Annotated in this window: 50 protein-coding genes (1 of these 50 running past the window's edge); 14 read left to right on the top strand and 36 right to left on the bottom strand. The window is 72.0% G+C overall.

Annotated features, from left to right (window positions below; all coding sequences use genetic code 11):
- The 3 genes from ACFV2S_RS23965 to ACFV2S_RS23955 form a co-directional block, all read left to right on the top strand.
- Nucleotides 1-62, top strand: partial view of a biotin/lipoate A/B protein ligase family protein gene (locus tag ACFV2S_RS23965; protein ID WP_385562623.1) — the 3' portion only. It extends 1,006 nt beyond the left edge of the window; only the last 62 of its 1,068 coding nucleotides appear in the window; its start codon lies off the left edge, out of view; it ends in the stop codon at nucleotides 60-62.
- 20 nt (nucleotides 63-82) lie between these two features.
- Entirely contained in the window at nucleotides 83-967 is an 885-nt protein-coding gene (locus ACFV2S_RS23960; protein WP_385562620.1) for a hypothetical protein, read from the top strand.
- Nucleotides 968-1,196: 229 nt separating this feature from the next.
- The gene (locus ACFV2S_RS23955; protein WP_385562617.1) at nucleotides 1,197-2,000 is read left to right on the top strand and encodes a serine protease; all 804 of its coding nucleotides are present in this window, start codon (nucleotides 1,197-1,199) and stop codon (nucleotides 1,998-2,000) included.
- Here the strand turns inward: ACFV2S_RS23955 and ACFV2S_RS23950 are convergent.
- Nucleotides 1,954-3,492, bottom strand: a complete 1,539-nt coding sequence (locus tag ACFV2S_RS23950; protein ID WP_385562614.1) for an NCS1 family nucleobase:cation symporter-1 — start codon at nucleotides 3,490-3,492, stop codon at nucleotides 1,954-1,956. The genes ACFV2S_RS23955 and ACFV2S_RS23950 overlap by 47 nt on opposite strands.
- A 121-nt stretch (nucleotides 3,493-3,613) precedes the next feature.
- A complete protein-coding gene (locus ACFV2S_RS23945) occupies nucleotides 3,614-4,126 on the bottom strand; it encodes an MmpS family transport accessory protein (RefSeq protein ID WP_385562611.1) in 513 nt (170 codons plus the stop codon).
- A 354-nt stretch (nucleotides 4,127-4,480) separates the two neighbouring features.
- Here ACFV2S_RS23945 and ACFV2S_RS23940 point away from each other — a divergent pair, with 354 nt between their 5' ends.
- A complete protein-coding gene (locus ACFV2S_RS23940; RefSeq protein WP_385562608.1) occupies nucleotides 4,481-13,063 on the top strand; it encodes a DNRLRE domain-containing protein in 8,583 nt (2,860 codons plus the stop codon).
- A 13-nt stretch (nucleotides 13,064-13,076) separates the two neighbouring features.
- Nucleotides 13,077-13,598 (top strand): SMI1/KNR4 family protein, encoded by a 522-nt coding sequence (locus ACFV2S_RS23935; protein ID WP_385562605.1) that lies wholly within the window; start codon nucleotides 13,077-13,079, stop codon nucleotides 13,596-13,598.
- A gap of 72 nt (nucleotides 13,599-13,670) precedes the next feature.
- Here ACFV2S_RS23935 and ACFV2S_RS23930 read toward each other — a convergent pair whose 3' ends face one another.
- From ACFV2S_RS23930 to ACFV2S_RS23895, 8 genes are all read right to left on the bottom strand, one after another.
- A complete protein-coding gene (locus ACFV2S_RS23930; protein WP_385562602.1) occupies nucleotides 13,671-15,986 on the bottom strand; it encodes a collagenase in 2,316 nt (771 codons plus the stop codon).
- Nucleotides 15,987-16,198: 212 nt separating this feature from the next.
- Nucleotides 16,199-17,200 (bottom strand): TIGR03842 family LLM class F420-dependent oxidoreductase, encoded by a 1,002-nt coding sequence (locus ACFV2S_RS23925; protein ID WP_385562599.1) that lies wholly within the window; start codon nucleotides 17,198-17,200, stop codon nucleotides 16,199-16,201.
- 10 nt (nucleotides 17,201-17,210) lie between these two features.
- Nucleotides 17,211-18,605 (bottom strand): dihydropyrimidinase, encoded by a 1,395-nt coding sequence (gene hydA / locus ACFV2S_RS23920; protein ID WP_385562596.1) that lies wholly within the window; start codon nucleotides 18,603-18,605, stop codon nucleotides 17,211-17,213.
- Between the two features lie 19 nt (nucleotides 18,606-18,624).
- Nucleotides 18,625-19,905, bottom strand: coding sequence for an aspartate aminotransferase family protein (locus ACFV2S_RS23915; protein ID WP_385562593.1), 1,281 nt, complete (start codon nucleotides 19,903-19,905; stop codon nucleotides 18,625-18,627).
- Nucleotides 19,902-20,744 (bottom strand): nitrilase-related carbon-nitrogen hydrolase, encoded by an 843-nt coding sequence (locus ACFV2S_RS23910; RefSeq protein WP_385562590.1) that lies wholly within the window; start codon nucleotides 20,742-20,744, stop codon nucleotides 19,902-19,904. Before ACFV2S_RS23910 ends, ACFV2S_RS23915 begins: the two co-directional genes overlap by 4 nt.
- Before the next feature lie 227 nt (nucleotides 20,745-20,971).
- A complete protein-coding gene (locus ACFV2S_RS23905) occupies nucleotides 20,972-22,312 on the bottom strand; it encodes a UL36 very large tegument protein (protein WP_385562587.1) in 1,341 nt (446 codons plus the stop codon).
- Between the two features lie 128 nt (nucleotides 22,313-22,440).
- A complete protein-coding gene (locus ACFV2S_RS23900; RefSeq protein ID WP_385562584.1) occupies nucleotides 22,441-22,821 on the bottom strand; it encodes a PPOX class F420-dependent oxidoreductase in 381 nt (126 codons plus the stop codon).
- A 9-nt stretch (nucleotides 22,822-22,830) separates the two neighbouring features.
- Entirely contained in the window at nucleotides 22,831-23,244 is a 414-nt protein-coding gene (locus tag ACFV2S_RS23895; protein WP_385562581.1) for a winged helix-turn-helix transcriptional regulator, read from the bottom strand.
- 61 nt (nucleotides 23,245-23,305) lie between these two features.
- Here ACFV2S_RS23895 and ACFV2S_RS23890 point away from each other — a divergent pair, with 61 nt between their 5' ends.
- Entirely contained in the window at nucleotides 23,306-23,977 is a 672-nt protein-coding gene (locus ACFV2S_RS23890; protein ID WP_385562579.1) for an NAD(P)-dependent oxidoreductase, read from the top strand.
- Between the two features lie 6 nt (nucleotides 23,978-23,983).
- On the opposite strand, the gene ACFV2S_RS23885 is transcribed toward ACFV2S_RS23890, so the two are convergent.
- Nucleotides 23,984-24,235 carry a helix-turn-helix domain-containing protein gene (locus tag ACFV2S_RS23885; RefSeq protein WP_383790561.1) on the bottom strand — a complete coding sequence of 84 codons (252 nt, stop codon included), beginning with the start codon at nucleotides 24,233-24,235 and terminating at the stop codon, nucleotides 23,984-23,986.
- A 33-nt stretch (nucleotides 24,236-24,268) separates the two neighbouring features.
- On the opposite strand from ACFV2S_RS23885, the gene map reads away from it, so the two are divergent.
- Nucleotides 24,269-25,036, top strand: coding sequence for a type I methionyl aminopeptidase (gene map, locus ACFV2S_RS23880; protein ID WP_385562574.1), 768 nt, complete (start codon nucleotides 24,269-24,271; stop codon nucleotides 25,034-25,036).
- On the opposite strand, the gene ggt is transcribed toward map, so the two are convergent.
- A complete protein-coding gene (gene ggt / locus ACFV2S_RS23875; protein ID WP_385562571.1) occupies nucleotides 25,033-26,832 on the bottom strand; it encodes a gamma-glutamyltransferase in 1,800 nt (599 codons plus the stop codon). The genes map and ggt overlap by 4 nt on opposite strands.
- Nucleotides 26,833-26,936: 104 nt before the next feature.
- Here ggt and ACFV2S_RS23870 point away from each other — a divergent pair, with 104 nt between their 5' ends.
- On the top strand, nucleotides 26,937-27,671 hold the full coding sequence (locus tag ACFV2S_RS23870) for a hypothetical protein (protein WP_385562569.1): 735 nt from the start codon (nucleotides 26,937-26,939) through the stop codon (nucleotides 27,669-27,671).
- Here ACFV2S_RS23870 and ACFV2S_RS23865 read toward each other — a convergent pair.
- The gene (locus ACFV2S_RS23865; protein ID WP_385562566.1) at nucleotides 27,622-28,911 is read right to left on the bottom strand and encodes a cytochrome P450; all 1,290 of its coding nucleotides are present in this window, start codon (nucleotides 28,909-28,911) and stop codon (nucleotides 27,622-27,624) included. The genes ACFV2S_RS23870 and ACFV2S_RS23865 overlap by 50 nt on opposite strands.
- Before the next feature lie 116 nt (nucleotides 28,912-29,027).
- Between ACFV2S_RS23865 and ACFV2S_RS23860 the strand changes: the two genes are divergently transcribed.
- Nucleotides 29,028-30,215, top strand: coding sequence for a hypothetical protein (locus ACFV2S_RS23860; protein ID WP_385562563.1), 1,188 nt, complete (start codon nucleotides 29,028-29,030; stop codon nucleotides 30,213-30,215).
- Between the two features lie 92 nt (nucleotides 30,216-30,307).
- Entirely contained in the window at nucleotides 30,308-31,861 is a 1,554-nt protein-coding gene (locus tag ACFV2S_RS23855; RefSeq protein ID WP_385562560.1) for a CocE/NonD family hydrolase, read from the top strand.
- Between the two features lie 38 nt (nucleotides 31,862-31,899).
- On the opposite strand, the gene ACFV2S_RS23850 is transcribed toward ACFV2S_RS23855, so the two are convergent.
- The 15 genes from ACFV2S_RS23850 to ACFV2S_RS23780 form a co-directional block, all read right to left on the bottom strand.
- Nucleotides 31,900-32,757: an amino acid ABC transporter permease gene (locus ACFV2S_RS23850; protein ID WP_385562557.1), complete on the bottom strand. Its 858-nt coding sequence runs from the start codon at nucleotides 32,755-32,757 to the stop codon at nucleotides 31,900-31,902.
- Nucleotides 32,754-33,398, bottom strand: a complete 645-nt coding sequence (locus ACFV2S_RS23845; RefSeq protein WP_383790537.1) for an amino acid ABC transporter permease — start codon at nucleotides 33,396-33,398, stop codon at nucleotides 32,754-32,756. Before ACFV2S_RS23845 ends, ACFV2S_RS23850 begins: the two co-directional genes overlap by 4 nt.
- Nucleotides 33,399-33,415: 17 nt before the next feature.
- On the bottom strand, nucleotides 33,416-34,333 hold the full coding sequence (locus tag ACFV2S_RS23840) for a glutamate ABC transporter substrate-binding protein (protein WP_385562554.1): 918 nt from the start codon (nucleotides 34,331-34,333) through the stop codon (nucleotides 33,416-33,418).
- Between the two features lie 14 nt (nucleotides 34,334-34,347).
- Entirely contained in the window at nucleotides 34,348-35,094 is a 747-nt protein-coding gene (locus ACFV2S_RS23835; RefSeq protein ID WP_385562551.1) for an amino acid ABC transporter ATP-binding protein, read from the bottom strand.
- A 162-nt stretch (nucleotides 35,095-35,256) separates the two neighbouring features.
- The gene (locus ACFV2S_RS23830) at nucleotides 35,257-35,697 is read right to left on the bottom strand and encodes a DUF6278 family protein (RefSeq protein ID WP_385562548.1); all 441 of its coding nucleotides are present in this window, start codon (nucleotides 35,695-35,697) and stop codon (nucleotides 35,257-35,259) included.
- Nucleotides 35,698-35,778: 81 nt separating this feature from the next.
- The gene (locus ACFV2S_RS23825) at nucleotides 35,779-36,558 is read right to left on the bottom strand and encodes an exodeoxyribonuclease III (protein WP_385562545.1); all 780 of its coding nucleotides are present in this window, start codon (nucleotides 36,556-36,558) and stop codon (nucleotides 35,779-35,781) included.
- 46 nt (nucleotides 36,559-36,604) lie between these two features.
- On the bottom strand, nucleotides 36,605-37,237 hold the full coding sequence (locus ACFV2S_RS23820; RefSeq protein WP_385562542.1) for an MBL fold metallo-hydrolase: 633 nt from the start codon (nucleotides 37,235-37,237) through the stop codon (nucleotides 36,605-36,607).
- Nucleotides 37,238-37,246: 9 nt separating this feature from the next.
- Nucleotides 37,247-38,503: an alpha/beta fold hydrolase gene (locus ACFV2S_RS23815; RefSeq protein WP_385562539.1), complete on the bottom strand. Its 1,257-nt coding sequence runs from the start codon at nucleotides 38,501-38,503 to the stop codon at nucleotides 37,247-37,249.
- A gap of 69 nt (nucleotides 38,504-38,572) precedes the next feature.
- Nucleotides 38,573-39,412 (bottom strand): YhjD/YihY/BrkB family envelope integrity protein, encoded by an 840-nt coding sequence (locus ACFV2S_RS23810; RefSeq protein WP_385562536.1) that lies wholly within the window; start codon nucleotides 39,410-39,412, stop codon nucleotides 38,573-38,575.
- Nucleotides 39,413-39,506: 94 nt separating this feature from the next.
- Entirely contained in the window at nucleotides 39,507-40,085 is a 579-nt protein-coding gene (locus ACFV2S_RS23805) for a hypothetical protein (protein WP_385562533.1), read from the bottom strand.
- Nucleotides 40,082-41,257 carry an ROK family glucokinase gene (locus ACFV2S_RS23800; RefSeq protein WP_385562530.1) on the bottom strand — a complete coding sequence of 392 codons (1,176 nt, stop codon included), beginning with the start codon at nucleotides 41,255-41,257 and terminating at the stop codon, nucleotides 40,082-40,084. The genes ACFV2S_RS23805 and ACFV2S_RS23800 overlap by 4 nt, the downstream gene beginning before the upstream one ends.
- Nucleotides 41,258-41,314: 57 nt before the next feature.
- Nucleotides 41,315-42,109 carry an ATP-binding cassette domain-containing protein gene (locus ACFV2S_RS23795; protein WP_383790509.1) on the bottom strand — a complete coding sequence of 265 codons (795 nt, stop codon included), beginning with the start codon at nucleotides 42,107-42,109 and terminating at the stop codon, nucleotides 41,315-41,317.
- Nucleotides 42,106-43,161: an ABC transporter permease gene (locus tag ACFV2S_RS23790; protein ID WP_385562527.1), complete on the bottom strand. Its 1,056-nt coding sequence runs from the start codon at nucleotides 43,159-43,161 to the stop codon at nucleotides 42,106-42,108. Before ACFV2S_RS23790 ends, ACFV2S_RS23795 begins: the two co-directional genes overlap by 4 nt.
- Nucleotides 43,158-44,177 carry a sugar ABC transporter substrate-binding protein gene (locus ACFV2S_RS23785; protein ID WP_385562524.1) on the bottom strand — a complete coding sequence of 340 codons (1,020 nt, stop codon included), beginning with the start codon at nucleotides 44,175-44,177 and terminating at the stop codon, nucleotides 43,158-43,160. Before ACFV2S_RS23785 ends, ACFV2S_RS23790 begins: the two co-directional genes overlap by 4 nt.
- A 78-nt stretch (nucleotides 44,178-44,255) precedes the next feature.
- Nucleotides 44,256-45,014, bottom strand: coding sequence for a GntR family transcriptional regulator (locus ACFV2S_RS23780; RefSeq protein WP_383790502.1), 759 nt, complete (start codon nucleotides 45,012-45,014; stop codon nucleotides 44,256-44,258).
- 100 nt (nucleotides 45,015-45,114) lie between these two features.
- Here ACFV2S_RS23780 and ACFV2S_RS23775 point away from each other — a divergent pair, with 100 nt between their 5' ends.
- Complete coding sequence (locus ACFV2S_RS23775; RefSeq protein ID WP_385562521.1) at nucleotides 45,115-46,110, top strand: Gfo/Idh/MocA family oxidoreductase; 996 nt, start codon at nucleotides 45,115-45,117, stop codon at nucleotides 46,108-46,110.
- Between the two features lie 7 nt (nucleotides 46,111-46,117).
- Here the strand turns inward: ACFV2S_RS23775 and ACFV2S_RS23770 are convergent, their stop codons facing one another.
- The 3 genes from ACFV2S_RS23770 to ACFV2S_RS23760 are packed head-to-tail and all read right to left on the bottom strand — an operon-like array spanning nucleotide 46,118 to nucleotide 49,202.
- Complete coding sequence (locus tag ACFV2S_RS23770) at nucleotides 46,118-47,296, bottom strand: cytochrome P450 (protein WP_385562518.1); 1,179 nt, start codon at nucleotides 47,294-47,296, stop codon at nucleotides 46,118-46,120.
- A gap of 17 nt (nucleotides 47,297-47,313) precedes the next feature.
- Nucleotides 47,314-47,994, bottom strand: a complete 681-nt coding sequence (locus ACFV2S_RS23765) for a response regulator (RefSeq protein ID WP_383790494.1) — start codon at nucleotides 47,992-47,994, stop codon at nucleotides 47,314-47,316.
- On the bottom strand, nucleotides 47,991-49,202 hold the full coding sequence (locus tag ACFV2S_RS23760; RefSeq protein ID WP_385562514.1) for a sensor histidine kinase: 1,212 nt from the start codon (nucleotides 49,200-49,202) through the stop codon (nucleotides 47,991-47,993). The genes ACFV2S_RS23765 and ACFV2S_RS23760 overlap by 4 nt, the downstream gene beginning before the upstream one ends.
- A 146-nt stretch (nucleotides 49,203-49,348) precedes the next feature.
- Here ACFV2S_RS23760 and ACFV2S_RS23755 point away from each other — a divergent pair, with 146 nt between their 5' ends.
- Nucleotides 49,349-49,570, top strand: coding sequence for a hypothetical protein (locus tag ACFV2S_RS23755; RefSeq protein WP_383790487.1), 222 nt, complete (start codon nucleotides 49,349-49,351; stop codon nucleotides 49,568-49,570).
- A 32-nt stretch (nucleotides 49,571-49,602) separates the two neighbouring features.
- Here the strand turns inward: ACFV2S_RS23755 and ACFV2S_RS23750 are convergent, their stop codons facing one another.
- From ACFV2S_RS23750 to ACFV2S_RS23740, 3 genes are all read right to left on the bottom strand, one after another.
- A complete protein-coding gene (locus tag ACFV2S_RS23750) occupies nucleotides 49,603-49,959 on the bottom strand; it encodes a hypothetical protein (protein WP_385562510.1) in 357 nt (118 codons plus the stop codon).
- Nucleotides 49,960-49,970: 11 nt separating this feature from the next.
- Complete coding sequence (locus tag ACFV2S_RS23745) at nucleotides 49,971-50,906, bottom strand: DMT family transporter (RefSeq protein WP_385562507.1); 936 nt, start codon at nucleotides 50,904-50,906, stop codon at nucleotides 49,971-49,973.
- A 116-nt stretch (nucleotides 50,907-51,022) separates the two neighbouring features.
- A complete protein-coding gene (locus tag ACFV2S_RS23740; RefSeq protein WP_383790478.1) occupies nucleotides 51,023-51,631 on the bottom strand; it encodes a dihydrofolate reductase family protein in 609 nt (202 codons plus the stop codon).
- Nucleotides 51,632-51,802: 171 nt separating this feature from the next.
- On the opposite strand from ACFV2S_RS23740, the gene ACFV2S_RS23735 reads away from it, so the two are divergent.
- Nucleotides 51,803-52,543, top strand: coding sequence for an SDR family NAD(P)-dependent oxidoreductase (locus ACFV2S_RS23735; RefSeq protein WP_385562504.1), 741 nt, complete (start codon nucleotides 51,803-51,805; stop codon nucleotides 52,541-52,543).
- A gap of 124 nt (nucleotides 52,544-52,667) precedes the next feature.
- Here ACFV2S_RS23735 and alc read toward each other — a convergent pair whose 3' ends face one another.
- Together alc and allB are read right to left on the bottom strand one after the other, a co-directional pair.
- Nucleotides 52,668-53,783 (bottom strand): allantoicase, encoded by a 1,116-nt coding sequence (gene alc, locus ACFV2S_RS23730; protein WP_385562501.1) that lies wholly within the window; start codon nucleotides 53,781-53,783, stop codon nucleotides 52,668-52,670.
- A 1-nt stretch (nucleotide 53,784) separates the two neighbouring features.
- Nucleotides 53,785-55,119, bottom strand: coding sequence for an allantoinase AllB (allB, locus tag ACFV2S_RS23725; protein ID WP_383801749.1), 1,335 nt, complete (start codon nucleotides 55,117-55,119; stop codon nucleotides 53,785-53,787).
- Nucleotides 55,120-55,447: 328 nt separating this feature from the next.
- Between allB and ACFV2S_RS23720 the strand changes: the two genes are divergently transcribed.
- A complete protein-coding gene (locus ACFV2S_RS23720) occupies nucleotides 55,448-56,257 on the top strand; it encodes an IclR family transcriptional regulator (protein WP_385562498.1) in 810 nt (269 codons plus the stop codon).
- The last annotated feature ends 107 nt before the right edge of the window (nucleotides 56,258-56,364 follow it).

The raw sequence follows: 56,364 nt of genomic DNA, 5'->3' as shown, positions 1-56,364 counted from the left end.
GCGCGAAGCAGCTGGCGGAGACGAAGTTCGCCACCCCGGAATGGACGTCCCGGGTGCCGTAGCCGCCGCGTAGGGTGCCGGTGTGCGGGTCGAGGAGCCGGTGAAGCCCGGGCTGCGGATGGAGTGCGCCGACGGGCGCCGGCTCGTGCTGCTCCAGGGCGCGGTCCCGGTGCTGTTCGCCCGGCAGCGGGCCACCCACCACGGGGTGCACTACGCGCGCACCGGCCGGTACGTGTCCCCGCTGCCCCCGCTCCGTGCCGAACGGGCGCGTGCGTTCGCGGAGTTCGCGCCGCCGGGCACGGACGAGTGGACGGCGCGCTGGGCCGCGTACGCGGAGACGCGGCTCCGCACGACGGCGGACGGCCCGCTCCACACGGGCGAGTGGCTGCTCGCCCCGGATCCCGACGGCTGGTTCGGGGACGGCAACTGGCCGAAGCTCCTGGCCCACGACCCGGACCGGGGCCATCTGACCTGGTTCGGGTACGGCGACCCGGTGGAGGACGCCCGCGACCTCCTGCCGCTGCGGGCGCTGTCGCCGGTGGACGCGCCCCGGGTGCGGGCGTACCGCCGCCAGTACCGCGAGGGGGTGCTGCCGCCCGTGCTCGGCTGGTGGATCAGCGGGCTGCACTCCCCCGTGGTCCTGGACGGGCACGACCGGCTGGTGGCGGCGCTCGCGGAGGGCGGCCGGCCGGAGGTCCTGCTCCTGTCGCGGGCCCCGGGCGCCGCATGGGTGGCGGCCTGCTCCGAGCATCCGGTGGCCGCGTACGAGAAGCGGGTCGCCGCGCTCTCGGGCCCGCTCGGGTCCGTGCGGATCGCGAACGAGAGCCGGAGGCTCGCCGCCGCGCTCCGTTCGGTCGTGCACTCGCCCGACCTCACCCGCGCCTGGCCGTTCCCCGGCGGGGCCCCGGCCTGGGACGCGGTGGCCGCCGAGCACGTGCCCGGCTGGGCGCCCGACGCCGGGTGCTGAACAGGACCTCGCGGACCTCCCGGCACCGCGTCGTTCGCCGGTCCGCCGCCTGCACCGGGTGACTCCCCCGCCGTCGGTTCGTTGATGATCACACGGGCCGTGACGGTCGTGCGGAAACGTCTCCGCACGGCGCCTGACCGGCCCCCGGTCATGGTGTCGGCGGTGCGGAGGTCAGGTGCGTCAGGTACGTCGGGTGCGTCAGGTGTGTCGGGTGCGTCGGGTGCGTCGGGTGAGGAAGCTCTTCGTGGCGGTCGCGGGCGCGGTCCTGGCCCTAGGTCCCCCCGGCATCGCGCCGGCCGCGCACGCGGTCGTCGGCGGCCAGGAGGCGCGGCCCCATCAGTACCCCTTCATGGTGGGGCTGGTGGACCTGGACGAGCGGCGGGTGATGTGCGGCGGGGTGCTGGTCGGCGAGCGGTACGTGCTCACCGCCGCGCACTGTCTCACCGGCTCGTACAGCAGCACCGCGCGCGTGGGGGTGCTCCTCGGCGACCACGATCTGACGCGCGCGGACGACAGCCCGAACGCCGTGCTCGCGGCCCCGGCCGCCTTCCTCCCGCACCCCGGCTACGACCCGGCCACCCAGCGGGACGACATCGCGCTGATCCGGCTGGCCGGGCCGGTGGCGTTCAGCCGCGACGTGCGGCCGGCCGCCCTGCCCTCCCGGTACGCCCACGGCTCCTTCGACCACACGCAGGTCGAGGCCCCCGGCTGGGGCACCACCTCCTTCGGGGGCCGTACCTCCGACGTCCTGCGGACCGTGGTCCTCTCCACCCTGAGCAACCCGACGTGCGAGGCCCGGGGCATGGACCAGGTCACGGCCGCCCAGCTCTGCACGTACGCGCCGGGGCGGGACACCTGCCAGTACGACTCCGGCGGCCCCCTGGTCCACACGGTCGCGGGGACGCCGTACGTCGTCGGCCTGGTCTCGTACGGGAAGGGGTGCGCGACCGACACCCCCGCCGTGAACACCCGGGTCTGGTCCTACCTCAGCTGGATCGGGAGGACGGCCGGGAAGCTGCCCCGCGCCTCATGACGCCGGTGTACAGCAGGAGGGCGGCCGCCAGGCCCACGGCCCAGCCGTAGTCGGCGAGCGGCTTGAGGAAGGGGATCAGTCCGTCCTCCGGGAAGGGGCCGGTGCCCGGCGCCGAGTGCGAGCCGCCCACGGCGAGGACGCCGCCGACGGCGAACGCGAGGACGGCCGCCGGGTTCCAGCCGCCCCGGTACCAGTAGGGGCCGTCGGCCCGGTAGAGGCCTTCCAGGTCGAGGACGGTCCGCCGGACCAGCCAGTAGTCGGCGATGAGGATGCCCGCGACGGTGCCGAGGAGGCCGCCGACCAGACCGAGCCAGGTGAAGATGTAGAGCTCGGGGGTGGCGGTGAGTTTCCACGGCATGATGACCACGCCGACGACGCCGGTGATCAGCGCGCCCCTGCGGAAGGTGATCAGCCTGGGGGCGAGGTGGGCGAGGTCGTACGCCGGTGAGACGACGTTCGCCGCGATGTTCACCGAGAGGGTCGCGACGATCACCGTCACCAGGGCGAACAGCAGGCCGAAGACGTTGTCGGTCTTCGCGGCCAGCGCCACCGGGTCCCAGACGGGCGCCCCGTACACGGCCTGCGACCCGGAGGTGACGAGCACCGAGAGCAGCGCGAACAGGGTCATGGTGGTGGGCAGGCCGAGGGTCTGCCCCAGGACCTGGGCGCGCTGGCCCGCGCCGAAGCGGGTGAAGTCGGGGATGTTGAGGCTCAGGGTCGCCCAGAAGGCGATCATGCCCATGAGGGCGGGGAAGAACACGGGCCAGAAATCGGCTCCCCAGCCCAGCTTCGACGGCTGGTCGAGGAGCGGGCCCAGGCCGCCCGCCTTCACCGTGATCCAGCCGAGCAGGGCGAGCGCGCCGACGACGACGAAGGGCGCGGCCCAGTTCTCGAAGCGCCGCAGGGCCTCCATCCCCCGGTGGATGATGGCGAGTTCGAGCGCCCAGAAGAGGACGAAGCAGAGCCACAGGGTCCACGGCTGTCCGCCGACCTTCGACGCCTCCGCCCAGCCGCCGCCGAAGACCTTGTCGAGCAGGACGAAGACGCCCTGGCCCCCGATCCAGGTCTGGATGCCGAACCAGGCGCAGGCGACGCCGGCCCGGACGAGGGCGGGCAGGTTCGCCCCGCGCAGCCCGAAGGAGGCACGGGCGAGGACGGGGAAGGGGATGCCGTACTTCGGCCCGGCGTGTCCGGTGAGCAGCATCGGGACGAGGACGACGACATTGGCCAGGGCGATGGTGAGGACGGCCTGTTTCCAGTCCATGCCGAGGGCGACGAGGCCGGAGGCGAGCATCCAGGAGGGGATGTTGTGGGCCATGCCGACCCAGAGGGCGGCGAAGTTGTACGTGGTCCAGCGGCGCCCGGCCACGGGTACGGGCAGCAGGTCGTCGTTGGCGAAGCGGGGGTCGGTGAGGGCCGTGCCGGGCGCAAGCTCGGCACGGCCGTCGACGACGGAGGCGCCGGGTCTGCCGGAGGACGCGGTTGCGGTCATGGACGGAACCCTTCGTTCGGGGACGGAACGAGGCCGTGCGGGGCGTGGGGTTCTTGACCGTGCGGAGTCTTGTCCTGCGGGGCAGGGGCGTCAAGGGAGGCGGAACGGCCGGTTCGCCCGTTCAGTGGGCCCCTTCGGCCGTCTCGGGCGCCCCGCCGCCACACGTCGTCCGCCCGAACGCCCCACTGGCGGTGGCGCGTTGGACGTGGCGACCGCGGACGGCGAGGGTGCAGCTCGCCGTGCCGCCCTGCTCGCCTAGGGTGACCTGGACGATCGGCGCGGCGCCGGCGGGGACGCTCACGGTCTTCCTCCAGGGCAGCGCCGCGTTCGCGACCACCGCCGCCGCCTCACCGCCTGGCCCCCGGTAGCTGATGTCGGCGGTGCCCTTGCCGAGCACCTCGTACGTCACCTCCGCGGCGGCGGCGCTCCGCGCGGGTGCCTCCGGCCGGGGGGCGGCGCCCGTGTCGCGGGAGCCGGCCGGCGCGTACGCGGCGAACACCCCACAGGTGAGAAGCAGTACGGCCCCGACGGCGATGCCACGACGGCGGCGCGCGACGGGCGAGGCCGCGCGCACCTCGGCCTCCTCGGGCCCTTCCCGCTCTGCCGGTTCTTCCAGTTGTTCCGTCGTGGACATGGCCGCACTTTCGGTCGAGTCGAATTCGGCCTGGGTTATACACCACCGGAATCCGTGAATGCCAGGCGCGCGACAAGTCCGGCAAGGCGCGTTCAATCTTCCCAACTCGGATCTTGAAATGCCCTCATTTGCGTGAGCGCTTGACGCACCGTCCGTCCCGTGATGAACAATCCCCCCGCCGTGACCTGACCGCCTTGGGCAAGGCCGTTTCCCGCATGCGGGAGGTGGCCTGCTTCGGCATGCCCTGAGGCATGCGGGCGGGATCGGGTCCACCACGTCAAGGTAGGGATCTGCGTGAAAATGAAATACGGGCGGGCGATAGCCTGCCTCGTGGTTTCGGCAATTGCCGGAACCATGCTCCCACAAGTCGCCTATGCGGCACCGGTTTCGAGAGAAGACGACGAGGGTATCGTCGATGCCCTCTCGGGCTGGTTCTCCGACGACGGTGACGACCGGGCCCAGCCGGCCCGGCCGGACGAACCGTCCACCGGCGGGACGCCGGTCCTGCCGAGCCGGGAGAAGCTCCCGAAGGGCAAGGCGGCGGCGAAGCCGAAGCGCGTCGCCGAGCTGACCGGGAGGCGGACGGCGAACGCCCGCTACTGGCAGCTGTCCGACGGCCGGGTGCAGGCCGAGGTGTCGGCGGTGCCGACCGGGTACCGGGCGGGCAGGTCCTGGAAGGACATCGACCCGACGGTCGTCCCGTCCGCCGCCGGGGGCTTCGCCTTCTCCAACACGACGAACGCGGCGTCCAGTTGGTTCGGATCGGACCCGGGCAGGCTGCTGCGCTTCGAGGCGGGCGACGGGCACGCGGTGACCCTGGGCCTCGAAGGCGCGGGCAGGCTCGCCCCGGTGGCCGAGGGCGACACGGTCACGTACAAGGACGCGGTGTCCGGTGCGGACCTGTCGTACGAGGTCGGTCCGGGGCGGGTCAAGGAGAACATCGTCCTGGACGCGAAGCCGTCGGGGCCGGTGTCCTTCACGTTCACCCTGGACGCGGGCGGGCTGACGCCGAAGGAGAACAAGGACGGCTCGGTCTCCTTCCACGGCGAGGGCGCGGACCCCGTCCTCGTCATCCCCGCGGCGTTCATGACGGACGCGAAGAAGGACGCCGGGGCTCCGTACGGTTCCGCGTACAGCGGGAACGTGACCCAGAAGCTGACGAAGGCCGGCCGCGGCTGGAAGCTGACGGTCACGCCGGACACGGCGTGGCTGGCCGCGCCCGAGCGGCGGTACCCGGTCACGATCGACCCGACGCTCTCGATCGCGCCGACGCCGACGACGGCGCAGGACGTGATGATCTCGTCGGACGGCGCCACGACGAACTACGACGACAACTGGCGCCTGTCGGTCGGCAACACCTCCACCGGCACGTCGCGCGCCCTGATCCGGTTCCCGGTCGGCAGCATCCCCGCGGGGACGAAGCTGGACTCGGCCGATCTGAGGCTGTACTTCGACCAGACGCACACCACGGGCGACACCGAGGTGCAGCTGGAGGCGCACCGGGCGACGCAGGCGTGGACGGAGTCCGGGGCCACCTGGAGCAACGCCAACGCGATCACGGGCGAGCTGTCCGGCACGGCGGTCGTGGTGGACAACGCCGAGGCCGGCCGTACGGCGGCCGTCGGCGCCTGGCCCGCGTCGGGGAACACGGCGTACACGCAGTACGCGGTCAACCAGACGTACATGTACAACAAGGACTCGGTCGCGGGTGACACGTACACCTGGCAGCCGAGCCTTCCCGAGGACGGCACCTACCAGGTCGAGACGCACAACGTCCCGGCCTCGGACCGTGCGACGAACGCGCCGTTCACCGTCACCTACGACGGCGGCACGAAGCAGTATCTCGTCGACCAGCAGGCCGGAACCGCCGGTGTGTGGAAGACGCTGGGCTCGCATCCGTTCAGGGCGGGCACGCTCGGCAAGATCGTCCTGGGGGACGGTCCCGCCTCGACGGCCACGTCCGTCATCGCGGACGCCGTGCGGTTCACCAAGGGCGGCGTGGTCACCAAGCAGCCCGGTGAGCTGAACACCTGGCACTCCTTCCCCGTCACCAAGACGGTGCAGTCCTGGATCGACGGCACGAACACCAACAACGGCTTCGTGATCAAGGCCGGTGACGAGTCCGCGAACGGCCCCAAGGGCGGACCCCGTTACGAGGGATCCGAGTTCGGGTACGGCGGCGAGGCCGCCAACTACCCGCGCCTGGTGCTCACCTTCGGCCGTCAGGGCGTCGACCTCGCCGCCCCGACCACCATCCACGACACCGGCGCCGAGCTGAACTGGTCCGCGTACCAGGACAAGGACCCGATCGGCACCGGCGACGACCTCGTCGAGTACCAGGTCCACCGCTCCATCAGCCAGACCTTCACCCCCTCCGCCGCCACCCTCGTGGCGCCGGTCGCGCCGGGCACGACCTCGTTCACCGACACGTCGGCGACGCCGACCAAGGCCGACGACGCCGATCCGTTCGGGCGCGCGTACTACTACATGGTCGCGGTGAAGACGAAGGACGGGCAGGTCGTCGCCGCACCCACCCAGCTCGTACGCCTGCCTAAGGCCGGCCGCACGACCAAGGTGCTCACCGCGACCCAGGACACCACCCTGTCCTCGACGCAGCCGACGCTCCCGCACGACACGATCGACGACAGCGGCCCGAAGAACTGGCTGTCCGTCGGCAACAACTCCGCCACCTACGGCGACACCCGCGCCCTGCTGAAGTTCCCGGCGCTCGGCATCCCCGCCACCGCCCGGGTCCTGGACGCGAACGTCCGCCTGTGGTCGACGCAGACCGCCCAGGACACCACCGGGGCCGTCTACGAACTGCGTCCGCTGAACCGTGACTTCGAGGAGGCCACCGCCACATGGGTCAAGGCCGACGCGAGCACGAACTGGACCGCTCAGGGCGGTGACTTCGGCGCGTCCGTCGCCGACACCGGCGCGATGACGAACGACCCGGCCCGCCACGACTGGAACGTCACCTCGCTGGCGCAGTCCTGGGTGACGACCCCGGCCTCCCAGAAGGGCGTCGTCCTGCGGATGGCCGACGAGGCCGCCTCGCAGGAGCGCACCCTGTTCCTGTCGTCCGAGGGCACCGAGCAGCGGCTCGCGCCGAGGATCGTGGTCACCTACATCGACTCGACCACGGAGTCGACGTACTACGCGCCGCAGACCCCGGCCCGCATGACGCCGAACAGCGACTACACCGTCGACTTCACCCTCACCAACACGACCGCGTCCACCTGGACCTCGGCCGACCACGTCCTCACCTACAAGTGGGCCCTGCCCGACGGCACGGACGTCACCACCGGCGGCAACCAGGTGCAGACGGCACTGCCCTCGAACGTCGCACCCGGTGGGACCGTGGGCCTGCAGGCGCAGGTGAAGACGCCGGTCAACTCGGACAACGGCAACAAGCGCACCGACTACGTGCTGACCTGGGACGTCTACGACAGGACGACCGGCACCTGGACCTCGGGCGGCTCCGGCATCCCGGGCCTGAGCCAGAACGTGGCGGTGGAGGACCCGACCTCCAACCAGCTCGGCATGGAGAAGTTCTACGTCTACACGGGCAAGAACACCGGTGCCGGCTCGACCCTGATGAACAACCTGGCGTCGGGCAACACCGTCTGGCAGTACAACGCCTTCACCAACCCCGGCCGCGGTGTCACGACCTTCGCCCGGTTCGCGTACAACAGCCAGGACACGTCGGACACCGTCTCCGGATCCGGCTGGTCCTTCCAGGCCTCGGGCCCGATCCGGCTCGGCGCGCCGCTGGAGTTCCACCCCAAGCCGCACCCGATGGAGATCCGCCTCCCGGACGGCGACGGCACGACCCACGTCTTCCGTGAGCAGCCGGACGGTTCCTGGAAGGCCCCGGCCGGTGTCCACTACAAGCTGGCGGCCAAGCCCGGTCTGGACTGCACCCCGCTGAAGGACCCGGTCCCCGACGCCTGGACGATGACGCGTCCGGACGGCACCCGCTTCGTGTTCGGCTGCGACGGCTACATGACGTCGACGGTCGAGAAGAACGGGAACACCCAGACGTACACCTACGAGGAGAGGAAGTCGAACAACAAGCCGACCAAGTTCCTCCGGTACGTCACCGACCCCGCCGGCCGGCAGTCGCTGACCGTCGACTACTACTCCAAGGCCGACGGCAACAACCCGAAGATCATCGACCACATCAAGTCGATGACGGACATCTCGGGCCGCAAGGTCGCCTTCGAGTACTCCGACAAGGGCCTGCTCACCAAGATCACCGACGGTGCGGGTTCGACCCAGCCGAAGGTGTTCGGCTTCGAGTACGACGCCACCCAGGGCAACAAGAACGTCAAGCTGGTCAAGGCCACCGACCCGCGCGGCAACGCCACCTCCCTGGCGTACAACTACCCGCAGACCGGGGACGACCCGAAGTACCACTGGTGGACCAAGACGTTCACCGACCGTCTCCAGGGCGCCACGGGCTTCACCTACGCGGTGGACGGGTCCAACCCCAAGTTCACGGCCACCAGGGTCACCGACGCCGAGTCGCGCGCCTCCGACTACGTGACCGACGACTTCGGCCGCGCCGTGCTGTCGACGAACGCCAAGTCGCAGTCGATGAAGCTCGGGTGGGACGCCGACAACAACGTCACGTACACGGAGGAGACCAACGGCGCCAGGACCGCGTACTGCTACGACCAGAGGACGGGCTACCCGCTCTGGAAGCGCGACGCGGAGAACAACAAGGCGGGCGTGCCGACGCAGAGCGAGTGCGCCCCGGGCGTCTACCCGGCCAACTCCGCGCGGTACGCGTACCAGACGCGCGCCGACGGGTACGCGGCCGACCTCTTCACGAAGACCTCTCCGGAGGGCCGGAAGTGGCAGTTCGGCTACGACGCCTTCGGCAACCTGAAGACGGTCACCGACCCCAAGGGCGTCGCCACCGCGACGGCGGGTGACTACACCACCTCGTACGAGTACGACGCCTACGGACAGCTGGTCCGGGCGGTCGACGCCAACGGCAACGCGGACACGAACAGCGGCTTCGGGCCCACGGGCTTCCCCACGACGATGACCGACGCGCTGAACAACGCGTCGACGTTCGTCTACGACGAGCGCGGCAAGGTCACGCAGGTCACCGACGCGCTGGGCAAGAAGATCACGCAGACGTACGACGTCTACGGCCGCCCGCTGGTCAAGACCGAGCCCAAGGACCAGGCCGCCGGCGACCTGATCACCGCTCCGGCCCCCGTGTACGACGCCAACGACAACGTCACCACGTCGACGGCGCCCAACGGCGCGGTGTCCACCGCGGTGTACGACGCGGCCGACCAGATCACCTCGGCGACCGAGCCGAAGTACACGCCGACGTCGGACGAGCGGCGGACGACGTACACCTACGACAGGGTCGGCAACCTCAGGACGACGACCGAGCCGAAGGGAACGCTGACCGCGGCGGACGCGACGGACTTCGTCACGACCAACTACTACAACGAGATCTACCAGCTGACCTCCATCGCCAACGCGAACGGCGACAAGGTCAGCTACGAGTACGACAACGTCGGGAACACCGTCAAGGTCGTCGACCCGAAGAAGAACGCCACGGCCGACCCGGCCGACTACACCAGCCTGTCGGCCTACGACCTGAACCACCGGGCCACCTCGGCCACGGACGCCGCCGGGAAGACCACGCGGAAGGCGTACGACAAGGACGGCCTGGTCGTCTCGACGACGGACGCCGAGAACAACACCACGCTGGTCGCCTACGACGAGCGCGGCAAGCAGACCGAGGTCAGGGTCCCGCGCAGCGGCACCTCGCCGATCGTCTACCGGACGACCCGGTACGAGTACGACCAGGTCGGCAACGCCACCAAGGTGATCAGCCCGCGTGCCGTCGAGGCGGGCACGACCACGGCGTTCACCTCCCGTACCGAGTTCGACGCGCTGAACCGGCCGAAGCGCCAGTACCAGCCGTATGACCCGGCGGACCCGCGCTACAACAAGGCGGACGTCTACACGGAGACCGAGTACGACGCCGTCGGCCGGGTGTCGAAGACCTCGATGCCGCCCTCGGAGGGGCAGACGGTCCGCAACGTCGCGACGACCGACTACTTCGACAACGGCTGGACGAAGAGCTCCACGGACCCGTGGTCCATCTCCACCACCTACGACTACAACGCCCTCGGCCAGCAGACGGCCAGGACGCTGACGTCGGCGGGCGGGTCGTCCAACCGCACGATGACGTGGTCGTTCTACCCGGACGGCAAGGTCAAGTCCCGTTCCGACGACGGTGTTCCGGTCGGCAGGTCGGTCGTCCTGCTCGACAACTCCGACACCCAGTCCGTGTCCTCCACGGGCACCTGGGCCACCGGGAACCTCACCGGGCAGCAGGGCTACGACCACCGCACCCACGCGGCCGGCGCGGGCACGGACGCCTTCACCTGGTCGCTCGACGTCCCGAAGGACGGCACGTACACCGCGTACGTGAAGTACCCGAAGGTGACCGGGGCCGCCACCACCGCGAAGTACACCCTCACCCACGGCACCACCACGGAACCGGCGGTCACCAAGGACCAGAACGCCGGCACCGGCACCTGGGTCGCCCTCGGCACCTACGCCCTCAAGCAGGCCGACGCCACCAAGCTGAGGCTGGACCAGAACAGCGGCGGCGCCGTGGTCGCCGACGGGGTCAAGCTCGTCCGCGACAACGCGTCGGAGACCGACAACGAGAAGCGGACCTTCACCTACGCGTACGACGTCAACGGCAACCTGACGACGATCGGCGACACCTCTCCGGGTTCGAAGGTCGACGCCTACGCCATCACCTACACGGGCCTCAACCAGGTCCAGAAGGTGACGGAGTCGCTGGCCGGCGTGGAGAAGAAGGCGACGTCGTACACGTACGACGCCAACGGGCAGTCGGATTCGATCACCCACCCCAGCCAGTTCTCCAAGTACACCTACGACCTGCGCGAGAAGGTCAAGTCGGTGTCGGTCGGCACGTCCGCCACGGACGCCGACCCCAAGGTCACCTCGTACACGTACACCGACCGCGGCCAGAAGCTGAAGGAGACCAAGGACAACGGCAACACCGTCGACTACACCTACTACCTCGACACGGCGCTGAAGTCGACGACGGAGAAGAAGGCGGACGGCACCACGCTGGTCGCCTCCCACACCTACGCCTACGACGCCAACGGCAACAAGTCGCAGGACGTCGCGCGGAAGATGAACGCCGACAACCGCTCGGCGTACCTCGACTCCACGACCGACCTCACCTACGACCCGGCCGACCGGCTCGCCACGTCGGTCAAGACGGGCAACGGCGCCACGACGGAGACGTACGTCCACGACGACAACGCCAACGTCGTCAGCCAGACCGTCAAGGGCGCGACCACCACGTTCCAGTACGACCGGAACAGGCTGCTGAGCACGTCGACGGCGGGCGTGGGCGCGAGCTACACGTACGACCCCTTCGGGCGTCAGCAGTCGGTCAGCTCGGGCGGCAAGGTCATCGAGCGGAGCGTGTACGACGGCTTCGACCACGTCGTGGAGTCCCAGAAGCCGGACGCCGGCGGCGCGATGAAGTCGACGACGTACACCTTCGACCCGCTGGACCGCACCGCGTCGAAGACGGCGGACGGCAAGACCACCGACTTCGAGTACCTCGGCCTGTCCGGTGAGGTCCTCGACGAGAAGGTCGCCGGCGCGCTGACCAAGTCGTTCCAGTACAGCCCGTGGGGCGAGCGTCTCTCGCAGACCAAGCACAACACGGACGGCACGACGGAGGACGGCTACTACGGCTACAACAGCCACACCGACGTCGAGACCGTCACCGACAGGAACGGCGACACCAAGGCCACCTACGGCTACACCGCCTACGGCAACAACGACGCCGCCGAGTTCACCGGCATCGACAAGCCCGAGGCCGGTCAGCCGGACAAGGAGGAGTACAACCCCTACCGGTACAACGCCAAGCGCTGGGACGCCCAGTCCGGCACGTACGACATGGGGTTCCGCGACTACAGCCCGGGCCTCAACCGGTTCACCACCCGGGACATGTACAACGGCGCCCTCGCCGACATGAAGCTCGGCGTGGATCCCTACACCAGCAACCGGTACGCCTTCGGCGGCGGCAATCCCACCAGCCTCGTCGAGCTGGACGGCCACTTCCTCTTCGCGATCCCGGCCATCTACTGGGCGGGCGCCGCACTCGTCACCGCCCTGTACGCGGCGACACCGCAGGGCCAGCAGAACCTGGCGGACGCGGGGACGGCCCTGGGCAGCATGCTGATGCCGTCCGCGGACGACACCGATTCCGGTGACTCCGCCGACAACGAACCGCGCCCGGGTCCCACCCCGTCGCCGTCACCGGGTCCCCAGCCCCGGCCGGCACCGCGGACCACGGACACCAACAACCCGACGTGCGACCCGATGCCGCTGATCGACGGCGGACGGGTCTACGGCGGCCTGGAGGAGTACACGGACCACCAGGGCAACAAGGGCTGCCGGGCGACCGGAGCCTGGGCCTATCTCGACCAGAGCGACCGCAGGTCGCGCACCGGTGCGGGCGGTCTGCCGAAGTGCCCCGAATGCGAGCCCTCCGTCCAGCCCGACGGCATGGGCGAGATCGCGGCCGGAGGCGGAAAGCCGCAGGCGGGCCACCTGATAGGTTACTGGGGCGGTGGCACCGGCCAGGACGTCCGGAACCTGGTCGCCCTGCACGGCAGGGCGAACGCGAGGATGGCCAGCAAGGTCGAATCCTTCGGGTGGAAGCACCTGACCGGTGACAACAAACTGATCATGTCGGTCGTGCCCATCTACGGGGACCCGCATTCCGCCGTTCCCACGCTCGTCCAGGTGGGAATGACCGCGTACGGACCCCAGGGAGACATCGTGGACACGTTCTCGTGCACGGCGATCAACTCCCAGAGCGGCATCGGTTCGACGTGCTAGAGGGGGTCGAGAGGTGACAACGCTTTCGGAGATCCGGGCCCTGCTGGGCGAACCCCGGTTCAACTGGACGGACCCGGCGCCGTGGATCGAGTTCGAGCGGGAGTTCGGTGTCGCGCTTCCCGCGGACTTCCGCGAGATCGTCGACGCCTACGGTTCGGTGACGGTCAACGGGCAGTTGTATCTGGAGCACCCCGCCGGGCATCTCCTGCACAGCCTGGGCAAGACCGTCCGGGGAGACCTCGAGTTCTGGTCCGAGGAGGACATGGCGGAGTTCCTGCCGACTCCGGTGGGGGCGAAACCCGGTGAGCTGATGCCGGTGGCGTCGGCGGTGACGGGGGAATACGTCTTCCTCCGCGTCCCCGACGACTCCTCGTCGCCCTGGCGCGTCCTGGTCCAGGAGATGGACAGTCCGTCGTGGACGCTCTACGAGATGACGTTCGGCGAATGGCTGCTGGCGTATCTCAAGGGCAGGGACGTGACGTTGTGCGTGCGTGACCGCGCGCCCGACGGACCGTTCTTCGAGTTCCTCTCCTGATTCCCCGGCGAATCGACGGAGCCCCGCCACGGTGTGGCGGGGCTCCTGCCGTTCCGCGGGCGGCGGAGCGGATCAGCCGGTCCGGGTGGAGAGGCTCACCCCGCTGAAGCCCTGCGCGGCGGCGAGGCTGAAGTAGACCCAGCCGGAGGGCGGGTTGTCGATCGTCAGGGTCTCTCCGTTCCCGGCGTGGACGGACTTCGCCAGGTTGCTGCTGGTGGTGGCCCAGCTGCCGCCTCCGTAGTACAGGTCGGCGTTGCCGGTGCCGCCGCTGCTGGTGATCGTCAGGCGCGTGACGCCGGCCGGCAGGTACACGAAGTGGTAGCTGTAGTCGCCGGTGGCGGCGGCGAGGTTGTCCCGGCGGCAGTTCTGGTCGAACTGCCGGGGGTCGGTGAGGGTGCAGAGCGGGGTGGTGGCGGCGGTCGGGGCGTCTGGCAGCGAACCGCAGTCGTTCGTCGCGCAGTCGGTCGTCAGCCAGGCCGTGAAGTCGGCGTCGTAGCGCGTGCCGACGGTCTGCTTCAGGAAGGTGCGGGCCCCGGTCCAGTCACCGGTGCGGTACTTGCCGAGCACGGTCTGGACGTCGGCGGGGTGCTTCTGGAGCATGTAGCGGACCGCGAGCCAGCCCCAGCGGTAGACCCGGTTCGAGTTGACCTCGGGGTCCTCCTCCTGGCCGTAGACGGTGTCGAACAGGTCGCTCAGCCGGTAGGTCTTCCGGGCGGCCTCGGCGATCGCGTCGGCGTTCCGCTCGCCCCGGTAGCCGTACGAGATGTTCTCGGCGATGCCCTCGACCCACCAGATGGTCGGCGTGGTCATGCCCGCCTCGAAGTCGCCGTACATGTTCGCGCGGCCGTCGAGGTAGTGGGTGTACTCGTGGTTGAGGTTCCAGATCTGGAAGTCGGGGCGCAGCCAGCTGGCCTCGTGGGCGATGAAGCGGGCCTGGTTGCCCGGGGCGGCGGGGTTGCCCTCCTCGTACATGCCGCCGTTGTCGACGTCGATGTCGTAGATGGCCCAGGCGTACAGCGCGTACTGGGTGTAGTCGTCGAAGGCGACGACCTCCAGGTCGGTGTTCACGTCACCGGGGATCGGGCCCTTGTCGCCGATGATCCGGTGGAAGTAGGCGTCCTGGCCCGCCAGGCTCGTGCAGGTGCTCGCCAGCTGGCCGGGCGACATGTCCTGGGCGCGGATCTTCAGGCCCGGGGTGCAGGTGTGCTGGATCGGCAGGACCGCGGGCAGGACGCGTGCGCCCAGGTCGCAGATGGCGTAGGCCGCGCAGTTGCCGCGGTCGTACTGGCGCGTGTACCAGCCCAGGTTCATGGTGAGCGGCGCGGTGGGGCCGACGTTCGGGTAGCGGTTGATCAGGTCCTTCAGGAGCGGCCGGACGCGGTCCTTGAGCTCGGGGACGTCGAGGGCGTAGCCGAGGTAGCGGCCGACGTTGCTGACGACGTCGAGGCGGTTCAGCTGGGAGCCGTTGCGGGTGATGAAGCCGGCCCAGGTGTCGAGGAGGGCGGGGTCCGCCTTGAGGGCGGCGCGCCAGCCGCGGTCGTCGTTCTTGGCCTTGAAGCCGTTCTCGACGACCCATTCGACGTGCTGCACGGCGAGGTTCATCTGGCCGGGCCAGGTGGCGTCGTAGCCGCCGAGCAGCCACTTGACGACGCCGGCGTAGCGGCCGGCCTCGTGGGTGCTGTCGATCAGGGTGACGACCTCGTTGAGGATCTCGCCGTTGGCGTCGGTGACGTCCCTGCTGCGCGGGGAGGCGTAGAAGGCGTCGAGGGCGCCGCGGGCCGCGCCCGCCAGCGCGGTGCCGTAGTCGCCGACGACGTCAGCGTGGTTGTCCTGCACGTAGTAGCCGGCGCGCAGGAACATGACGAGCTGCCCGACGGAGGTGCTGTTGTCGCCCGTGTACGAGGCGGAGGCGTCGCGCAGCGCGTTGGCGACGGTCACCATCTGGGGCTCGCGGAAGGCCTTCCGCGCGTTCTCTCCGGTGAGGTTGAACAGCGGGTACGTACAGGTGATCTGGGGAAGCGCCTTGAGCTGCTGGACCAGGGCGGTCCCCGTGGAGTCGATGACGCCGGAGAGGTCGCCGCAGGCGTCGGCGGCGGCCGGTGACGCGAGCCTGCTCGTCTTCGCGGCGGCCGCGGGCGCGGGCCGGGGGGCGGTCTCCTCGGCGCTGTCCTGCGAGGAGAGCCGGAACCGCGGGGTGTCGCTGATCGCGTGGGGCGACTTGGGGACGGGGATCGCCCGCGGCGCGGGGGCCGGAGCCGTGGCGCCGCTCGTGGCGGCGACGGTGGCGGCCTGGCTCTGCGGCGCGAACAGTCCGAGCGTGAGGAGGACGGCCGCGCCGAGGACGGGAAGTCTTCGCGCGTGGGTCTTCGATATCGGGGCGGGGCGCATCTGTGGGGGCCTCCGGGGCCGTTGGGGCCGTGTGTGGGGACACACGGATGACTGACACGTGACGTGTAAAATTTCACATGTCGCATTGTTCTGGAAGACCCCTGACGCGATTCTTCGTCCGACGTGGCATCACGAAAGGCCGGTCGCCGTCGCCCGGGAGTTCCGGATGACGGCGACCGGCCTGGTGGCGGGAGGGTTCGAGCGGTCCCGCGCTACGCGGTGAGCGCCGGGATGATCTCGGCGCCGTAGGCGTCGATGGTGCCCTCGCGGTTGTCGTGCATGTTGTAGACGGCGAACTGGTCGACGCCCAGGGACTTCAGGTGGCGGAGCTTCTCGATGTGGGCCTCCGGGGGGCCGAGGAGGCAGAAGCGGTCGACGATCTCGTCGGGGACGAACTCGGTGTCCGGGTTCCCGGCCCGGCCGTGGTGGCTGTAGTCGTAGCCGTGCCGGTCCTTGATGTACGCGGTGAGCTCGTCCGGGACCATCGACGAGTGCTCGCCGTACTTCTCCACCAGGTCGGCGACGTGGTTGCCGACCATGCCGCCGAACCAGCGGCACTGGTCCCGGGCGTGCGCCAGGTCGTCCCCCACGTAGGCGGGGGCGGCGACGCAGATGGTGAGCGCGTCGGGGTCGCGGCCGGCGTCGGCGGCGGCCTGCCGGACCGCCTTGACCATCCACTCGGTCAGGAACGGGTCGGCGAGCTGGAGGATGAAGCCGTCGGCCTTCTGCCCGGCGAGCGCGAGGGCCTTGGGGCCGTACGCGGCCATCCACACGGGCAGCTTGCCGTCCGTGATCCAGGGGATGCGGATCGCGTTGCCGTCGACCTGCGCCTCCCGGCCCTCCGCGAGGTCGCGGATCACGTCGATCGCCTCCCCCAGCCGGGCCAGCGTGTTCGGCCGGCGGCCCGCGACGCGCATGGCGGAGTCGCCGCGGCCGATGCCGCAGACGGTCCGGTTGCCGTACATGTCGTTGAGGGTGGCGAAGGTGGAGGCGGTGACCTCCCAGGTACGCGTCCCGGGGTTGGTGACCATGGGGCCGACGTGCAGCTTGGTGGTGTGGGCGAGGATCTGGCTGTAGATGACGAAGGGCTCCTGCCACAGCACGGCGGAGTCGAAGGTCCAGCCGTAGCGGAAGCCGTTGCGCTCCGCCCGGCGCATCAGGCCCACGACCTGCGAGGCGGGCGGGTCGGTCTGCAGGACGAGTCCGAAGTCCAACGTCGTTCTCCTAGTTCAGGTACTGACAGAGACCGCGCGGCACGAACACCCCGTGGCCCGCGTGGCCCACGTACTTCCGCCGGTCCACGATCACCTCGCCGCGCGAGAGGACGGTCTCGACCTGGCCGGTGACCGTCTTCCCCTCGTACGCCGAGTAGTCGACGTTCATGTGGTGCGTCTCGGCCGAGAGCGTCTGCGTCGCGTGCGGGTCGTAGATGACGATGTCCGCGTCCGTGCCCGGCGCGATCGTCCCCTTCTGCGGATACAGGCCGAACATCCGTGCCGGGCTCGCGCAGGCGATCTCGATCCAGCGGCGGCGCGAGATGTGCCCGTCCACGACGGCCTGGTGGAGCAGGTCCATGCGGTTCTCGACGCCCGGCAGGCCGTTGGGGATCTTCGAGAAGTCGCCCCGGCCCAGCTCCTTCTGGCCGACGAAGCAGAAGGGGCAGTGGTCGGTGGAGACCACCTGGAGGTCGTTCGTCCGCAGCCCCCGCCACAGCGCCGCCTGGTGCTCCTTCGGCCGGAGCGGGGTCGAGCAGACGTACTTGGCGCCCTCGAAGTCGGGCTCCGCGAGGTTGTCCGTGGACAGGAACAGGTACTGCGGACAGGTCTCGCCGAAGACCGGAAGCCCCAGGTCGCGGGCGGCCGCCAGCTCCGCGACGGCCTCCTGCGCCGACACGTGCACGACGTACAGCGGGGAGCCCGCGACCCGCGCGAGCTGGATCGCCCGGTGGGTGGCCTCCGCCTCCAGGAGGGCCTTGCGGACCTCCCCGTGGTAGCGGGGGTCCGTCTCGCCGCGGGCCAGGGCCTGCTCCACCAGGACGTCGATCGCGATGCCGTTCTCCGCATGCATCATGATCAGGCCGCCGGTGTCGCCGGCCTGCTGCATCGCCCGCAGGATCTGCCCGTCGTCCGAGTAGAAGACCCCCGGGTACGCCATGAACAGCTTGAACGAGGAGACGCCGTGCTGGACGAGCTTCGGCATCTCCTTGAGCGTCGACTCGTTCACGTCCGACATGATCATGTGGAAGGCGTAGTCGATCGCGCACTTCCCGTCCGCCTTCTCGTGCCAGGCGTCCAGGCCCGCCCGGAGCGAATCGCCCCGCGACTGCACCGCGAAGTCGACGATCGTCGTCGTCCCGCCCCACGCCGCCGCCCGGGTCCCGGTCTCGAAGGTGTCCGAGGCGAACGTCCCGCCGAACGGCAGTTCCATGTGCGTGTGCGCGTCGACGCCGCCCGGGATCACGTACTTCTGCGAGGCGTCGATCACCTGGTCGGCGGTCCACTGCTGGCTTCCCGGCGCCGCGAGGGCGACCACCCGGCCGTGTTCGATCAGCACGTCCGCGTGCGTCTCGTCGGAGGCGGTGACGACGAGACCGCCGCGGATGAGGGTACGGGTACTCACGGTGCTTCTCCCCTGCCGGCTAGATGGTTCGGAGGGCCTGTTCGAGGGCGGCGGCGCCCTCCTCGGCCTCGGCGACGGTGAGCGAGAGCGGCGGGGCGATGCGCAGGGTGCTGGTGTTGTGGCCGCCTCCCTTGCCGATGAGCAGGCCGTTCTCGCGGGCGGCCTCCAGGACGGCGCCGGCCGCGGCCGGGTTCGCCCGGTCGGTGCCCGGTTCGGTGAGCTCGATGCCGATCATCAGGCCGCGCCCGCGGACCTCCCGCACCGCGGCGACACCGGCGGTCGCGGCGCGGATCCGTTCGATGAGGAGGCCGCCGACGCGGCGGGCGTTGCCCTGGAGGTCGTGCTCCAGGAGGTACGCGAGGTTGGCGAGCCCGGCGGCCATGGTGACCGGAGAGCCGCCGAAGGTCGAGATGGAGCTGGCGTCGATGCAGTTCATGACCTCGGCGCGGGCCACGACGCCGCCGACGGACATGCCGTTGCCGATGCCCTTGGCGAAGGTGAGGATGTCGGGCGGTCCGGCCTGGCCGTGCGCCTGCCAGCCCCAGAAGTGGTCGCCCGTGCGTCCCCAGCCGGTCTGCACCTCGTCGGAGATCCAGAGGATGCCGTGCCGGTCGAGGACGCGGCGGAAGGCGGCGTACAGCCCGTCGGGCGGGGACGTGAAGCCGCCGACGCCCTGGATCGGCTCGGCGATGAGGGCGGCGACGTCCCGGGTGTGGCCGAGGAGGTCCTCGAGGTCGGCGACGCAGGCCTCGATGAACCGCTCGTCGGTGTACTGGGCGTACGGACCGCGGGTGCGGACGCCGCCGTGCACGTACAGGGTCTGGAGCGGGGAGAGGCCGGTCGGCGACCAGGTGCGGTTGCCGGTGATGCCGACGGTGGAGAACGAGCGGCCGTGGTAGCTGTTGCGCATCGCCAGGATCTGGTTGGACCGGCGGTACGCGGTGGCGAGGAGGAGGGCCGTGTCGTTGGCCTCGGTACCGGAGGTCGTGAAGAAGACCCGGGCGTCGGGGATGCCGGAGAGCCCGGCGACGCGCTCGGCGAGCTCCACCATCGGGCGGTTGAGGTAGAGCGTGGAGGAGTGGATGATCCGCCCGGCCTGGTCGGCGACGGCCTTGGTGACCTCGGGCAGGGCGTGGGCGGTCATGGTGGTGAGGATGCCGCCGAAGAAGTCCAGGTACCTGCGCCCCTCGGCGTCCCAGACGTGGCGGCCGTCGCCGTGGGTGATCTCCAGGGGGTCGCGGTAGTAGAGGGCGACCCAGTCGGGGATGACGGCCCGGTGCCGGTGGTACAGGCTGGTCACGGGCGCACCAGCCCCTCGTACGCGTCGGGGCGGCGGTCCCGGTAGAAGGCCCACTGCCGGCGGACCTCCTCGATGAGGCCGAAGTCGAGGTCGCGGACGACGAGTTCCTCGGCCTTGTCGGAGGCGGTCTCGCCCACGAACTGCCCGCGCGGGTCGACGAAGTAGCTGGTGCCGTAGAAGTCGTTGTCGCCGTACTCCTCCTGGCCGACGCGGTTGATGGCGGCGACGAAGTACTCGTTGGCGACGGCGGCGGCGGGCTGCTCCAGCTGCCACAGGTAGGAGGAGAGCCCCCGCGAGGTGGCGGAGGGGTTGTAGACCAGCTGGGCTCCGTTGAGGCCGAGTTGGCGCCAGCCCTCGGGGAAGTGGCGGTCGTAGCAGATGTAGACGCCGACCTTGCCGACGGCGGTGTCGAAGACCGGCCAGCCCGCGTTCCCCGGGCGGAAGTAGTACTTCTCCCAGAAGCCCCTGACCTGCGGGATGTGGTGCTTGCGGTACTTGCCGAGGTAGGAGCCGTCGGCGTCGACGACCGCCGCGGTGTTGTAGTAGAAGCCGGAGTCCTCGATCTCGAAGACGGGGACCACGATCACCATGCCGGTCTCGCGGGCGAGGTCCTGCATGCGGCGGACCGTCGGCCCGTCGGGGACGGGCTCCGCCCAGCGGTAGTGCTCGGGCTCCTGGACCTGGCAGAAGTAGGGGGCGTTGAACACCTCCTGGAAGCCGATCACCTTGGCGCCCTGCCGGGCGGCCTCCCGGGCGTGCTCCTCGTGTTTGGCGATCATGGATTCGGTGTCGCCGGTCCAGGTCGCCTGGACGAGCGCGGCGCGTACGACGTCGGTCATGAGCTGCTCCTTCGGCACGGCGTCAGAGAGCCTCTACGCCCGTAGACGCGGTGCGTAGGAGGAGAACGTAAGCCCCGTCACACCCCGGAGCAAGACCGCCGCCGTGAAGCGGCCGGGTCGATCATGTTTCATACCCGAGTGGTCCACGTCGGACACGTACCGACACGTACGGACCCGTACCCGCCCGTACGGAAACGGGGCCCCGGCAGCCCCGTTCGCGTCCGCCCTCAGACCCCGGCCAGGCCCGCCACCCGCAGGGCGTGGAGCAGGTCCCGCTCCCGGGACGCGGAGACCGCGCGGGCCGCGGCGAGCAGCCGGGGGACGAGCCCGTGCGGATCCGCGCCCGCGAGCCGGGCGGCGTCCCCGGGGGGCCGGACCCGGACGAACGCGGTGAGCAGGGCGTGCGCCTCGCGGTGGTGGCCCTCGGCCCGCAGTGCGGCGCACGCCCCGGCGAGCTCCTCGACCGGGCGCGCCACGCCCTGCCGGAGCAGCTGCTCGCAGTCGGCCGCCCGGCCCGCGTCGGCGAGCACACCGGCGACGGCGGCGAGCCGGCCGGGCGGCAGCGAGGCCGCCTCCCAGAGCAGGGTGGACCAGTCGGCGCCGAGCCCGGCCCGGTGCAGCTCCGCCGCGAGGGCCGGCAGCCGGGCGGGCGGGCCCGCGAGCGCCTCGCAGAGCAGGGCGTGGGCCTCGCCGCTGCGGCCCTGGACGCGCAGGCGCCGCAGGGCGTACACGGCGTTGGCCGCGGCGCGCACGGCCTCCGCGGGGTCCTCGGCGGGGCCCGCGACGGCCGCGACGGCATCGGCGCCGCCGAAGCGCGCCCCGCGGGGCGCCGCTCCCCCGGCCGGGAGCGCGGGCAGCGGGACGGGCGCCTCCGCCACCGCCTCGGCGCCCTCCTCTTCGAGCCAGGCGTACCGGGCGCCCCGGGGGCGCCGTGCGGCCTTGGACGGCCCGGCGGCGGGCGCGGCGGCCCCGCCGGGGCGGACGGCGCCCTCGCCCTGGCGCACGGCGCTCGCGCCTCCGCGCGCGGGGCCCCCGGGGGACGCGGCACCGGAGTCCGCCGCGTCCCGGGCGGCTTCCGCGCCCAGGCGGGCCAGCCTGCCGGTCAGTTCCCGCACGCGGGCGGTGGCCCTGGCGTGGTCGTCGCGGGTCCAGGCGAGGTCGTGCTCCAGGCGCGCGGCCTCGGCCGGGTCCGGGGCGGTCCGCAGCCGTGCGGCGAGGTCACGGGTGCGGGACTCGGCGTGGCGGCGTTCGCGCTCCATCAGGTCGCGGCGTTCGGCGAGGGCCTCGGCCCCGCCGGGCCGGCGGTCGTGGGCGCCGGCGGCCGACGCGTACAGCCTCCGGCCCCGGGTGGCGAACGGCCCGACGGTGGTCTCCGCGGCGTCCTGGAGGAGGGACTCGACGACGTCCCACGGCAGGATCTCGGCCCCGTCGAAGCAGGCGCGCAGCCCCTCCGGATCGCGCGCGGCGAAGACTCCGTACCAGCCGCCGTCCGGCCTGATCCGGCTGACGAGCTCCGTCAGCCAGTGCCGGAACGCGGCGATTTCCACCGGGAGTTGATACACCGTCATGCGTCTCGCACCTGCCCGCCGTCGACTGGAACCTTCCGGTCCGCGGGTATTGGACCGCAGTCGTGTTACGGGACGACTACGGACCGTTTTCGGCTGGGTGCGTGTGCTCGGGGGAGGCGCCGGGCCCGTCAGAGTGTCACGACGATCCCCGTGTGCGGGCGCTTGCCGCGCCGGAAGATCATCGCGGGCACGTCGGTCAGCCAGTACTGCCAGGTGTACTTGCGGTAGAGCAGCCGCCGGATCCGGCGCAGCTCCTCGCCCTCCACCAGCCGGCCCGTACCGGCGTACCGCTCGGCACCCTCGGCGACGTTGCCGCGCAGGTCGCAGACGGCGACCTCGACCCGGGGGTCGTTGCGCAGGCGCTTGACCTTCCAGGCGTCGTCGCGGCTCAGCACGTACAGCTCGCCGTCCTCCACCGCGTGCCAGACGGGCGTCGGGACCCCCGTGCCGTTCTTCCGGAAGGTGGTCAGGCTGATGTAGCGGCTGCGCCGCACCTCTTCGGGCATCATGCCCGCAGCCTATGCCGGGGTCGCACGCCCGTACGCGGTACGCGCCTCGGTGATCTCCGGTGCGTGGGTGCGCGCCCAGGCGCAGGCCGTGTCGAGCGGAGCGAGGAGGGACCGGCCGAGGGCCGTGAGGGCGTACTCGACGCGGGGCGGGTTCTCGTCGTGGACGGTGCGGGTGAGGAAGCCGTCCCGCTCCATGGAGCGGAGGGTCTCGGTGAGGACCTTGGGGGTGATCCAGTGCAGGGGGACGCGGAGTTCGGAGAAGCGGCGGGACGCGCCGTCCTCCAGGCAGCGCAGCACCATCGCGGTCCACTTGCCGCCGACGCGGATGGGCTGGGCGGGGCTGCCGCCGCAGTCGGGGTCGTGGAAGAGAGCGGGACTCAACGGCTCCCGGGACGACGGCTCCAGGGACGACTGCTCCATCATGCGGCCGACGCTAGCCCAGTACCGTTGAAGTAACCAGGGGTGCCCGTCCTACGGTCCGGCCATGGACAACGACAGCAGTGACAGCACCGGCGGGAACATCGTGATCTTCGGGGCCGGCGGGCGGGTCGGCCGGGCGGCCGTGGCGGAGGCGGTGGCCCGGGGACACCGGGTGACCGCCGTGGTCCGCGACCCGGCGGCGTACCGCGACCTGGAGGGGGCGGGGGTCGCGCTCGTACGGGGGGACGCGACGGACGCGGCCTCGGTGGCGGCGCTCGCCGCGGGCCACGACGCCGCCGTGAACGCGGCGGTCCGTCTCGACGTCCCCTCGGTCGACTTCTTCACGGCCGCGGCGCGGGCGATGGTCTCCGGTCTCACCGAGGCGGGCGTCGGGCGGCTGCTCACGCTGGGGATCGCCACGACCCTGGAGACCGCCCCGGGGGTGCGCCTGATGGACGCGCCCGACTTCCCGGAGGCGTGGCGGACGTTCTCCCAGGGGCACGTGGCCGAGTTCGAGCTGCTCACGGCGGAGGCCGGGGCCGGGCTCGACTGGCTGATGGTGGTTCCGGGCATGGACCTGAACGCGGAGGCGGCGCGCACCGGCGGCTACCGGACGGCGGTGGGCACGGTGATCGACGGCCCGGGCCGGATCGCCCACGCCGATCTGGCACTCGCCCTCCTGGACGAGATCGAGCGCCCGCGCCACAGCCGCGTCCAGCTGGCGGTCTCCGTCTGAGGTCGCTCAGACGGGCGCCGGGGTGCAGAGCGCCACGAGCTCGTCCATGGACAGGCCGAGGACGCCCGACAGGGCCGCGACGGTGAAGAAGGCCGGCGTCGGGGCCCGGCCCGTCTCGATCTTGCGGAGGGTCTCGGCGGAGAGGCCGGCGGCCGCGGCGATCTCGACCATGGACCGCTCGCCGCGCGCCGCGCGCAGGAGGAGGCCCAGGCGCTCGCCGCGCTCGCGCTCTTCGGGGGTCAGGGGTGTGCGCACCATGCCGCCATTCTAATACCGGTATAGTAATTGGCTATGGTGGAGATCAAGACGAACGAATCCCTGGCGGCCATGCGCGAGTCCGGCCGGGTGGTGGCCCGTGCCCTGGCCGCCGTACGGGAGAAGGCCGCGCCCGGCGTGCCGCTCACCGAACTGGACCGGGCCGCGCGCGAGGTGCTCGACGAGGCGGGCGCCGGCTCGCCCTTCCTCGACTACCACCCGGAGTGGGCTCCGGTGCCGTTCCCCGCGGTGGTGTGCGTCTCCGTGAACGACGCGATCGTGCACGGCATCCCGGACGGGACCCGCCTGGCCCCGGGCGACCTGGTCTCCGTGGACTGCGGGGCGACCCTGCGCGGCTGGGCCGGCGACTCGGCGGTCAGTTTCACGGTCGGCCCGGCGCGGCCGGAGGACACCCGGCTGATCGCCGCGGCGGAGGAGGCCCTGGCCGCCGGCATCGCGGCGGCCGTCGTCGGCAACCGCATCGGCGACATCGCCCACGCGATCGGCCGGGTCTGCCGGGCCGCGGGGTACGGCATCCCGGACGGCTTCGGCGGCCACGGGATCGGCCGCGCCATGCACGAGGACCCGGGCGTCCCCAACGAGGGACGCCCGGGCCGGGGCATGAGGCTGCGCCACGGCATGGTGCTCGCGATCGAGCCGATGCTCATCGGCGGCGGCACGGACGAGCACTACACGGCGCGGGACGGCTGGACGATCCGTACGTCCGACGGCTCGCGCGCCTCCCACGCCGAGCACACGGTGGCGATCACGGACGAGGGCCCGCGCGTCCTGACGGCGCTCTAGCGGGCGTCCGGCCGGACGACCATCGCCGAGCCGCCGCCCCTGCGGACCGTCTCCGCGGCGGCCACCCAGCGGCCGTCGGGGAGGCGCTGGACGCCGGTCGCCGCGCCGATCTCCGGATTCTGCCGGAAGCCGTGCCCGATCCCCTCCAGCTCCGTCCTCAGCGGACTGTTCCACAGGGCGGGTTCGAGCTCGGTGGTGGTCTGGTTGCGCTGGCTGGCGCGCGGCGCGGCGATCGCGTCGACGAGGGGCAGGCCCCGGTCCAGGACGCCCGTCAGGGTCTGGAGGACCGTGGTGATGATGGTCGCGCCGCCCGGGGAGCCGAGCGCCAGGACGGGACGGTCGTGCCGGTCGAGCACGATCGTCGGTGAGATCGAGGAGCGCGGCCGCTTGCCGGGGCCGGGCAGGTTCGGGTCGTGGACGGCCGGGTTCGCCGGGGCGAAGGAGAAGTCGGTCAGCTCGTTGTTGAGCAGGAAGCCCCGGCCGGGCACGGTGATGCCGCTGCCGCCGGTGGACTCGATCGTGAGGGTGTAGGCGACGATGTTGCCCCACTTGTCGGCCACCGTCAGATGGGTGGTGTTCTCGCCCTCGTACGGGGTCGGGGCGGCGGTGCCGCCGCTCGCGCACGGCACCGGGCTGCTCGGGTCGCCCGGGGCGAGCGGGCTGGTGAGGACGGCGTCGTCGCGGATCAGGCAGGCCCGGGAGTCGGCGAACCGCTGGGCGAGCAGCCCGCGCGTCGGCACCCGCTCGAACGCCGGGTCGCCGACCCAGCGCCCCCGGTCGGCGAAGGCGATGCGGCTGGCCTCGATGAAGCGGTGCAGGTACTGGGCCCGAGTGGCCGCCGAGAGGTCGGTGCCCTCCAGGATGTTGAGCGCCTCTCCCACGCTCGTACCGCCGGAGGAGGAGGGGGCCATGCCGTAGACGTCGAGGCCCCGGTAGGAGACCTTCGTGGGCCTGCGGGACTCGGTGCGGTACGCGGCGAGGTCGGCCTCCGTCAGGTCGCCGGGGCGGACCTTCCGGGTGGCGCCCTCGCGGACCGGGGGCGTACGGACGGTGTCCACGATGTCCCGGGCGAGCGGCCCCCGGTAGAGGGCGCCGACGCCTTCGCGGCCGAGCTTCTCGTACGTACGGGCCAGGTCGGGGTTCTTGAAGACGGAGCCGACCGCGGGCAGCTGCCCGCCGGGCAGGAAGAGCGCCGAGGTGGCCGGGAAGTCCCGGAACCGGGCCTCGTTGCCCGCGGTCTGGGCCCGGAAGGTCGAGTCGACGGTGAAGCCCTCGCGGGCGAGCCGCTCCGCGGGTTCGAGCAGGGTGCCGAGCCGCTTGGTGCCCCAGGCGTCGAGGGCGGCCTTCCAGGTGGCGGGGGTGCCGGGGACGCCGACGCCGCGGCCGCTGGTCTGGCCCTCCTCGAAGGGGATGGGCGCGCCGTTCTCCAGGAACAGGTCGGCGCCGGCGGAGCGGGGCGCGGTCTCGCGGCCGTCGACGGTCCGCACCGTACGGCTCTTCGCGTCGTAGTACACGAAGTACCCGCCGCCCCCGATGCCCGCCGAGTACGGCTCGGTGACGCCGAGGGCCGCCGCGACCGCGACGGCGGCGTCGACCGCGTTGCCGCCCTTGCGGAGCACCTCGATGCCGGCCGCCGAGGCGTCGGCGTCGACGCTGGCGACGGCACCGCCGTACCCGACGGCGACGGGCTCCTTCACCGGCGGCGTGGCCGTGCCCGGTGGCGCGGCGGCGCCCATGGAGAGCACCGTCGCCGCGACGGCGAGAAGTGAGACCCTGCCTGCGGCGGAGCGACGCATTCCTACCTCCAGTCAACGACCGTCCGCGCAGCGTAACTTCCCGCGCCGCCTTCCGTCAGGACCGCCTCGAACACGAGGCCGGATCGCCGCTAGCATGCGCGCCCATGAACGACGACGTGCGCAACGTGGTGCTCGGGGTCCTGGCCACCGGTGTCAGCGGCTCGCTCGGGTGGCTGACCCGCACCTACTTCTGGCGGCGGCGCCTGCGCCGCAAGCAGGCCTTCTTCGGGCTCCCCCCGGGTTCGGAGTGCCTGCTCGTGGTGAACCGGCTGGCCGGCAGCGAGCGCGGGGTGCACGCCACCGACGTGTCGGCGCTGCTGGAACTGTCGGCGCTGATCAAGGACTGCGGGGCGCGGCCCCGTGTCGTGCAGCACGACACGGCCCGTCAGGGCCTGGGGGAGATAGCCGAGTTCTGCATCGGCGGCCCCTACTCCAACCGGCGTATGGCGGCCCATCTGCCGAACCTTCTGCCGGGGCTCACGATGAACGTCGAGCAGGAGCCGCGCGAGGACCGGGGGATGATCACCGTGGCCGGCACGTCCTACCGCCCGGAGTGGGGGGTCGACGAGTACGTCGTCCTCGCGCGCGTCACACGGGGCGAGGGCGCCCGGCCGGTGTTCCTGATCTGCGGCCAGGCCGCCGTCAGCAACCAGGCAGCGGCACGGCATCTGGCACGCCACCACCAGGCGTTGACCGGGAAGTACGGGCCGGACGGCTCCTTCGTGCTGCTCCTCAGAGTGGTCAACTCGCAGGCGTACGGGCCCGATGTGGTGGAGCTGGTGGCCGACGTCACGCAGGCGGCGCGGACGGCCCCAGCGGCCGCACCGGCAGCGACTTGATCCCGTTGACGAAGTTGGACACGAGGCGCCGGGGCGGCCCCGCGAGGGCCAGACCGCCGCAGGCCGCGCGCACCTCCTCGTGGAACACCCGGAGCTGGAGCCGGGCGAAGTGGGCGCCGAGGCACACGTGCGGTCCGTCGCCGAAGGAGACGTGCGGGTTGGGGGTCCGGCCGAGGTCCAGGCGGTGCGGGTCGGGGAAGGCCCGCTCGTCGTGGTTGGCGGAGGCGTGGAAGACGACGACCTTGTCGCCGGCCCGGATCCTCCGCCCGGCGAGCCCGGTGTCGCGGACGGCGGTGCGGCGGAAGGAGAGCACGGGCGGGTGGACGCGCAGGAGTTCGTCCACCGCGGTGTCGGGGGAGACCTCCCCGCGCCACAGCCTGGCCTGCTCCTCCGGGTGTTCGGCGAGGGCGAGGATGCCTCCGGGGGCCGCGCTCCGGACGGTGTCGTTCCCGGCGACGGTGAGGAGGAAGAAGAACATCTCCAGTTCGGCGTCGGCGAGTTCACAGGCCGCGAGGGCGCTCATGACGTCGTCCGCCGGGTGCCTCCGCTTGTACGCGGCGAGCTCCTGGGCGTAGCCGAACATCTCGGCGAGCATCGCGGGTGAGCGGGGGTTGACCGGCCGCCCCTCGGCGTCGAGGACCGGTGGCTCGTCGGGGTCCTGGTAGGCGATGACCCGCTCGGTCCAGGCGTGCAGGAGCCCCCGGTCGCCCGCCGGGATACCGAGCAGGTCGGTGAGGTTGAGCAGCGCGTAGTCGTCGGTGACGGCGCGGACGAGGTCCACCTCGCCGCCGTCCGCGAACGCGGCGGCGAGCAGCTCGCGGGCCCGGCCGTGGGCGGTCGCGGAGAAGCGCTCGATCCGCCCGGGTGTGAAGGCCCGGCTGACGAGCCGCCTCAGCCGCCCGTGCTCCGGCGGGTCCTGATTGAGCATCATGCGGCGGATGAAGGGCAGGTCGGCGGGGTCGGGGTCGCGGATCTGGGTGGCGCCGAGGTGCGAGGAGTACGTCCCCGCGTCCTTCAGCACCCGGACGACGTCGGCGTGCCGGGTGACGGCCCAGAAGCCCGGTCCGGCGGGCCAGCCGAGGAGCTCCGGTTCCTCCTGCCAGGAGACGGGCGCCCGGTCGCGCAGGACGCGGAAGCGGTCGTGCGGGATGCCGGCGGCGTGGATCCGGGGATCGAACACGTCGGGTGCGTCGGCCCTGCGCTGCACCGGCCCCTCCCCTCGGAGTGAAGACGTCACCATCATGACAGGTCAGAGCCGGTTTTCGTAGGACGGAACGCACAGTTCGCGAGCCTTGTCCGGCCTGTCGTCCAGCTCCCAGAATCTCCGTCGTGCATCACACGGAGAACAGGGGGCTCATGGGGAACGCACGGAAGTACGACGAGGACGCGGTGCTGCGGGCGCGGGTGCTGCTGCTGGGGTCGGGGCGGCTGGACCTCGCGGAGGAGCTGGGCGCGTACCGGGTGCTGGCGGAGGTGAGCCCGCGGGCCTACCTGCCGAAGCTGGTGGGCGCCCTGCTGCGGACGGCGTACCGCACCACCGTCCCGGGGGCCGAACTGCGACTGTTCGCCGAGGCGGTGGACGCCGCGCGCCGGATCGAGGCCGGCGAGCCGAGGCGGTTCGAGCTGTTGCACGACGCCCTGCGGGCGTACGAGCGGGAGCTCTTCGCCCTCGGCCGCCGGGAGGAGGGACGGGCGGCGTGCGAGGAGATGTACACGCTGAGCGGCGACCGCCGCCTGGCGTACGTCCTCGCCGAGGAGGGGCGGCACCGGGAGGCCGTGGAGATCCACCGGCGCCGGCCGGCCGCGGGGGCGGGGTTCCCGGCGTGGGAGGTGTACGAGCTGGCTGCGGCCCTGTCCGCCGCCGGGCTCCACGAGGAGGCGGCGGAGGCCTTCGACCGGACCGTCGGGGCCGGACGACGACGGGCCGCCGAGGAGGGGACGCCGCCCCCGGAGCTTGCGTGGGAGCTGGTCCACCGCGCACGGCTCCTGGAGGACGCCGGGCGTCCGGCCGAGGGGGCGGCCGCCCGCCGGGAGGCGCTGGACGTGGTCGCGCGGCTCGCGGAGCGGGACGGGACGGGCGACCACATGGCCGGCGTGTGGGTCACGCTGTTCGTCCTGTCGGGCCGCCCCGACGAGCCGGCCGCGTCGCCCGGGGCCCCGGTGCCGCCCTTCGGCGTCCACGGCACCCAGTGGTCGCCGGACGTGCGGGAGGCCTATCGCGGGGGCATCCCCGCCCTTGAGGCCGAGGCGGCCCGTCTCGCCGCCGCCGGCGCGCTCCCGCAGCTGTACACCGTCCACCGCCGACTGACCCTGCGGACGGCGCACTTCGGGGTCTCCCGCGGGTCCGCGGAGCCCCTGCGGCCGTGGTTCGACGAGGGGGTCGCACTCGCCCGCGGCCTGGAGGAGGCCGCGACCGCGCTCCCCCAGGCCCTCACCGACCGGGCGATGTTCCTGGTGGCGACCGGGCATCACGCGGAGGCCCACGCGGACCTGGCGGAGGCCGTCGCCCTCCTGGAGGCCCCACCAATCGTTACCCGCACGTAACTTACCGACCAGTTACCACGGGTAAGGCACCCCGGTTACCGTCGGGTCACTTTCACTGCCCCCCAACAGTGCCCCCCAGTGAGGAGTGCCCCGTGCGCGCATCCCTGGTCCTCGCCGTCTCGGCCGCTCTCGTGGCCGGGACGGCCCTCGGGTCCGCCCCCGTCGCCCAGGCCGCCGAGACCGCCGGATCCATCCGCTTCGTCGACATCACCGGAGAGGGCGGCACCGTCCTCAAGGCCAACGTCGTCACGCCCGCCGGAGCCGGCTCCACCGCCCGCCACCCCCTGATCGTGCTGCCCACCAGCTGGGCCGTGCCGCAGGTCGAGTACCTCGCCCAGGCCAAGAAGCTCGCCGACTCCGGCTACGTCGTGGTGAGTTACAACTCCCGTGGCTTCTGGCAGTCCGGCGGGGAGATCGAGACCGCGGGACCGAAGGACATCGCCGACGCCTCCAAGGTGATCGACTGGGCCCTCGCGAACACCCCCTCCGACCCCGCCCACGTGGGCATGGCGGGCGTCTCGTACGGCGCGGGGATCAGCCTGCTCGCCGCCGCCCACGACCCCCGCATCAAGGCCGTCGCCGCGCTCAGCGGCTGGGCCGACCTGATCGAGTCCATCTACAGCGGTCGCACCCAGCACCTCCAGGCCGCCGCGCTGCTCGGCGGCGCCGGCTATCTCACCGGCCGCCCCGGTCCCGAACTCCAGGAGATCCTCGGCGACTTCCTCTCGTCCAACCTGGACAAGGAGGAGGACATGATCGCCTGGGGCCGCAAGCGCTCCGCCGCCGAGCAGCTCGACCGGATCAACGCCAACGGCGCCGCGATCATGCTCGGCAACGCCTGGGGCGACACCATCTTCCCGCCCAACCAGTACGCGAGCTTCTACGAGAAGCTCACCGGCCCCAAGCGGCTCGAATTCCGCCCGGGCGACCACGCCACCGCCGAGGCCACCGGCCTCCTCGGCCTGCCCAACGACACCTGGACCAGCGCCCACCGCTGGTTCGACCACTACCTCAAGGGCGAGGACAACGGCGTCGACCGCGAGCAGCCCGTCCGGGTGAAGCCGCGCTCCGACGCGCCCTACGAGGGCTACCCGGACTGGAAGTCCCTCGACGCGAACCGGCGGAAGTTCGACCTCGGCGGCACGCAGCGGATCCGGGCGAACGTCGACTCCGGCGCCAACGGCGGCATCGTGATGCTCTCCAACCTCCTGGACCAGTTCTTCCAGGCCCCGCCCGTCGCCTCCGTGCCCCTCCTCCCCCGCGCCTTCGCCGGCGTCTGGCAGTCGGAGCGGTACGACACCCCGCAGCGGGTCCGCGGCACGGTGAAGGTGCACACCACGGTCAGCTCCACCAAGGAGAGCGGCACCCTCGTCGCGTACCTCTACGACGTGGGCCCGCTCGGCCTCGGGAAGCTCGTCAGCAACGCCCCGTACACCTTCCACGACCGGACCCCGGGGCAGCCGTTCGGCGTCGACCTGGACCTCTTCTCGACGGCCTACGACGTCCCGGCCGGGCACCGGCTCGCGCTGGTCGTCGACACCGTCGACCCGCTCTACATCGAGCACAACCCGACCGGCGCGCAGCTGACCTTCTCCTCCCCCGCGGCCGACCCGTCGTACGTGTCGGTCCCGCTGCGGGCGGAGTGATCACCGGCTGCTGCCGGGCGGGTGCGGCTCCCTGCCCGCTACTGCTGTCCCGGCAGCAGCGTCCCCGGTTCGGCCGGCGCGACGTCCACGGCCTTCGTCTTCGGGCTGTGGCGCTCCCTGCGCGCCACCCAGGTGGCGAACCAGGAGAGCAGCATGCACATCCCGATGTAGATCGGTGAGACGACCAGCACGACTGGGATGAACGGCAGGTCGTAGTCGAGGTTGGACGCGATCAGCTTGCCCGCGTGGAGGAACTCCTCGTAGGTGATGAGGAAGCCGAGCGAGGTGTCCTTGAGGGCCACCACGAGCTGGCTGATGATGGCCGGCAGCATGGCACGGACGGCCTGGGGCACCAGGACGTACGTCATCACCTGCGTCTTGCGCATGCCGAGCGCGTACGCGGCCTCGCCCTGGCCGCGTGCGACGGCGTGGATGCCGGTGCGGAAGACCTCGGCGAGCACGGAACCGTTGTAGAGGGTCAGTCCGGCGACGAGGGCGGGCAGCGGCTGCACCTTGAGCGCCACGAAGATGAAGAAGATCATCACGAGGACGGGCATGGCCCGGAAGAACTCCACGAACAGGGTCGAGATCCAGCGCGGCGCCCGGTGCTCGGAGAGGCGCCCGGCGGCGAGGACCCCGCCGAGCGCGAGCGACAGCACCGAGGCGTAGGCGAAGGCCTTGAGCGTGTTGCGCAGGCCCCTGAGCAGCAGCTCCTGGATCCCCTCGTAGGCGAAGGGCGCCCACTTGGTGGAGGTGAACTGGTCGGTGTCGAAGAGGAGGTACAGGATCCAGCCGGCGAGCGCGAGGATGACCACGGTGGACGCGAGCCCGTAGAGCAGGTGGCGCCGCCGGGCGTGCGGCCCGGGGATGTCGTAGAGGGCGGTGGACTCGGTCATCGGGCGACTCCCCAGCGCTTCTCCAGGACGTGGAAGAGGGCGCTGATGGTGAGGGTGATGATCAGGTATCCGACGGCGATCCAGACGAAGGTCCAGACGATGTTGTAGCCGAGCTCGCTCAGGGTCTTGTAGGTGCCGAGGAGTTCGGTGACGCTGAACGCACCGGCGATCGCGGAGTTCTTGGCGAGGGCGATCAGGGTGGAGCCGATGGGCGGGATGACGGTCCGGAAGGCCTGTGGCAGCACCACCGTGGAGAGGGTCTGGGAGAAGTTCATGCCCAGGCTGCGGGCCGCCTCGCCCTGGCCGCGCGGCACGGTGTTGATGCCGGAGCGCAGCACCTCGCAGATGAAGGCGGACGTGTAGCAGCCGAGGGCGAGGACCGCGAACACCTCGAAGGGCAGCACGAGTCCGAAGCGGGGCAGGCCCAGCATGACCGCGAAGAAGAGCAGGGTCAGCGGGGTGTTGCGCAGGACGGTGACCCAGACCGTGCCGAAGACCCGGAAGGAGCCCACGGGCGCGACCCGGAAGGAGGCCATGACGAAGCCCAGGACGAGGGCGAGGGCAGAGGAGTAGACGGTGAGTTCGACGGTGCCGAGGAACCCCTCGCCGTAGAGCGAGAAGTTCTCTGTGAGTACGTCCATGTCAGCGGTGGGGGTCCTCAGTCGGACGGGTAGCGGTCGATGGCGGGCGGCCGCGGGGCGGGGACCCCGGAGAGGCCGAGGGTGGCGTCGTACGCCTTCTTCCAGTCGCCGTTCTTCTCGTGGGCGGCGATGGCGTCGTCGAGTGCGAGGCGCAGCGCGTCGTCGCCGTGCGGGACGCCGATGCCGTAGGGCTCCTTCGAGAACGGCTCGCCGACGACCTTGAGTTCGTCGGGGACCTTGGCGGCGTAGCCCATGAGGATCGTGTCGTCGGTGGTGACGGCGTCGACCTGGTAGGTCAGCAGGTTGTCGACGCAGACGGAGTAGGTGTCGTAGGCGACGAGTTCGGCCTTCGGGTAGTCCTTCTCGATGCGCTGGTACGGGGTGGACCCGGCGGCCGAGCAGACCCGCTTGCCGTCCAGGTCCCGGGGTCCGCGGATGTCGCTCTCGTCGGTGCGGACGAGGAGGGACTGACCGGCCTGGTAGTAGGGGCCGGCGAAGCCGACGAGCTTCTTGCGGTTGTCGTTGATGGTGTACGTGCCGACGTAGTAGTCGATCTGGCCGTTCTGGAGGGCGGTCTCGCGGTTGGCCGAGGCGATGGTGCGGAACTCGACGCGGGCGGGGTCGAAGCCGAGGGAGGCGGCGGTCATCCTGGCGATCTCGATGTCGAAGCCGGAGTAGCGTCCGGTGGCCGGATCCTTCTCGCCCATGTAGGGCTGGTCCTCCTTGACGCCGACGACGAGCCGGCCGCGCTTCCTCGCCCGCTCCCAGGTGGCCGAGTCGGGCAGTGTGAAGCCGGATCGCACCTGGTAGACGGGTAGTTGGTCGGGACGGGGACCCTTGACGGGAGGGCTTCCCTCCTTGCCGCAGCCGCCGAGCGCCACCGTCGCGGCGAGCAGCAGGGCGAGGACGGCCGGGGTCCGGTGCGTGCGGCGCATGGTTCCCACCCCGCTCAGTGCTTGAGGATCTTGGAGAGGAAGTCCTTGGCGCGCTCGCTGCGGGGGGCGGTGAAGAACTCCTCCGGCGTGCGGTCCTCGACGATCTTCCCGTCGGCCATGAAGACGACCCGGTTGGCCGCGGAGCGGGCGAAGCCCATCTCGTGGGTGACGACGACCATCGTCATGCCCTCGTGGGCGAGTTGCCGCATGACCTCCAGGACCTCGTTGATCATCTCGGGGTCGAGGGCGGAGGTCGGCTCGTCGAAGAGGAGGGCCTTGGGGTCCATGGCGAGGGCCCGGGCGATGGCGACCCGCTGCTGCTGGCCGCCGGAGAGCTGGGCCGGGTACTTGTCGGCGTGCGCGGCGAGCCCGACCCGGTCCAGGAGTTCGCGCGACCGCCGGTCGGCCTCCTCCTTCTTGCGCTTGCGGACCTTGATCTGCGCGAGGGAGACGTTCGCGAGGACGGTCTTGTGCGCGAAGAGGTTGAAGGACTGGAAGACCATGCCGACCTCGGCGCGCAGCCGGGCGAGTGCCCTGCCCTCCTCGGGGAGGGGCCGGCCGTCGATGACGATGTCGCCCGACTCGACGCTCTCCAGCCGGTTCATCGCGCGGCACAGGGTGGACTTGCCGGAGCCGGAGGGGCCGATCACCACGACCACCTCTCCGCGTCCGACGGTGAGGTCGATGGACTGGAGGACGTGCAGCGCGCCGTAGTGCTTGTTGACGCCACGCAGTTCGATCAGCGGATCGGCGACGGCCATGCGCTGCCCGGCCCCCTTTCTCGGCGATGTCGCGGTCAGCGCAAACTATCCACCAGAAAAAGGGACTTCCCACCCGACACGCATGAAACACTGATAAGCCGTATTGACTGCAAAAGGGTGGCGCACGCATGGTCCGGAGGCATCGTGCGGGGCCGCCGGGTCTCAGTGCTCGGAGGCCTCCGCGTACACCTGGGAGAGCTGCGGGGCGCCGGACATCGCCCAGTCGAGACCGGCCTCAACGACCTGGATCTCCCGGCCGGAGGCCAGGCGCACGACGGGGCCGCCGCCGGGCCACACCTGCCACCGGGCGCCCGGCACGTTGCGGACGATCACCGTGCCGAGGTAGAGCCCGGCGTCGTTCCCGAACCAGGGAAGCTCTTCCGGATCGTTTCGCCACCGGGGCGGCAGCTGGTCGAGCTCCTGGAGGGAGCGGGGCGTGTCGTCCAGGGCCACCCCGGCCTCCCCCACACGGGAACGCAGCAGCTCGCACTCCGAGAGGAGTTCGGCCACGCCCTCCGGGTCGCGGTCGAAGGCCGCGGCCAAGGGGGCCGTGGGTTCGGCCTCATGCCGTTTTCGCCAGTGGTCCAGAAAGGGGATGTTCATCGGAACAGCCTCGCACCGTCACCTCCGGGTCGACCACCCGGCGCGCGGAGATGATCTCCGCCGCCGGGCCGCGGGGGCCGGTCAGACGTCGAGGTCGACGACGACGGGCGCGTGGTCCGACGCGCCCTTGCCCTTGCGCTCCTCGCGGTCCACGAAGCTGTCGGAGACCGCCTCGGCGAAGGGCTTGTTCCCGTAGACCAGGTCGATGCGCATGCCCTTGTTCTTCGGGAAGCAGAGCTGGCGGTAGTCCCAGTACGTGAACGGGATGTCGTACTTGAGGGGGCGCGGGACCACGTCGGAGAGACCGGTCTCGCGGAGCCCGGCGAGCGCGGCCCGCTCCGGCTCCGTCACGTGGGTCGCGCCCTCGAAGACGGAGATGTCCCAGACGTCCTCGTCGGTCGGCGCGATGTTGTAGTCGCCGAGGACCGCGAAGGGGCGCTCCCCCGCCGCGTCCTCCGCGACGGCCGCCTTGAGCGCCTCCAGCCAGCGGAGCTTGTAGGCGTAGTGCTCGTGGGCGACCTCGCGGCCGTTCGGCACGTACACCGACCAGACGCGGACGGGACCGCAGGTCGCGGAGATCGCCCGGGGCTCCTCCGCCCCGTCGTACTCCGGGCCGCCGGGCAGTCCGGTGACCACGTCGGCGAGGCCGACGCGGGAGACGAGTGCCACGCCGTTCCACCGCCCGGTGGCGTTGACCACGGACTCGTAGCCCAGGGCGCGCAGCTCCTCGGTGGGGAACTGCTCGGCGGTGCACTTGGTCTCCTGGATGCACAGCACGTCGGTGCCGCTGCTCTCCAGCCAGGCCAGGAGCCGGGGCAGCCGGGCGGTGATCGAATTGACGTTCCAGGTGGCGATGCGCATGGGCGCAAGCCTACTGGCGGGGTGTGACAGTCGGCCGTCCCGCCGCTCAGAGCTCGGCGGACGCGCCGGACGCCAGGCGGGCGTGCTCGGTGCCGCCGAGCACTCCGATCTGGTGGTCGTAGAGGGGCCGGGCGAGGTCGGTGAGCAGGGCGTCGTGGATGTCGTACGCCCGGCGCGGCCGGACCTCGCGGACGTAGTCGATGACCTCGGAGATCTTGTTCCAGGGGGCCATGACGGGCAGCAGCAGCGTGTCCACGGGGTGGTCGGGCACGGTGAGCGCGTCGCCGGGGTGGAAGACGGCGCCGTCGACGAGGTATCCGACGTTGGTGATGCGCGGGATGTCCGGGTGGATCACCGCGTGCAGCTCGCCGTGGACCTGGACGTCGAAGCCCGCGGCCGTGAAGGTGTCGCCGTGCCCGACGGTGTGCACCCGCCCCGGGAAGGCCGCCGAGAGCCGGTCGGCGACGCTGCGCAGCGTCCAGATCTCGGCGGCCGCGTTCGCGTCCAGGGCGGCGCGCAGCCGGCCCTCGTCGAAGTGGTCCGGATGCTCGTGGGTGACGAGCAGCGCGTCGGCTCCGAGGACGGCGTCCTCCTCGGTGAACATGCCGGGGTCGAGGACGAGCGTGCGGCCGTCCTTCTCCAGCCGCACGCAGGCGTGGGACTTCTTCGTCAGCTTCACGTGTCCAGGCTACGCCGGGGGTGTCGTCTCCTCCTGGGTGACGCGGGTGACCACCCGCAGCGCGGTCTCGGCGGCCGGGAGGCCGCAGTACGCGCCCGTGTGCAGGACGATCTCGCGGAGCTCCTCGGGCGACAGGCCGTTGCGGAGGGCTGCGCGGGTGTGGTCCGCGAGGGCCTCCCGGTGGCCCCCGGCGATGAGCGCGGTGAGGGTGACGACGCTGCGGGTGCGCCGGTCGAGTCCCTCCCGGCTCCAGACCTCGCCCCAGGCGTACCGGGTGACGAGCTCCTGGAAGGCCCCGTCGGGATCGTCGGCGAGGGCCTGGTCGACATGGGCGTCGCCGAGGACCTCGCGGCGCAGTCCGAGCCCCTTCTCGTACGGGTCGGGGCGGCCGGGCTCCGCGTCCGGGGCGTCCGGGGCGTCCGGGGCGGGCTCGGCGGCGGGAACGGGCGGCGGGGGTGGCGGCACGGCCAGGGTGCCGCTGGCCTCCTGGGCGATGCCGGAGAAGTGCTCGGTGAGCAGGTCGGTGACGGCGGCGGGCTGCTCGACGGGGGCGAGGTGCGAGGCGCCGGGCACGACGGCGAGCCGGGCGTCGGCGATGCCGGCGACCAGGGTGCGGGCCTCGGCCGGTCCGGTGACCTGGTCCTCGGATCCGACGAGGACGAGGGCGGGGATCCCGATGCTGCCGAGGGCCTCGCGGACGTCGAAGACGGCCAGGGCCTCGCAGGCGGAGATGTAGCAGGCGGGGTCGGTCGTCCGGACCATCTGGACGGCCCAGTCGACGATGGCGGGCTGGGCGCCGGCGAAGAGGGGCGTGAACCACTGCTCGGGCGCGGTGCGGGCCATCGGCTCCAGACCGTTGGCGCGGACGATGACGCCGCGCTGGCGGAACTCGTCGGCGGTGCCGAACCGGGGCGAGGTGGCGACCAGGGCGAGCGAGGCGACCCGGTGGGGCGCGCGGAGGGCGAGGTCGAGGCCGACGGCGCCGCCGAACGAGCAGCCCGCGTACCCGAAGCGCTGGACGCCGATCTCGTCGAGGGTGGCGAGGAGCCGGTCGCCGAGCTCGGCGACCGAGCTGAAGGGCTCCGCGGGTGCGCCCCCGTGTCCCGGGAGGTCGAAGCGGACGACCCGCCAGTCGCGTGCGAGCTCCGGTATCTGCCGGTCCCACATGTGGAAGGTCGTACCGAGGGACGGTCCCAGGACGAGGACCGGGGCGTCCTCTCGCCCGTCGACACGGTATTGCAGGGTGTTCGTCGGTGTCTCACTCACGCCCTGCACGCTCTCACATCCGGCCGTCCCCCACCGGGAGGGGGTCGGATTGCCCGGTTTCCCGCCGGATCAGTCGTCGTGGCGGTCCGTGCCGAGGTACCGGTCGAGCGGGGGTTCCTGGGCCAGGACCGCTCCGATGGTGACGGCGAAGGTGAGGGCGGCGCAGAGCACGATCAGCCAGGACAGCAGGGTCAGGACCAGGCCCAGCGAGCCGTACTCGGCCAGCGCGCGGTTGAGGGCCCCGGGCATGTAGAGCCCCGCGGTGACGCTGAGGACGGTCGTCGCGGCGCCCGCCAGGAGGGCGCCGGGCAGCAGGGGCAGCCAGCGGATCCGCTTGGCGAGCAGGAGGTGCTGGGTCCACAGCCACACCCCCGTGCTGACCAGGAAGTACAGCGGCAGGCCCAGCCAGGCGCCGGCGCCGAAGCCGTCGCGCACGGGGGCCTGGAGGAGCACCACGAGGACGAGGGCGAGCAGCCACACGGTCCACCGCCAGGCCGCGATCCGGGTCCCGGCCTTGGGCAGCCGCCAGGCCCGCTCGCAGACCCTGGACATGGCGCGGCTGAAGCTGGTGGCCGAGACCAGTGCGACGAGCGCGCCCACGGCGCCGCTGGTCTCCCGCACCGCCTGGTCGCCGTTGCCCTTCAGGACCTGCTGGAGTTGTTCGTCGGAGGATCCAGTGAGTCCGAAGACGGTACGGAGGGACTCCAGCATCTGGTCGCGCACCGCGCTCGGGGCGAAGGCCGCGAGGGCGAACAGCAGGGGGACGGCGGCGAGGAAGGCCTGGGCCGCGAGCCGGGTCGCCGAGTCCAGGAGGTTCCCGCTGACCAGTCGGGCGGTCAGTTCCGTGAGGACGGGGAAGCGCTGCTCGGCTCCGGCGCGGATGCTCCGCACCCGGGTCGCCCACGACATCCCGCCTCCCGACCCCGCCCGGCCCGTCCCGCCATTGGACGTGACGCAGGGCCCGCCCGCGAGCCGGACGGCGCTTCCGGGGGAACCCCGGGCGTCAGGGGCTCGTGGTGGAGACCGCGTACACCCGGGGGAAGGCGGGGTCGGTGAGGTCGACGGTGAGGGCGGTGTGCGGGCGGGGCGCCTCGCGGGTGACGGTGGTGCCCGCCCAGGTCATGCCGTCGGCGAAGGTCCAGCCTGCGATGTCGGCGTCGCGGTCGCCGACGGTGATCCGGCCCGGGGTGAGCGCGGAGCGGGAGGTCCCGGACTCGGCGAGGAAGGCGTCGAGCCCTCCGGCGGTCGTCGTGAACTGGACGTACAGCCGGCTGGTCTTCCAGTTGCTGGTCTCGTAGTAGGCGACGCCCCAGGCCCCGGAGGGGACGGGAACCTCGAAGACCCGTCGCTTCATCAGCGAGGGCCAGTTGTCCTGGAGGCCGGCCGCCGACGACTCCCGCTCCTTGTCCCGGCCGCTGTCGCGGCTCTGGCCCGCGGAGATGACGAGGTAGCCGGCCGGGATGCCGACGAGGAGCACGATGATGACGGCCGTCAGCCAGCGGCGGCGGATCATGTGCCGCCGGTCCTCGGGCAGCTTCTCCTGCGGGGGGCGGGACGGGGTGGACTGGTGGGGCAGGGTCATGAAGGGGGGTCCTCGGGGGTACGTGCGGTCCGGCCCGGGGTCCCGTTGCGCAGGGCCTGGGCGTAGCGCTCGTAGCGTTCGTACCGCTCGACGCGGCGGCGGTTGGCGCGGCGGAAGCGGCGGGCGACGAGCCGGGCGAGGTCGGCGGCGCCGACCATGCCGGCCTCGGGGCCCAGCTCGGCGCGGACGATGCGGGCCTCGGGACGGTAGCCGCGGCCGGTGAGGTGGCGGCGGAAGGCGTCCCTGGCGGGGCCGATGAGGAGGTCGTCGGCGGCCGAGACGCCGCCGCCGATGACGAAGCAGGAGGGGTCGAGGGCGGCGGCCAGGTTGGCGATGCCGACACCGAGCCACTGGCCGATGTCCTGGAGCAGCTCGACGCACATGGCGTCGCCCTCGCGGGCGAGCTCGGTGATGAGGGGGCCGGTGATCTCGGGGATGTTCCCCTTGACCCGCTCGATGATCTCGTACGCGACCGGGGAGTCGGCCGCGGCGAGTTCCCGGGCCTCGCGGACCAGCGCGTTCCCGGAGCTGTACTGCTCCCAGCAGCCGCGGTTGCCGCAGGGGCAGCGGTGGCCGCCGGGGACGACCTGCATGTGGCCGAACTCTCCGGCGACGCCGTACTTGCCCCGCTTGACCTGGCCGTCCTCCAGGATGGCGCCGCCGATGCCGGTGCCGAGGGTGATCATGACGAGGTGGTCCTCGCCGCGTCCGGCGCCGAAGCGCCACTCGGCCCAGGCGGCGGTGTTGGCGTCGTTGTCGACCATGACGGGGACGGCGAGGCGGCCCTGGAGGGCGTCGCGGAGGGGTTCGTTGCGCCAGGCGAGGTGCGGGGCGAAGAGGACCCGGGCCCGGTCGGCGTCCACCCAGCCGGCCGCGCCGATGCCCACGGCGTGCACGTCGTGCCGGTCGGAGAGGTCGAGGACCAGTTCGACGATGGTGTCCTCGACGACCTTGGGGCTCTTGGACTTGTCCGGGGTCTCCGTGCGGAGCTTCTCCAGGATGTTGCCGTCGGCGTCGACGACGCCGGCCATCACCTTCGTACCGCCGATGTCGATGCCGACGGTCGGCACCCGGGGCGCCGTGAGGTGGGAGCGGCGCTCCCGGGTCCCGACGGTGCGCAGCACGGTCCCGCGGGCGGCTCCCCGGTGGGCGAGGTCACGGTAGGTACTCATCGGCTCCGATTCTGCCAGGTGGGGTGTGAAGGGGCCGTCACGTCGCCCGGCCGCCGGTCACGTGCCGTGCGGCCGCTCCAGCTCGTGGCGCAGGTCCTCCAGCTCGCTGCCGCCGGCCATCTGCCGGGTCAACTCGTCGAGGGTGACGGAGTCCTTGGTGTGGCTCGCCGCCATGACGCCCCGCTGGAGCAGGACGAAACGGTCGCCGACGAGGTAGGCGTGGTGCGGGTTGTGCGTGATGAGGACCACGCCGAGGCCCTCGTCACGGGCGGCCGCGACGTACTTGAGGACGACCCCGGACTGCTTCACGCCGAGGGCGGCGGTCGGCTCGTCGAGGACGAGGACCTTGGCGCCGAAGTGGACGGCGCGGGCGATGGCCACGCACTGGCGCTCGCCGCCGGAGAGGGTCCCGATCGGCTGGTCGACGTCACGGAGGTCGATGCCCATGCGGAGCAGTGCCTCGCGGGTGGTGGAGCGCATCAGGGCGACGTCGAGCCGCTTGAAGGGGCCGGAGCCCTTCGTCGGCTCGGAGCCGAGGAAGAAGTTCCGCCAGACCGGCATGAGGGGGACGACGGCGAGGTCCTGGTAGACCGTGGCGATGCCCCGGTCGAGGGCGTCGCGCGGGTTGGCCAGGGTGACCTCCTCGCCCTCGATGCGGAAGGTGCCCGCGTCGTGCCGGTGCAGGCCGGCGACGATCTTGATGAGGGTGGACTTGCCGGCGCCGTTGTCGCCGAGGACGCAGGAGATCTCGCCCGCGCGGACCTCCAGGGAGACGCCTTCGAGGGCGCGGATGTTGCCGTAGTACTTGCTGACGTCGGTCAGCTCCACGAGCGGGGTCGGCTCCGTGGTCACTTGGTCGCCTCCACGCGCTTGCGGATCCAGGCGTTCAGCAGCGTCGCCAGGAGGAGCATCGCTCCCAGGAAGAACTTGAACCAGTCGGGGTTCCATTCGGCGTACACGATGCCCTTGCTGGTCATGCCGAAGATGAGGGCGCCGACCGCCGAACCGATGGCCGAGCCGTATCCGCCGGTGATCAGGCAGCCGCCGATGACGGCCGCGATGATGTAGATCAGCTCGTTGCCGACGCCTTCGCCCGACTGGACGACGTCGAAGGAGAAGAGCAGGTGCTGGCCGGAGATCCAGGCGCAGAAGGCCACGCCCATGTAGAGGCCGATCTTCGTGCGGTAGACGGGGACGCCGACCGCGCGGGCGGCGTCGGCGCCGCCGCCGACCGCGAAGATCCAGTTGCCGAAGCGGGTGCGGAGCAGGATCCAGGTGGCGAGGGCGACCAGGCCGAACCACCACAGGACGGTGACCTTGAACTCGATGCCGCCGATCGTCCACTCGGAGGCGAAGAGCTTCCTGGCGGAGGGGAAGCCCTCCATGTCGGCGATGGTCTTGGTGGAGACGGTGCCGCTGATCAGTTTGGTGAGGCCGAGGTTCAGGCCGGTCAGCATGAGGAAGGTGCCGAGCGTGATGATGAAGCTCGGCAGCTTGGTGCGGGTCAGCATGAAGCCGTTGAAGACTCCGATCGCCAGGGTGACGAGCAGCGAGACGCCGACGCCGACCCAGACGTTCGCCGTCATCTGGTAGCTGAACATCGACGAGACGAGCGCGGAGCTGGTGACCATGACGCCGGCGGAGAGGTCGAACTCTCCGCCGATCATCAGCAGGGCGACCGGGACGGCCATGATGCCGATGGTGGAGGCCGCGTAGAGCACGGTGCCGAGGCTGGCGGGTTCGAGGAAGCTGTCGGCGACCACCGCGAAGAAGGCGAAGACGGCGATAGCGCCGACGACCGAGCCGAGCTCGGGGCGGGCCAGCAGCTTCTTCAGGGGGGTCGTGCGGAGCAGCCGCTCGTCGACGTGGTCGACACCGTCCGACGGCGGGGCGGTGGAGCTCATCGGGTGCCCCGATCCGCGTACTGCTTCAGCGCGGCGGCCTGGTCCTTGGTGATGATCTGCGGGCCGGTCAGGACCGGCTTGCCGCCGCCGAGGACGTCGGCGTTGTAGCGGTAGAGCCAGAGCAGGTCGACGGCCTCGTAGCCCTGGAGGTAGGGCTGCTGGTCGACGGCGAAGCCGAGGGTGCCGGCCTCCAGGGCGGTCGCGACCTTGGCGTTGAGGTCGAAGGTGTCGACCTCGGCCTTGCTGCCGGCGCTCTTCGCGGCCTGGACGGCGGTGTCGGCGAAGGGGGCGCCGAGGGTGACGACGGCGTCGACGGCCTTGTCGGACTGGAGCTTGGCCTCGATGGAGGCCTTGACGTCGGGCATGTTGGTGCCGTCGACGTACAGGTTCACGAGCTCGCCGTCGAAGGTCTTCTTCACACCGGCGCAGCGCTGCTCGTGGCCGACGTTGCCCTGCTCGTGCAGGACGCAGAGGGCCTTCTTCTTCCCGCGCCTGTCGAGCTCCTCGCCGACGGCCTCGCCGGCGACGGTCTCGTCCTGGCCGATGTGGGTGAGCGCCCCGTAGGCCTTGGACACCTCGGCGCCCGAGTTCACTGTGATCACCGGGATGCCGGCCTTGACGGCCTTCTCCACGGCGGCCTTCATGGCGTCGGGCTTGGCGAGGGTGACGATCAGTCCGTCGACGCCCTTGGCGACGTACGAGTCGATCAGCTGCGCCTGCTGCTGGGCCTCGTCGCTGTGGGCGTAGAGGAAGTTGATGTTGTCCTTGGCGGCGGCCTGCTTGGCGCCCTTCTGGACGATGTCCCAGAAGGTGTCGCCGTCGCCCGAGTGGGTCACCATGGCGAAGGTCCACCGGGGGGTGTCCACGGCCGCCCGGCCCTGGGCCTCGGCGGCCTTGCGGGCGTCCTCCGCGCGCTTTCCACCGGTGCTGCTGCACCCGGCGAGCGCCGCGGTGAGTGCGAGGGCGAGCACGGCGCCGACTGCGGCGCGTGCCCCTCCTGTCCGAAGCCTGGTCACGAGACCGTGCCCTCCTTTGTGTCCTTCTGCGTGCATTGCAGTATCGGTCATGCGGGTCGTGGCACAGGTCAGGGGCCCCTACGGACGGACCATGAGCTGGAACTCGAAGGAGTAGCGGGCGGCCCGGTAGAGGTGGGATCCGTACTCGACGGCGCGTCCGGTGTCGTCGAAGGTGACGCGCTCCATGGTGAGCAGCGGGGCGCCCTCCGGTTCGTCGAGGAGCGCGGCCTCCCCGGCGGTCGCCGCGCGGGCGCCGACGGACTGACGGGCGCTGTGCAGGGTGAGCGCGGCGGAGCGGAGCACGCGGTAGAGGCCGGTGGTCTCCAGGAGCGCGGTGTCCGGGTCGACGATCCCGGCGGGCAGGTGGTTGCGGAGGTACGCCATGGGCTCGCCGTGCGCGGTGCGGAGCCGTTCCAGGTAGCGGACCTCGGTGCCCTCCGGTACGCCGAGGGCCGCCGCGACCGGTCCCGCGGCGGGTTCGAGCCGGTTGGCCAGGACCCGGGTGGAGGGGCGCTGCCCGGCGGCGGCGAGGTCGTCGTAGAGGCTGCTGAGCTCCATCGGGCGCCGGACCCTGCTGTGCACGACCTGGGTGCCGACGCCCCGGCGGCGGACCAGGAGGCCCTTGTCGACGAGGGTCTGGATGGCCTGGCGGACGGTGGGCCGGGAGAGGCCCAGCCGGGTGGCGAGGTCGATCTCGTTGCCGAGGAGGGTGCCCGGGGTCAGGGCCCCGTTCTCCACCGCGCTCTCCAGCTGCTGGGCGAGCTGGAAGTAGAGCGGGACCGGACTCGTGCGGTCCACGGCGAGCGGGGGCAGGGGGGAGCCGGACTGCTTGGGCACGGGGGGAGCGTAGCCCGGGGGGCTGATGACGGGAAGTCGTGACGTCCGGTTGTCCTGACAAATCCTTGACAGCGGGTGCGGACGGCTCCACGGTGGGGCCATGCGCATCGGACTCATCGGTACGGGACGGATCGGGAGCTTCCACGCGGGTGTGCTGGCCCGGCACCCGGCGGTCGGGGCGCTGGTCGTGGCCGACGCGGACGCCGTCCGCGCGGCGGGGGTCGCGGGGGCGCTCGGCGCGGAGGCGGCGCCCGACGTGGACGCGCTGCTGGGGCACGCCCTGGACGCCGTGGTGATCGCCTCGGCGACGGCGGCGCACGCGGAGCTGATCTCCCGTGCCGCCGGCGCGGGCCTGCCGGTCTTCTGCGAGAAGCCGATCGCCCTGGACGTGCCGGGGACGCTGGCCGCGCTCGACGCGGTGGAGGCGGCGGGCACGGTGCTCCAGCTGGGGTTCATGCGCCGCTTCGACGCGGGGTACCGGGCGGCGCGCGAGGCGGTGCGGTCCGGGCGGCTCGGCCGGCTGCACACCGTGCGGGCCGTGACCTCCGACCCGGAGCCGCCGCCCGCCGCGTACCTGCCGCTCTCCGGCGGCCTCTTCCGCGACTGCCTCGTGCACGACTTCGACATCGTCCGCTGGGTGACCGGGCGGGAGGTCGTCGAGGTGTACGCGACGGGCTCGGACGCGGGCCCGGCGATGTTCCGCGCGGCGGGCGACGTGGACACGGCCGCGGCCGTGCTCACCCTGGACGACGGGACGCTCGTGACGGCGACCGCGACCCGGTGCAACGGCGCCGGGTACGACGTCCGCATGGAGCTGGCGGGCGAGCGGGACCAGATCGCGGTGGGCCTGGACGACCGGACGCCGCTCGCCTCGGTGGAGCCGCTCGGCCCGCCCGCCCCGGGCAAGCCCTGGCCGGGCTTCCTGGAGCGGTTCGCCCCCGCGTACGAGGCGGAGCTGGACGCCTTCGTCCGTCTGGTGCGCGGTGAGGCGCCGAACGCCTGCGACGGCCGGGAGGCCCTGGCGGCCCTCCGGATCGCCGAGGCCTGCGAGCGCTCGCGGCGGGAGCGGGGGCCGGTGCGGGTGGACACCCTCTAGTCGTCTCTCACCACCGGACCGGCAGCTGCCGGACGCCGCGCATCAGGAGGCCCGGCAGCCATTCCCACGGGGCGCCCTCGGGGTCGAGTGCGAGCAGGGGGAAGCGGTCCAGGAGCGTGCGGAGCGCGATCCTGCCCTCCAGGCGGGCGAGCGGGGCGCCCAGGCAGTAGTGGATGCCGTGGCCGAAGGCGAGGTGGCCCCGGGTGTCGCGGCGGATGTCGAAGCGGTCGGGCTCGGGGAAGCGGGCCGGGTCCCGGTCGAGCGCGCCGATGCCCACCAGGACGCTCTGCCCGGCCGGGATCACCGTGTCGCCGATGGTGACGGGCTCCCCGGTGAAGCGGAAGGTGCCGGTCTCCACCGGTCCGTCGTACCGCAGGGATTCCTCGATGGCTCCGTCGAGCAGGGACGGGTCCGCGCGCAGGGCGGCGAGCTGCTCGGGGTGGGTGAGCAGGTTGCGGACGGTGTTGGAGATCAGGTTGACGGTGGTCTCGTGGCCGGCGATGAGCAACAGATAGGCCATGGCTCGGAGTTCGGGGCCGGAGAGCCGGTCGCCGTCCTCGGCGCGGGCGGCGATGAGACCGGAGAGCAGGTCGTCGGCGGGGCCGCCCGCCCGCTTGTCCTCGATGAGGCCGTCGAGGTAGCCGCCGAAGCCCTCCATGGCGTCGAGGATGCCCCGCTCGCCGGTGGGCGTGACGAGCTCGTTGGACCAGCCGCGGAAGGTCTCGCGGTCCTCCGCGGGGACGCCGAGGAGTTCGCAGATGACGGTGATCGGCAGGGGGAACGCGTAGGCGTCGACGAGGTCGGCGCGGCCGGCCGGTTCCATGGCGTCGGCGAGCTCGTGGGTGAGCCGTTCGATGCGGGGCCGCAGGCTCTCGACGCGGCGGCCGGTGAACTCCGCGGTGACGAGGCGGCGCAGCCGGGTGTGGTCGGGGGCGTCCGCCGCGAGGAGGTGGACGCCGATGATGTCCTCCTCCGGCGGGCGGACGCCGATGACGGACGGGGACTTGGCGAGGCGGGGATCGGCCAGCGCCGCACGCCCTTCCTCGTGGCCGACGACCAGCCAGAACTGGAAGCCGTCGGGCATCCGGATCTCGTGGACGGGCCCTGCTTCACGGAGCTTCGCGTAGTACGGGTACGGGTTCGCGGTGAAGTCCGCGCCGTACTCCCCCAGTTCGATGACGGACATCGGGGCAGACTATCCGACTAGTCGTCCTCGTCCTCGTCGACGAGGCCCGCGTCGTGGACGAGGAGCGCGATCTGGACGCGGTTGTTGAGGCCGAGCTTGGCGAGGATCCGCGAGACGTGGGCCTTGACCGTGGGAACGCTCATGTACAGCTCGGCGGCGATCTCCGCGTTGGACCTGCCGTGGCCGACGGCGACGGCCACCTCCCGCTCGCGGTCGGCGAGTTCGGCGAGCCGGGCGGCGGCCGTGGCGCGGCGCGGCCGGTCCGGCCGGTCCTGCTCCTCCGCCACGTGGGTCATCAGCTGGCGGGTGACGGCCGGCGAGAGGACGGGGTCGCCGGCGACGACCCGGCGGACCGCGGCGACGATCTCGGCGGGCGGGGTGTCCTTGAGGAGGAAACCGGCGGCGCCGGCCCGCAGGGCGCGCAGCACCTGTTCGTCGGCGTGGAAGGTGGTGAGGACGACGACCTCGGGGGCGCCGGGGAGGGCGCGGAGGCGTTCGGTGGCGGTCAGGCCGTCCACGTGGGGCATGCGGATGTCCATGAGGACGACGTCCGGGCTGTGCCGGGCGACGAGTTCGGGGACCTCGCGGCCGTCGGCGCCCTCGCCGACGATCTCCAGGTCGTCGGCGCCGCCGAGCATGAAGGTGAGGCCCGCGCGGACCAGGGGGTCGTCGTCGACGAGGAGCAGCCTGATGGTCATGAGGGCCACGGTAGCCAGGCGTGCAGGGCGAATCCGCCGTCGGGGGCCCGGCCGTGCTCCATCCGGCCGCCGGCGAGGGCGGCGCGTTCGGTGAGGCCGATGAGGCCCTGGCCCGAGCCGGGGACGTGCGGGACCGGGCCCGCGGGGGCCGGGTTGTGGATGTCGACGGTGAGTCCTTCGCCGGGCCGGCCCCGGACGGTGACGGTGACCGTGGTGCCGGGGGCGTGCTTGCGGGCGTTGGTGAGGCCTTCCTGCGCGATGCGGTAGACGGTGCGGCCGGTGGCGGCGGGTACCGCGGCCGGGTCGTCGACGGTGGTGTCGAGGACGACCTCCGCACCGGCCTCGCGGGACTCGTCGACCAGCGCCTCGAGGGTGGCGAGGGTGGGCTGGGGCCGGTCGCCCTCGCCGTTCTCGCCGGGCGCGCGCAGGACGCCGATGATCTCGCGGAGGTCCTGGAGGGCTTCGTGGGCGCTGTCGCGGATGACTCCCGCGGCGCGGGCGATCTGCTCGGGCGGGGCGTCCGGGCGGAACTCCAGGGCTCCGGCGTGCACGCTGAGCAGGGTGAGCCGGTGGGCGAGCACGTCGTGCATCTCGCGGGCGATGGCCTCGCGGGCGAGCCGCTGGGCCTGGGCGGCGCGCAGTTCGGCCTCGGACTCGGCGCGGCGGGCGCGTTCCCTGAGGGCTTCGACGAGCTGGCGCCGGGCACGGACGAGCATGCCCCAGGCGGTGACGAGCAGGACGAGGATGAAGCCGAGGGCGAGGGAGAGCGCGATGTTGGTGGTGGGGTCCGGGCGGACGAAGACCTGGATCGTGGAGGTGGCGGCGGCGAACGCCACGATCCAGCCGACCTCGCGGAACGGCCGGCGCACGGCCACGCTGAAGAGGCTCGCGAGGAGGGCGCCCGCGGCGACCGGGGCGACGACGTTCACCACGGACAGGGCGACGGCGAGCCCGACCGGCCAGCGGCGGCGCCCCCAGAGGGCGCAGCAGGCGGCGGCGCCGGCGAGCTGGTCGAGGAGGGTGACGGGCTCGCTGGTGTACTGCGCGCTGGCGTCGGCGGCCAGGAGGCCGACGAAGGCGGCGAGGAGGAAGAGGGTGGTGTCCACGATCCAGTCGCGGACGGTACGGCGGGGCCGGGGCGCCCCGCTCCCGCCCGGTTCGACCAGGTGGGAGGGGAGCAGCCAGCGCTGCCGGTCCGTACGTGTCATGTCCGCAAATGTACGCAGGCCGGGGGCGGTCCACCGGCCGTGCGGGCCGTCGGGCTACCGGAGTCGCCCAGGTCGATACTTTGGTATCGACCGCCGTAGACGAGCGGCGGACGCGGCCGTCCGGACCGCCCGGCCATCATCGGATCATGAAGAAATTCCTGGAGGGCCTCGGGGGGCTGCTGCTCGTGGCCGGCGTGGCGGGGGTGATCCGCGAGGTGACCGGCGGCTGGTTCCACTTCCTGGGTCTGACCCGGTTCCTCACGGACAACGTGGGGTTCCTGGAGGGCCGTGAGCTGTTCGCGAACATCGTCGTGGCGGTCGTCGGCCTCGCCCTCGCGATCGGCGCGAGCCGGATAGCCGCCGACTGAAGCCGGGGGCTTCCGGCGCGGTCCGGATCCCGTCAGGTGCTCGCCCGGTCGAGGCGGTTGACCTCGGCGAGGTGCTCGGCCATGCGGTGGGAGACGGCGCCGCTCGTGCAGAGGACCGCGCCGACGACGGCGAGGGGGACGGAGCCGCCGAGCACGGCGAGCGTGCCGGGCCAGTCGCGGGAGGCGACGCAGTCCTTCTCGTGGACGTAGTCGCTGCTGATGAGGGCGGGGCAGGGGCTGCCGCCGCCGTCGGCGTCCTCGTAGGGGGTGAGGAGGAGGACGCCGAACCAGACCCAGAGCAGGCCTGCCACGGCGAGCAGGCCGACGCCCCAGCCCTGGGTGCGCCGGGCCCGGGCGCGGAACGCGTTGTCGTACACCACTGAACTCATGATCGAAGAACCTACCGGGCGTCCTCGTCGGCCGTGCGGCGGCCCCAACTGGTGCCCGCGAGAACGAGGATCGCGCCCGCGAGGCCGAGGACGCCGGGGCGGTCGCCGGCGAGGGCGATGCCCGCGGCGGCGGCCCAGAGCGGCTCCGTGCCCAGCAGGAGGCTGACCCGGGAGGGCGAGGTGCGGCGGACGGCCCACATCTGCACGAAGAAGGCGAAGAGCGTGCAGAAGACGGAGAGGAAGAGGAGCCCGGCCCATTCCCGGGGGCCGAAGTCGAGGGCCGTCGCCCAGGGCGAGGCGCCGGTGCCGGGGAAGGCCGCGATGACGGCGAACACGGCGACGGCGGAGCCGAGCTGGACGGTGGTGAGGGAGAGCGAGTCGGCCGACCGGACCGCCTTGATCCGGGACATGGCCAGGACGTGGACGGTACGGGCGAGGGCGGCGAGCAGCATGAGCAGGTCGCCGAGGGAGGGGGTGGTGAATCCGCCGCCCTGGGTCAGCAGGACGACACCGGCGACGGAGAGCGCGGCGGCGGCGAGGAAGGCCCGGGGAGGCCGGACCCGGGTGACGGCGGCCTCGGCCAGCGGGGTGAAGATCATGGTGAGGCTGATGATCAGGCCGGCGTTGGTGGCCGAGGTGTGGACGACGCCGTACGTCTCCAGGAGGAAGATCCCGCTGAGGATCAGTCCGAGGGTCGCGGCGCCGCGCCACTGGGCCGCGCTGAGGGCGCGCAGCCTGCGGTGTCCTGCGGCGACGAGGACGGGCAGCACCACGGCGAACCGCAGCACGAGGACCGCGATGACGGTGTGGCCGGTGGTGATGCCCTTGGCCGCGAGATAGCTGGTGCCCCAGACGACGGCGACGAGGAGGACGGGCAGGTCGGTGAGCCAGGCCCGGCGCGGGGCGCCCAGGGGCAGGGGTGCGGCGATCGACGGCGAAGCTGACATGGCGGGCCGAATCTCCAACTCTTGAGGCGGGGTGGAGACTTCGACGGCTCGCACGCGGAGCGATCACCGTACCCGGACGAGCCCGTGGCGGCTACACGTTTCGTTCGGCCGCCGGCTCAGTAGCTGCCGTACTCGGGGCGGCCCGCCCGTTCGTACGTCTGGAGGGCGACGCCCGTGCTGCTGGTGCGCGCGTCGGTGAGGCGGAAGGCGGTGGGGCGGACGCCTTCGGTGAAGAGTCGGCGCCCGGTGCCCAGGACCACGGGAAAGATGTGCAGGTGGAGGATGTCGATGAGGTCGTGGTCGAGGAGGGTCCGGGCGAGTCCGGCGCTGCCGTGCATCTGGATCTCGCCGTCGAGACGCTCCTTGAGGGCGGCGACCTCGGCGGCCACGTCGCCCTTGAGCAGGGTGGTGCCGGCCCAGTCGGCGGAGTCGAGGGTGGTGGTGGCGACGTACTTGGGGAGGCCGTTGAGCTTGGAGGCGACGGGGTCCGCGGGGTCGGTCCGCTTCGGCCAGTAGCCCGCGAAGATGTCGTACGTGTGGCGGCCGAGGAGGAAGGCGGTCGGCCGCTCGAAGATCTCGGTGATGCGCTGCCCGAAGTCCTCGTCGCCGAACGGCACGGACCAGCCGCCGTGCTCGAAGCCGCTGCTGGTGTCCTCGTCGGGACCTCCGGGCGCCTGGATGACGCCGTCGAGGGTGAGGAACTGGGTGAGGCTGAGGGTGGCCATGGCGGATGCCCTTTCTGTTCTCCGGACCATCGTGTCTCACCCCTTCCGACTCCGCGGCCCGGCGGAACTCATCGGTGATCACGTCGGCGTCCGATAGCCGCCAGCTTCGGGACGGCCCGACGGCTTTCATTGAACCCGCAACCACTTGGTTCTTCTCACGGAGGTTTCGGGATGTCCACGATGAACGGCACGGCGGTCCTGGTGACGGGCGGCAGCCGGGGGATCGGCGCGGCGACGGCGGTGCGGCTGGCCCAGGAGGGCGCCGATGTGGCCTTCACCTACGTCCAGGACGAGGCGCGGGCGAAGGAGGTCGCCGCGCGCATCGAGGCGGCCGGCCGCAAGGCACTGCCCCTGCGGGCCGACGCGGCCGACGCCGGGGACGCGGCGGGCGCGGTGGAGTGGGCGGCGGACGCCCTCGGGCGCCTCGACGTCCTGGTGAACAACGTCGGCGCCGGCATCCTCGGCCCGCTGGAGTCGCTGTCCCTCGCGGATGTGGACCGGGCGCTCGCGGTGAACGTCCGGGCGGCGTTCCTCGCCTCGCAGGCGGCGGCCGCGCGGTTCTCCGGGGGCGGGCGGATCGTCACCGTCGGCACCTGCATGACCCAGCGGGTGCCGGGCCCCGGCGGGACCCTCTACACGATGAGCAAGGCGGCGCTGATCGGCCTGACGAAGGCGCTCGCGCGTGAGCTGGGCGGGCGCGGCATCACGGCGAACATCGTCCACCCCGGTCCCGTCGACACCGACATGAACCCGGCGGACGGGCCGTACGCCGAGGGGCAGGCGGCCATGACGGCGCTCGGCCGCTTCGGCACCCCGGACGAGGTGGCGGCGATGGTCGCCTTCCTGGCGGGGCCCGGCGGACGGTACGTCACGGGCGCCGAGTTCTCGGTGGACGGCGGGCACGCGGCGTAACGCCCGGGCGGCGGAGCAGGAGCCCCGGGAAGGGGGCGCGAGGGGCGCACCGGTGCTGTCGGGCCGGTGCGCCCTCGCGGGCCGGGCGGGGTGTCGTACCCGCCCAGTGGGTGGAGGAGCCGGCTCAGCCGCCGAGCTCCTGGTGGCGGGCGGTCAGCCGCGCCGTACCGGCCTCCGTGAGGGAGCCGAAGAGACGGAGGCGGGAGATGCCGCCGTCCGGGTAGATGTCGATCCGGACGCGGGAGCCGACCGCCGGGGTGTCGAGCACGAACCGGTGGTTGGTGTCGGGCTGGAGGCGGGTCCGGGGCAGGATCTCGGTCCACTCCTCCGAGCCCTCGGCCGCGACGGAGAGGGCGGCCCAGCCCGCGCTGTTGCCCTTGAGGTAGGCGGTGTCGATCTCGACGGCGCGGATCTCGGACTCGGCGACCAGGCCGTAGCGGATCCAGTCGTTGCCCTTGTCGCGGCGGCGGCGGGTCTCCCAGCCGTCGTCCATCTTGCGCGAGCGGCCCGGCTGGATGGTGTTGGTGGCCGGGGAGTAGAAGCGGTCCGAGGCGTCCTCGACCTGGCCGCCGTTCTCCAGGGCGGCGAGGTCGAAGGTGCCGAGGACGCCCAGCCACGCCGGGTCCGGGGCGACCTCGCCGTAGACGCGGAGGCGGGCGATGCCGCCGTCGGGGTGCTGGTTGACGCGCAGGTGCGTGAAGCGCTGCTCGACGTCGACGGCGAAGCCGTTGGCGGCGTGGCCGCCGACCGCGGTGCGCGGGACGAGCGTCGTCCACTTCACGTCGTCGGCGAGGAGCTCCTCGGGCGAGGGAGAGCCGGCCACGGAGGTCGCCTCGACGGAGACGGCCTGCGGGTAGTTGCCGCGGAAGTGGGCGGTGTCGAGGACGATGCCGCGGACGACACCGGGCGCGCCGAGGCGTACGAGCGCCCAGTCGTGGTCGTCCTCGGTGGGGTGCGGCTGCTGGGCCGAGACACCGCGGCGGCGGCGGGTCTCCCAGCCGTCCATGATCTTGCCCTTGTGGCCGAAGTGCTCGGGGTCGAACTCGGCGGGCTCGGGCTTCAGCAGGTTCTCGCGCTCGGCGAAGAACTCGTCGTTGGCCGCGATGACGCCCGCGCCCAGACGCCGGTCCGCGAGGTCCGCGTACTGGGTGAAGGGGAAGTCGGCCGTCCGGTAGTCGGCGTACGGGTCACCGCCGCCGTAGGGGCTGGCGTCACCGGTGAAGCTGGGTATGGACGACACGTCAGTTGGTCCTTTCGAGGAGGCGGCCGGTCGGTTCGGCGAGGGTGCCGTGGTCGGCGATCTTCTCGCCGCGCAGCCAGGTGGAGGTGACGACGCCGTCGAGGGTCTTGCCCGCGTAGGCGGTGACGCGGTTGCGGTGCTGGAGCTCGGCCGGGTCGACGGTGAACGTGGCGTCCGGGTCGAGGACCGCGAAGTCGGCGTCCCGGCCGGCCTCGATCGCGCCCTTGCGGTCCAGACCCGCGAGCCGCGCCGGCGCCTCGGACATCCAGCGCACCACGTCCGTCAGGTCGAACCCGCGGCGACGGGCCTCGGTCCAGATGGCGGGCAGCCCGAGCTGCAGGGAGGAGATGCCGCCCCACGCGGAGGCGAAGTCCGGGGTCTTCAGGTCGGCCGTGGACGGCGAGTGGTCGGAGACGATGCAGTCGATCGTGCCGTCCGCGAGCCCCTGCCACAGCGCGTCCTGGTTGACGGCCTCACGGATCGGCGGGCAGCACTTGAACTCCGTGGCGCCGTCCGGGATCTCCTCCGCGGTCAGCGTCAGGAAGTGCGGGCACGACTCCACGGTGACCTTGACGCCCTCGGCCTTGGCGGCGGCGATCAGCGGCAGCGCGTCCGAGGAGGACAGGTGCAGCACGTGGACCCGGGCGTCCAGACGGCGGGCCTGGTTGATCAGGTTCTCGATCGCCGTGTTCTCGGCGTCCCGGGGGCGCGAGGCGAGGAAGTCGGCGTACGCGCCGCCCGTCCGCTGCGGAGCGGCGTCGAGGTGGTGCGGGTCTTCGGCGTGCACGATCATCAGGCCGCCGAACCCGGAGATCTCCGCCAGCGAGGTCGCCAGCTGCTCCTGGTCGAGGAGGGGGAACTCCTCCACGCCCGACGGCGACAGGAAGCACTTGAAGCCGAAGACACCCGCGTCGTGCAGCGGCCGCAGGTCCTTGACGTTGTCCGGCAGCGCACCGCCCCAGAAGCCGACGTCGATGTGCGCCTTGCTGCGGGCCACCTCCTGCTTGACCCGCAGGTGCTCCACCGTGGTGGTCGGCGGCAGCGAGTTCAGCGGCATGTCCAGCAGCGTCGTGATGCCTCCGGCCGCCGCCGCGCGGGTGGCCGTCCAGAAGCCCTCCCACTCGGTGCGGCCCGGGTCGTTCACGTGTACGTGCGTGTCGACCAGACCGGGCAGGACGACGTCGTCACCGACGTCCTCCAGCCGGGCGCCGGCCGGGACCTCCGCGTCGTACGGCAGCACGGCCGCGATCGTCCCACCCGAGACGGCGATCGACGCCGGGCGCGTCCCCTCGGGGGTGATGACGCGTGTCGAGCGCAGGACCAGGTTGACGTCCACCCGTACCCCTTCTTCAAGCACTTCAGCGGGAAATTCAACGAACTGTTGAAAAGGAGTCTTCACTTCCGGGCGACATGTCGTCAAGGGCACACTTCCCGCATCCGCCACCGACGGACCCGACTTAGAGGTTTCCACAAAGTGGAATGGAAATTCCGTACAGTAGAACGTAGCTCCGTACATGAGGGCCAGACCCGGACCCCTCCGGGCCGTCACCGACACCGGACAAACACCCCCTGACCGGCGCAGACGCCGGGACCTTGACCGAGTGACCCGGCGGACGGCCCGGTAGGCTGCTGCCTTGCCCGCCTGCCCCGAAAGGACCGTTGACGTGCCGACGTCCAGCGCCAGCACCACCGACGCCGCCAAGCCCGCCGCCGCGAGCGGCGGCGTCCAGTCCCTCGAGCGCGCCTTCGACCTCCTGGAGCGGATGGCCGACGCCGGGGGCGAGGTCGGGCTGAGCGAGCTCTCCGCCAGCAGCGGACTCCCGCTCCCCACCATCCACCGCCTCATGCGCACCCTGGTCGCCTGCGGCTACGTGCGCCAGCAGCCCAACCGCCGGTACGCGCTCGGCCCCCGGCTCATCCGGCTCGGCGAGTCCGCCTCCCGCCTCCTCGGCACCTGGGCCCGCCCCTACCTGGCGCGGCTCGTCGAGGAGACCGGCGAGACCGCGAACATGGCGCTGCTCGACGGCGACGAGATCGTGTACGTGGCGCAGGTGCCGTCCAAGCACTCGATGCGCATGTTCACCGAGGTCGGCCGCCGGGTCCTGCCGCACTCGACCGGTGTCGGCAAGGCGCTCCTCGCGCACACGCCGGCGGAGGAGGTGCGGGCCCTGCTCGCCCGCACCGGCATGCCGGCCGCGACCGAGAAGACCATCACCACCCCGGACGGCTTCCTCGACGCGCTCGTCGCGGTCCGTGAGACGGGCTACGCGGTCGACGACAACGAGCAGGAGATAGGAGTCCGCTGCCTCGCGGTCCCCGTCCCCGACTCCCCCACCGCGGCGGCCATCTCCATCTCGGGCCCGGCGGGCCGGGTCACCGAAGCGGCCACGGAGAAGATCGTCCCGATCCTCCAGGAGGTCGCCCGCGAGCTGTCGGCGGCCCTGGCGAACACCGCGGGCAACGGCCAGGGCTGAGAGCGGCCCTCCGAGGCCGGAACGGCCGGGCGCGGGGGGCCCCCCCCCGCGGGGGGGGGGGGGGGGGTAACAAATCAGGCGCCGCCCCAGAAATAATGTTTGTAGTT

The organism is Streptomyces sp. NPDC059695 (assembly GCF_042733785.1).
In the GTDB taxonomy this organism is placed as follows: Bacteria; Actinomycetota; Actinomycetes; order Streptomycetales; family Streptomycetaceae; genus Streptomyces.
This window is presented reverse-complemented; position numbering and strand designations above follow the sequence as displayed.

What these genes read in the sequence shown, in the direction of transcription:
- ACFV2S_RS23910 (WP_385562590.1), bottom strand. Translation starts at nt 20,744, where the DNA reads ATGACCGACGTCGTACGCGCCGCGCTCGTCCAGGCGACCTGGACCGGC.
- ACFV2S_RS23775 (WP_385562521.1), top strand. Translation starts at nt 45,115, where the DNA reads ATGCGCATCGGACTCATCGGTACGGGACGGATCGGGAGCTTCCACGCG.
- map (WP_385562574.1), top strand. Translation starts at nt 24,269, where the DNA reads ATGGTGGAGATCAAGACGAACGAATCCCTGGCGGCCATGCGCGAGTCC.
- ACFV2S_RS23735 (WP_385562504.1), top strand. Translation starts at nt 51,803, where the DNA reads ATGTCCACGATGAACGGCACGGCGGTCCTGGTGACGGGCGGCAGCCGG.
- ACFV2S_RS23770 (WP_385562518.1), bottom strand. Translation starts at nt 47,296, where the DNA reads ATGTCCGTCATCGAACTGGGGGAGTACGGCGCGGACTTCACCGCGAAC.
- ACFV2S_RS23760 (WP_385562514.1), bottom strand. Translation starts at nt 49,202, where the DNA reads ATGACACGTACGGACCGGCAGCGCTGGCTGCTCCCCTCCCACCTGGTC.
- ACFV2S_RS23740 (WP_383790478.1), bottom strand. Translation starts at nt 51,631, where the DNA reads ATGGCCACCCTCAGCCTCACCCAGTTCCTCACCCTCGACGGCGTCATC.
- ACFV2S_RS23765 (WP_383790494.1), bottom strand. Translation starts at nt 47,994, where the DNA reads ATGACCATCAGGCTGCTCCTCGTCGACGACGACCCCCTGGTCCGCGCG.
- ACFV2S_RS23860 (WP_385562563.1), top strand. Translation starts at nt 29,028, where the DNA reads ATGGGGAACGCACGGAAGTACGACGAGGACGCGGTGCTGCGGGCGCGG.
- ACFV2S_RS23790 (WP_385562527.1), bottom strand. Translation starts at nt 43,161, where the DNA reads ATGAGCTCCACCGCCCCGCCGTCGGACGGTGTCGACCACGTCGACGAG.
- ACFV2S_RS23900 (WP_385562584.1), bottom strand. Translation starts at nt 22,821, where the DNA reads ATGATGCCCGAAGAGGTGCGGCGCAGCCGCTACATCAGCCTGACCACC.
- ACFV2S_RS23745 (WP_385562507.1), bottom strand. Translation starts at nt 50,906, where the DNA reads ATGTCAGCTTCGCCGTCGATCGCCGCACCCCTGCCCCTGGGCGCCCCG.
- ACFV2S_RS23800 (WP_385562530.1), bottom strand. Translation starts at nt 41,257, where the DNA reads ATGAGTACCTACCGTGACCTCGCCCACCGGGGAGCCGCCCGCGGGACC.
- ACFV2S_RS23890 (WP_385562579.1), top strand. Translation starts at nt 23,306, where the DNA reads ATGGACAACGACAGCAGTGACAGCACCGGCGGGAACATCGTGATCTTC.
- ACFV2S_RS23940 (WP_385562608.1), top strand. Translation starts at nt 4,481, where the DNA reads ATGCTCCCACAAGTCGCCTATGCGGCACCGGTTTCGAGAGAAGACGAC.
- ACFV2S_RS23865 (WP_385562566.1), bottom strand. Translation starts at nt 28,911, where the DNA reads ATGGTGACGTCTTCACTCCGAGGGGAGGGGCCGGTGCAGCGCAGGGCC.
- ACFV2S_RS23930 (WP_385562602.1), bottom strand. Translation starts at nt 15,986, where the DNA reads ATGCGCCCCGCCCCGATATCGAAGACCCACGCGCGAAGACTTCCCGTC.
- ACFV2S_RS23850 (WP_385562557.1), bottom strand. Translation starts at nt 32,757, where the DNA reads ATGACCGAGTCCACCGCCCTCTACGACATCCCCGGGCCGCACGCCCGG.
- ACFV2S_RS23950 (WP_385562614.1), bottom strand. Translation starts at nt 3,492, where the DNA reads ATGACCGCAACCGCGTCCTCCGGCAGACCCGGCGCCTCCGTCGTCGAC.
- ACFV2S_RS23830 (WP_385562548.1), bottom strand. Translation starts at nt 35,697, where the DNA reads ATGAACATCCCCTTTCTGGACCACTGGCGAAAACGGCATGAGGCCGAA.
- ACFV2S_RS23945 (WP_385562611.1), bottom strand. Translation starts at nt 4,126, where the DNA reads ATGTCCACGACGGAACAACTGGAAGAACCGGCAGAGCGGGAAGGGCCC.
- ACFV2S_RS23840 (WP_385562554.1), bottom strand. Translation starts at nt 34,333, where the DNA reads ATGCGCCGCACGCACCGGACCCCGGCCGTCCTCGCCCTGCTGCTCGCC.
- ACFV2S_RS23905 (WP_385562587.1), bottom strand. Translation starts at nt 22,312, where the DNA reads ATGACGGTGTATCAACTCCCGGTGGAAATCGCCGCGTTCCGGCACTGG.
- ACFV2S_RS23835 (WP_385562551.1), bottom strand. Translation starts at nt 35,094, where the DNA reads ATGGCCGTCGCCGATCCGCTGATCGAACTGCGTGGCGTCAACAAGCAC.
- ACFV2S_RS23895 (WP_385562581.1), bottom strand. Translation starts at nt 23,244, where the DNA reads ATGATGGAGCAGTCGTCCCTGGAGCCGTCGTCCCGGGAGCCGTTGAGT.
- ACFV2S_RS23845 (WP_383790537.1), bottom strand. Translation starts at nt 33,398, where the DNA reads ATGGACGTACTCACAGAGAACTTCTCGCTCTACGGCGAGGGGTTCCTC.
- ACFV2S_RS23870 (WP_385562569.1), top strand. Translation starts at nt 26,937, where the DNA reads ATGAACGACGACGTGCGCAACGTGGTGCTCGGGGTCCTGGCCACCGGT.
- ggt (WP_385562571.1), bottom strand. Translation starts at nt 26,832, where the DNA reads ATGCGTCGCTCCGCCGCAGGCAGGGTCTCACTTCTCGCCGTCGCGGCG.
- ACFV2S_RS23825 (WP_385562545.1), bottom strand. Translation starts at nt 36,558, where the DNA reads ATGCGCATCGCCACCTGGAACGTCAATTCGATCACCGCCCGGCTGCCC.
- ACFV2S_RS23810 (WP_385562536.1), bottom strand. Translation starts at nt 39,412, where the DNA reads ATGTCGTGGGCGACCCGGGTGCGGAGCATCCGCGCCGGAGCCGAGCAG.
- ACFV2S_RS23805 (WP_385562533.1), bottom strand. Translation starts at nt 40,085, where the DNA reads ATGACCCTGCCCCACCAGTCCACCCCGTCCCGCCCCCCGCAGGAGAAG.
- ACFV2S_RS23750 (WP_385562510.1), bottom strand. Translation starts at nt 49,959, where the DNA reads ATGAGTTCAGTGGTGTACGACAACGCGTTCCGCGCCCGGGCCCGGCGC.
- ACFV2S_RS23885 (WP_383790561.1), bottom strand. Translation starts at nt 24,235, where the DNA reads ATGGTGCGCACACCCCTGACCCCCGAAGAGCGCGAGCGCGGCGAGCGC.
- ACFV2S_RS23755 (WP_383790487.1), top strand. Translation starts at nt 49,349, where the DNA reads ATGAAGAAATTCCTGGAGGGCCTCGGGGGGCTGCTGCTCGTGGCCGGC.